The following is a 57,671-nucleotide window of genomic DNA, read 5'->3' on the forward strand; positions in this document are numbered from 1 at the left end:
TGACAATCCCTACGAAAAGCGAGCCATCGCCTACGCAAAACTATGTAAATTTTTCAAGCTAATACGAGGTAGTGCTAATTCTTTAATAATGAGAATCAACTTTTAGAGAAATAGTTTAATCACAAAGTTAAATAGAAAACTTATCTTAAATCACTTCCACCACAACTTTACCAATATGCTCACCTGTATCCATACATGCATGCGCAGCCTGAATTTGATCAAACTTAAATGTTTTATAAATCATTGGTAAACATTCCCCTTTTGCCCACAATGGGACGACATGTTGCATCAAACCTTTGGCAATTTCAGCTTTTTCAGCAGTTGTACGTGCACGCATAGTTGAACCGGTAATAGTGAGGCGTTTCATCATAATCTGTCCCAATTTTACCTCTTTGGCCTTTGCACCGCCCAAAAATGCGATATAGACCAAACGCCCATCTCTACGGAGTAGGTTTAGATTTTGATCTAGATAAGGCGCCCCAACCATGTCAAGAATAATATCAACACCCTCATTTTGGGTCTTTTCAGTAATGACCTGTTCAAAGTCCTGAGTTTTATAATTAATTGCATCAGTCAAATTGCGAATAGCTTGAACTTTCTCATCTGAACCTACAGTTGCAAAGCTTTTCAAACCGAATGATTGCGCTAACATTAATGCGGTTGTACCAATACCACTTGTACCACCATGTACCAATAGTGTTTCACCTGCTTTGGCATGTGCCATTTGAAAAACATTGGCCCATACCGTAAAGAAAGTTTCAGGTATTGCTGCAGCTTGAACAAAACTTACAGCTTCAGGAATATGAATGGTTTGAGATTCTGGCACGACACAATATTCTGCGTAGCCACCACCATTGGTTAATCCACAAATTTTATCGCCCACAGTAAATAAAGTAACATCTTCGCCCACTGCAATCACTTCTCCAGCAACTTCCAAACCAGGAACAGGTGTCACCCCTTTTGGCATAGGATATAAGCCTTGACGCTGTAAAATATCGGGGCGATTAATCCCAAATGCATGGACTTTAATCAAAACTTCATCTGCTTTGGGTTGAGGAATTTCTACCGTTTCATAAGCCAGTTTTTCTATACCACCAGGTTCTGTAATAATGACCTGTTGCATATTATTTGTAGACATAATTTCTTTCCTATTCCATTCATTACTTTTCATGTTTTCTGTATTTGAACATAAACCAGTGCATGTGCAAATATTTCACCACCAATGTCTACAAAATATCGTGGGTATCCTTACAAAAATATAATTTTCAAATATTTATACAAATGGCACCAAACGGATAAAGACATAAAAACAAAGATGAAAAAAACAAACTATGTTGTTAATTACAGATCACCATGCGCTCACTTATGATTTAAAAATAGGTTATCGCTTTTAATCGTTATATTTTTGACAATTAAGCATTTAATTCTTAAAGATTTACATGCTTTTTTATTACCGTTTTTAGGCATCAAAAAACTATATTGATCATTTTTTGTTTGCTAATTTAATTTTACCCTGATAATATTCAAACACGAATTAGTTTTACCCTGATAAAAATATTCAAAGGTTTTAAAATGAATACTGAAAACACCTACTCTGCCTTTGTTGGCAATGAGCGTTTAATCACTGATTCTTTGTTAAACGTAGCATTAACCATTAAGACTCAACAAAACACCTCCACACCTGTGTTGATTTTTAATGATCAAACGGGCCAAGCCATTGATGTTAATACCATCGGATCTACAGCAGATATTCAACAACGTTATGCTAAACCTGAAGCGGTTAAAAAAGTTGGCCGTCCTAAATTAGGAGTGATTTCTCGTGAAATCACTTTGCAGCAAAAGCATTGGGATTGGTTAGATCAACAAAGTTCTAGTGCATCTGCTGTGATTCGAAAATTGATTGACCAAGAGTTAAATAACCCTAATTCAGCAAGCAATAAAATGTTGGCAAAACAGGCAACTGATCGTTTTATGTCAGCAATGTCAGGCAATATGCCAAATTATGAGGAAGCCACTCGTGCTTTATATCAAGGTAATCAAGCGCTGTTTTTAGCACTAATTCAAGACTATCCAAAAGATTTACGAGCGTATTTGACTTTAAAAACGCAACATGCTTTTTAACTATAATATTCGCAACTATATAAAAATTAAATGCGCTAAGCCTATAGAATTAGCGCATTTTTTATAATGATCGGCACATGATTGATCATTAAATTATTTTTGTTGTTCGGACTCTTCACAAGTTTGTTTTAAACGTTGCATTGCCATCGGATCCATAGGTGCCGTCATCATTGCATGATAATTATGGCATTCTTTGGTCGGCTCAGGTATTTTCTTCGGTGGGTTTGAAGCACATGCTGTCAACACGCTTGTCATTCCTATCAGGAAAAATATTTTCATTACATGACCTACTATTAAATCTTAACTTGATTTAAAACTAAATTTTATTGCTTGTGCTGTTGTAAGTCTGTTTTGATCACATTCCATAAATGTTAATTCTTCTTATCTTACAGCTTACACAGCCGTGCCGCTCATTAGTTTTAAATAAATTTAGCTGAGCGTTGCAAAAAGTACTCATCGACTGTTGCTGAGAATAGTAATTTAAAAATCCCTTTATTTATAGCAAAACACACGCTCTAAGTATTAAATAACGCAAAATTCAAAATGCTTTAATCTATATAATGTTGATTAGTATTATCTTATATATATTAAATTTTTTGCATGAAAAAACCCACCTTATGGTGGGTTTCTCTCAATCAATCCAATCTGTTAAAGACGAACCAATTCCACAATTTTTTCAGCCAATTCTTCAACTGCTTCTTGAGTAAATACTACATCAGCACCTTGTTCAACATTCGTCACCACCACAACACCAGTTTGACGAAGCAATGCAACTTGATCGCTTGATAAACCTGCTTTTGCAATCGCAACAACACCTTGTTGAATCAGCAAGCTTTCAAGAGCTTGCGAATGTTCAAGTACTTGAGCAGATACAGCAACCACAGCAGGTTTTTGACCTAAACGTGCAGCACGTGCTTCAGCAGTGACAGGTTCATTGTGTGCAGTCCATTCAACCGCAGCTTCAACCATACCCGCACCAACAGTCACATTACTTAAACGGTCAATGAAGATAAAAGAACCCGTATAACGACTGTCATGATAACGGTCAAATACCACTGGTGCATCAAACTCAATCGTTACATCTGCAATGGCATTTAAATCAAGCTGTTCAACTTGCATTTTTTCCAATGTGTTGACATTGGTACGATAGTTAATCTTCGCAACCTTAGCCGGAATGGTTTGTGTACCAAACTTCACATTATAAAGTTTGCCCAACACTAATGGCTGATCAGTCATCCATACGACTGTCGCACGAGCAGAACGTGAAATGAGCGGTTGCCCACCTGCTTTGACCAAGACATTACCACGCGAAATATCAATTTCATCATTTAACGTTAGAGTTACAGCCTGACCTGCTATAGCATGCGCTAAGTTACCATCAAAAGTGACTATTTCTTTCACTGTTGATTTCTTGCCCGAAGGTAAAGCCACAATTTCATCGCCAACTTTCACTTCACCTAAAGCAATTGTACCGCAGAAACCGCGAAAATCGAGGTTAGGACGGTTCACATATTGCACTGGAAAACGGAACTCATGTTTGCTTACATCATGTGTAATTTCAACAGTTTCCAATGTTTCCATCAAGGTTTTACCCTGATACCACGGCGTATTTGCGGATTTATTTACAACGTTATCGCCATTCAATGCAGAAATTGGCGAGAAGATGATATTGGCAGGTTTACGCTCACCCAATTGATTGACAAAATTATTGTACTCAACTTGAATTTCATTGAAACGTTCTTCAGAGAATTCAACCAAGTCCATTTTGTTAATCGCAACCACAATATTACGAATACCTAATAGGCTCGCAATAAAAGTATGACGACGAGTTTGCGTTTGTACGCCATAACGGGCATCAATCAAGATGATTGCAAGATCTGCGGTAGATGCACCTGTTGCCATGTTACGGGTATATTGTTCATGTCCTGGTGTATCAGCAATAATGAACTTACGCTTTTCAGTAGAAAAATAACGGTATGCCACATCAATGGTAATACCTTGCTCACGTTCAGCTTGTAAACCATCGACAAGCAAGGCCAAGTCAGGTGCATCACCTGTTGTACCCACTTTTTTCGAATCACGGGTTACTGCTTGTAATTGATCTTCGTAAATCAATTTTGAATCGTAAAGTAAACGACCAATTAACGTTGATTTACCATCATCCACATTACCGCATGTCAAAAAACGTAATAGGTCTTTATTTTCATGCTGTTTTAAATATGCCAAGATATCTTGACTAATTAATTCTGATTGATGAGACATTGCTCAAAGCTCCACAATATTTTGAAATCTCTTGCTATATCTTTAAATCCTCCTAAAAGCTCCTTTGATAGCAGAGGACTTTCCTCCATTTTGTTGCTGGAGTTCCCTCCTCTTTTATAAAGAGGGATTAGGGGGGATTCATATAAAAAATCCTTAGAAATAGCCTTCTTGCTTTTTCTTTTCCATCGAACCCGCTTCATCATGGTCAATCATACGACCTTGACGTTCAGAGCTTGTGGCTAAAAGCATTTCTTGGATAATTTCAGGCAGTGTCGTTGCCGTTGATTCAACCGCACCTGTCAACGGGTAACAGCCCAAAGTACGGAAACGTACCGATTTCATTTGTGGAACTTCACCTTCTTTTAAACGCATACGTTCATCATCCACCATGATCAACGTACCACTACGTTCAACAACTGGACGTTCAGCTGCTAAATACAAAGGCACCAAAGGAATACTTTCTTGGTAGATATATTGCCAAATGTCTAACTCAGTCCAGTTTGACAATGGGAATACACGGATACTCTCGCCTTTATTGACTTTACCGTTATAAAGATTCCAAAGCTCTGGACGTTGGTTTTTAGGATCCCAACGGTGCTTAGAATCACGAAAAGAATAAACACGTTCTTTTGCACGTGACTTTTCTTCATCACGGCGTGCACCACCAAATGCAGCATCAAACTGATACTTATCCAAAGCCTGTTTTAAGCCTTGGGTTTTCATAATATCGGTATATTTTGAACTACCATAATCAAATGGATTTACGCCTGCATCTTTACCTTCTTTGTTTTGATGCACGATCAGATCAAAACCGTGTTCTTTTGCCATGTTGTCACGGAATTTAATCATATCCTTAAATTTCCAGCCTGTGTCAACATGCAACAGTGGGAAAGGAAGTTTAGCAGGATAAAATGCTTTTAAAGCAAGATGCAGCATGACAGCTGAGTCTTTCCCGATTGAGTAAAGCATCACTGGATTTTCAAACTCAGCAGCAACTTCACGGATGATATGAATACTCTCAGCTTCAAGCTGTTTTAGATGAGTAAGTCTTTCCTCAGATATAGGCATTGACAGCACCAGCTCACAAAAACGTGTACTTATTACACATATTAAAATTTATATTCATTATAGTGATTTACACCTCAACCCTTTTGCTTGTTTTTTTATATTCATATATAAAAACATCATAAGCAACAACAAGAGATCGGCATGACCACACAAATTATTGCACTAGAACAAATTGATTTTGAGCAATGGCTTCCACTTTGGCGCGGCTATTTAACATTTTATAAATCACAACTCAGTGATGAACAAATAAGATTATCTTGGAAGCGAATCACAAATCCTGAACAAGCTGATATGTTTGGTTTTGCCATCAACGTAAATGGTCAAGTAGTTGGCTTTGTACATTTGATTGCACATATGAGCATGTGGACAGATTTACCCTATTGTTATCTACAAGATTTATTTGTGGATGAAGCTTTTAGGAATCGAGGTTTAGCACGACAATTAATTGAGCATTGTTATCTGGTCTGCGCAACAAAGTTTGACCGTGTTTATTGGCTCACTCAAGAATACAATATTAGCGCCCAACACCTTTATGATCGTATTGCGAGTAAAACAGGATTTATCCAATATAAAAAGGTATTAACATAACTAGGGTCTGTTGACAATTCGTCTACGTTTGCGACTACGAGTGATTTTTAGATGATACAAGGCACGAAATATGAAATTTAGTCATTCTAAATAAATAGTTCGTAACGATGTAGCAGCAAAAAACACTCTAGTCCCCCCGCTGCGCCTTGCGCTGCAAACAAAGCAGTGCTTTGTTCTTGCTCAGGGTTGTGGCTAAAATTATCTCAGTCTGCGTTATGAAACTCGTAAATAGTCTCGCTATTCTCTTCGTTTCATGCCTTGCCTGCTCAATTTTAACCTACAACGCAAGCCATTTATGAAATGTCAACAGACCCTAATAGATGTAATTCATTTAATAATGACCGTCAAATGCTCACGCTTGAAAAAGATCAAGCCTAAACATAAAAAAGGCTCACCTTTTTCAAGTCAGCCTTTAAAAATATTAAAGATCTGTGTAGCAAATAATTCAATCAACAATCAAAAACTAAAAATCGCTTCTAGAATTTAAAGAAGCGATTTTAGCTTAGTCCCAACTTATCAAACTGTATATGCTTAAAATTAGATATATACAGCCGATAACTCAGGTCTTAATGGCCGAATAATGCTTTATCTAAAGGAATTTCGATTCCTACAGAAGCACCTGCATCATTGCCATGTAGATCAGAATCACTGACCCAACCATTAATTTTTAATGGCATGGTCGGTTTAATATAATGTGTCCAAGTTAAATCTAATGCTTTAATTTTGTCTTTTTCTGGGAAGGCTAAGTTGATTTGCTTATCACCAAAGAGAGCAGCAGATTGGTTAACTTTGGCATACAGTGCACGACCAGATAAACGATTCATCACATCAAAACGAATATCACCACCGACAGAAATCATTTCACCATCACCACCCATTGCATGTCCCAATGGGAAACCTTGTTGGTAATAACCATCTTTATAGACATGGTGACTATAAGAAACACCTAATGGATCACCATTTGTTTCTGTATTCGCCCATTCAACATAAAGCTGATATGGTAAATTTTTAAAGCTTGATGAATAGTCAGCACCAGCTAAATACATTTTTTTAGATGGTAATAGACCCGCTTCATCTTCACCAATATATTGCCCATAAAAACTCATAGGAACATTCAGCAAAGACTGAAGATTTAAACGCGCATCAAATCCAGCAAGCTGATTGGATGGATTACCCACCCCCGTACAAGTGCTATCTGCACACTCATTGTCTTTTCCAATAAAAGCATTCCAATAAGCTTTTGCACTTCCTGGTTGACCCTCTCCATCAATTTGGAAAGCGCGTGATGCACCGATTTCCAAATAAGGTAAAGGTTGAGCAGTTAAGCGCAATCCCATTAAACGTGCATCAGGTACAGCCGTATAATCATTTAACTGTCCAGCAAATGCTTGATATTGCCAAGGACCAATCCAAGACAACCATTTAGATTCAAAAGCCTTTTGTTCAGCACGCTGTACAGTAAAGCCATACACAGGACGGCTGGCATCACCACGAATCAAACTACCATCATGTCCCGGCCCCCAATATGTTGGGATTTGACCCGCAATAACCCATTGATTCCATAACTTCCCAGCAATATATGAACCTTCCACATTGACATCTTGACCATTGTCAATTTGCGGATCTTTTTCACCATTGACACGAAGCTTTGCATCCCAATTCTCGCCACCCGCATTGAATTCTAATGAACCCACATATTGTGCTTTTGCACTATCCCCAAAAGCTTGAGGAATATTTTTTTGATCAGTTTCGGCAAATAAACCTAATTTTGCAGTTTGATTATCTGCTTTTAAGGCATTTTGAATTGAATCAATAACTTTTTGTTGAGTATTGTTTAAAACTTTTGCTTGAGATAAGGCACGTTGAATTTCATCCCCACTCATCGGCCAAGTCGATGTACTGATTTGTATCACACCTTGTTGATTTAACCAGTTCAAATCTGTGCGAAGATCTTCATTATTTAATACGATTCCCTGTGCAAATACAGGTAAAGACATTCCAAGTAATACAGCAGCACAAAGTGATTTTCTTAAATACATGCTCATTGTTCTCAAGTTTGATTTACAAACACACCTTAATTTTTTTATAAGTTTTTTTCAATGGTGAAATTGTGTTATTCATATTTTAAAATTCCATTATCCAAAAGAAAAAGAGTGCACCAAAGTGCACTCTTTTTCTTTTAAATTCAGATAATAACGATCATTCAGTTTTTAAAAACAATCGCCATCTCTAACTTTTAAATTAAAATACTTTTAAAAATAGCCAGAATAAACCACCTGATAAACAAATCGTTGCAGGTAAGGTAAAAATCCATGCAGAAAGAATCGTTTTGACTGTTGCAAAATTCAATCCAGTTTTATTGGCGACCATGGTTCCTGCAACCGCACTGTTGAGTACATGAGTCGTTGAAACAGGTAAACCAAAGCCATCTGCAGCAGCGATTGTCGACATTGCCACAAGCTCAGCAGACATCCCTTGGCCGTAGGTCATATGATGTTTACCAATACGCTCGCCCACAGTAACCACAATACGTTTCCATCCCACCATTGTTCCTAAACCCAGTGCCAATGCCACAGCAACTTTTACCCAGTTTGGAATATATTGGAGGAAAGAATCTAAGTTTTTGCGATACTCTTTTACCACTTTGCCTTGAGCTTCATCCATTTTTGGAAGTTGATCTGCTTTATCCAAGCGTTTAAAAGCCGTGGTGCTTAAGTACATATCATTACGTAATGAAGATACTTCAGCTTCTGGAATATCTTTGAGATCACCAAATTTACCAACACGCTCGCCCAAATGATCAGTCAAACTGGCCAATGCTGGAACAACTTCAGGATTCATTTCTTTGGTTTGGATAAATTTAGTGATGGTTACACGCGCTTGTTCATCTGGAATATCGGCATGCTGTGCATAAATTGCCGTCGCAGTTTGACCAGACAATTGTGAGAATGACTGTAAATGCTGTTGGTCTAATCCTCTATTCAACGAATAAGCCAAAGGCACAATACCAATCAAAATCAACATGATTAACCCCATACCTTTTTGACCATCATTTGAACCATGTGCAAAGCTCACACCTGTACAGGTGAAAATCAGAACCGCACGAATCAATGGTGGTGGTGGTTTATTGCCTTCAGGGGGTTGGAACAACTCAAGTTGCTTTTTAAATATTTTTTTAACAATCAAAAATACAATTGCTGCAAATGCAAAACCAATCAAAGGAGAAAACAGTAATGCTTTACCCACTTTAAGCACTTGATCCATGTCTACACCACTTGCACCCGTTGAAGCATGCAAAATGTAGTTCATGATGCCTACACCCAAAATTGAGCCAATCAAGGTGTGAGAGCTTGATGCTGGAATACCTAAGAACCAAGTGCCTAAATTCCACAGAATCGCCGCAATTAGCATGGCAAAAACCATAGCAAAACCAGCGCCACTGCCTACATTCATGATCAGTTCAACAGGAAGCAATGCAATAATTCCATACGCAACTGCACCACTGGCAACCATTACCCCAAGGAAGTTACAAAAGCCTGCCCACATGACTGCTACAGGCGCAGGCAATGCATTGGTATAAATCACGGTTGCTACAGCATTGGCTGTATCATGAAAACCATTTACAAACTCAAAACCCAAAGCGATAAACAACGCTGTCGCTAAAAGAATCACTGAGTAGAGGCTTAACGGTGGAACATGTGCTAAATCTGCACTAACTTGCACCCCAATGTAGATTAAGGTAGCAATGATAATCGTCAGAAACACCGGCATAAAAAATTTCGGTGTAGGGACGTGCACATTCGTCGATTGAACGGGTTTAGGTGACTGTGCAGAATCTGTGACGGGAGGTAAATTCGAATTCATGCAGAAAGTTAGCGAATATTAGAATGCGCTTATTGTTCAATTAAATTGTGACAATTATATGACAAATAGAGGTCATATGAAGTGAAATTTATAATTATTTCACCTCAGTGTTTCGCTACATAAGCGACTAAATTAATATTTTTATTATTTATAATTAGTATCTTAAACCAATAAAACCAATATAACTTGAGCAAAATATTTTATTTTAATCTGAAATAATATTTGTAATATTTCAGATCAATTTGAACTATTTATCATTTGGTATTGCTATTTTTCATGAAATTTATGACAAATTGATGAAAAAACAAACATACTTTTAACTTTATTTTTACATATGTTCCAATAAATCCCGCTTACCTAATCCAAGCAAGTTTAACGCCAACAATTGCCCTACACTAAAAAAGTATCCTATATCTTCAACGAATCGTCTTAAATTAAATGTGCCAGACCAATAAATAGATCATCTGAACAATATCCCACACATTTTAAAAACCTTGCGCTAACACGCCGATCAATCATTTACTTTTCAATCGATACATAAAATGATTACGAACAAAACCTAGTATATTGTAAATACCAATGATATAAAAAGATCAAAAAAAACCTAACCCAATGATTTTTTATAATTTTACAGATCAAAAATCTACAATCAGGAAGTACATCAAGACTGGTACCTTGAAAGTCTACATTCTGATAACATATCGGCTATTTTTAAAATCCGATTTTATTGAGAGTTTTAATGTCCACGCTTACCACGTTAAAAGAGCTTCTTGCCCAACGCATCCTAATTATTGATGGTGCGATGGGAACTATGATCCAACGCCATAAACTGGAAGAAGTTGATTACCGTGGTGAGCGTTTTGCTGATTGGGCATCTGACTTAAAAGGTAACAATGACCTTTTAGTGTTAACTCAACCCCAAATTATTCAAGGCATCCATGAAGCTTACCTAGATGCTGGTGCTGACATTATTGAAACCAATAGCTTTAACGGTACACGTGTTTCAATGTCTGACTATCACATGGAAGATTTAGTCCATGAGATCAACTTTGAAGCAGCCCGACTTGCCAAAGCTGCTTGTGAAAAATACTCAACCCCTGACAAACCACGTTTTGTTGCTGGAGTATTGGGGCCTACATCACGTACCTGCTCGATCTCACCGAATGTAAATGATCCAGCGTTTCGCAACATTACCTTTGATGAACTCAAAGAAAATTATATTGAAGCCACACATGCTTTAATTGAAGGTGGTGCAGACATCCTTCTCATTGAAACTGTGTTTGATACTTTAAACTGTAAAGCAGCAATTTTTGCGGTAAAAGAAGTCTTTAAACAACTTGGCCGTGAATTACCGCTGATGATTTCAGGCACAATTACGGATGCTTCTGGTCGTACCTTAACAGGACAAACTGCAGAAGCATTTTGGAACTCTGTTCGTCACGGCGATTTATTGTCAATTGGATTTAACTGCGCCTTAGGTGCAGATGCCATGCGTCCACATGTCAAAACTGTATCAGATGTTGCGGATGTTTTTGTTTCAGCGCATCCAAACGCTGGCTTACCAAACGCATTTGGTGGCTATGATGAAACACCAGAAGAAACAGCTGCCTTCTTAAAAGAATTTGCTGAAAGTGGCTTAATCAATATCACTGGTGGATGTTGTGGTACCACACCTGACCATATTCGTGCCATTTATAATGCGGTTAAAGACATCCCACCGCGTAAAATTCCAGACATCAAACCTGCATGTCGCCTCAGTGGTTTAGAGCCATTTAATATTTATGACGACTCATTGTTTGTCAATGTTGGTGAACGTACCAATGTCACTGGTTCTAAAAAATTCCTCCGTTTAATCCGTGAAGAAAACTTTGCAGAAGCACTCGATGTTGCATTACAACAAGTAGTTTCAGGCGCACAAATCATTGACATCAATATGGATGAAGGAATGCTCGATTCGCAAAACGCGATGGTACATTTCTTAAATCTGGTTGCATCTGAGCCTGAAATCTCTAAAGTACCAATCATGATTGACTCCTCTAAATGGGAAATCATTGAAGCAGGTCTAAAATGTGTACAAGGTAAACCTGTTGTTAACTCCATTTCCTTAAAAGAAGGTTATGATGAGTTTGTCCATAAAGCACGTTTGTGTCGCCAATATGGTGCAGCTGTCATTGTGATGGCATTTGATGAAACAGGTCAGGCAGATACTGCCGCACGTAAACGTGAAATCTGTAAGCGCTCTTATGATGTGTTGGTCAATGAAGTTGGTTTTCCTGCGGAAGACATTATTTTTGATCCGAACGTTTTTGCTGTTGCAACGGGGATTGAAGAACACAATAACTATGCTGTGGACTTTATTGAAGCAACCGGCTGGATTAAACAAAACTTACCACATGCCATGATTTCTGGTGGTGTGTCTAACGTGTCGTTCTCTTTCCGTGGCAATGAACCTGTCCGTGAAGCCATTCACTCTGTATTCCTTTACTATGCCATCAAACAAGGCATGACCATGGGAATTGTCAATGCGGGTCAAATGGCCATCTATGATGATATTCCTAAGGAGCTGAAAGCCGCTGTTGAAGATGTCATTCTCAACCAGAATCAAGGTGACAGCGGTCAAGATGCAACAGAAAAATTGCTTGAAGTTGCTGAACAGTACCGTGGTCAAAGTGCTGCCCAAAAACAGGTTGAAAACCTTGAATGGCGTAATGAACCTGTTGAAAAGCGTCTTGAATATGCATTGGTCAAAGGGATTACCAGCTTTATCGATGAAGATACTGAAGAAGCCCGCTTAAAGTCCAAACGTCCACTTGATGTGATTGAAGGTCCATTGATGGACGGTATGAATGTGGTCGGTGACTTATTCGGCTCAGGTAAAATGTTCTTACCTCAAGTGGTTAAATCTGCACGGGTAATGAAACAAGCCGTAGCATGGTTAAACCCGTACATTGAAGCCGAAAAAACAGGCAGCCAATCCAAAGGTAAAGTGTTGATGGCGACTGTAAAAGGCGATGTACACGATATTGGTAAAAACATTGTCGGTGTTGTACTGGGGTGTAATGGTTATGACATTGTTGACCTTGGTGTCATGGTGTCTTGCGAGAAAATTTTACAGACTGCTATTGATGAAAAAGTCGATATTATCGGCTTATCAGGTTTGATTACCCCATCGCTTGATGAAATGGTGTTTGTTGCAAAAGAAATGCAGCGCAAGGGTTTTAAAATTCCACTGTTGATTGGTGGCGCAACTACATCGAAAGCACACACTGCAGTAAAAATTGATCCTCAATACTCAAATGATGCAGTGATCTATGTTGCCGATGCTTCTCGTGCGGTGGGTGTTGCAACCACCCTGTTGTCTCCCGAAATGAAGCCTAAATTTGTCGATGAGCATCGTGCTGAATACGAAAAAGTACGTGAACGTATTGCCAATAAGCAACCCAAAGCAGCTAAATTGTCGTATACAGAATCCATTGAAAATGGTCTAAAAATTGACTTTGCCGCCAATCCACCAGTAAAACCAAACTTTATTGGTTTGCAAACCTTAACCGATTATCCACTTGATACATTAGTGGAATATTTTGACTGGACACCATTCTTTATTTCTTGGAGTCTGGCAGGTAAATTCCCGAAAATTTTACAAGATGAGATTGTCGGTGAAGCTGCAACTGATTTATATAATCAGGCTCAGGCGATGCTAAAAGACATTATTGACAATAAACGTTTCGATGCGCGTGCCGTTTTTGGAATTTACCCTGCAAACCGTTCAGCCGCAGACTCTGTTGAAGTCTTTAATGAAGATGGTCAATCTGTAACCCATACCTTCCATCATATTCGTCAGCAATCAGATAAAGTCACAGGTAAACCGAATTTGTCTTTGGCTGATTTTGTTGCAACCAAAGCACAAGCCGAAGACTACTTGGGCGGTTTTACCGTTTCAATTTTTGGTGCGGAAGAAATGGCGCATGAGTATAAAGCCAAAGGGGATGATTACTCCGCCATTCTTGCTCAGTCATTGGGTGATCGTTTTGCTGAAGCGTTTGCAGAACATTTACATGAACGTATTCGTAAAGAGTTCTGGGGGTATCAGGCAGATGAACAACTCTCTAATGAAGAATTAATTAAGGAGAAGTATGTCGGTATCCGTCCTGCACCAGGCTACCCAGCTTGTCCTGAGCATTCTGAAAAGGCCTCTTTGTTTGATTGGTTAGGCACCACGGATAAGATTGGTACCCAATTGACCAGCAGTTTTGCAATGTGGCCACCATCAAGTGTCAGCGGTTTCTACTATGCCAACCCACAGTCTGAATACTTTAACGTGGGTAAAATTGCATTAGATCAGCTAGAAGATTATGCAAAGCGTAAGAATTGGACTTTGGATGAAGCGAAGCGTTGGTTAGCACCAAATTTGGATGATTCGGTGTTTTAAAGATACTATAAGCACTTTTATACATTATAAGAGTGCTTTTTCTCCCTTACATGTCTAGATCTTAAAAGGTCTAATATAGAAGTCCAAATTTCATGACACAATTTTTAAGCGAAGAAAGCCCACTTGAAATATTTAAAAAATTTAAAAATTCACTTGGAACTCATAATATTAATTTTGATGTATTAAGATTAATACTCACAGACTACCAATCTACTAAAATTCAAAATCAAAATTTGCCAACCTATATAAGAAATGTAGCCAAATCTTATAGATATCATAACCTATTCCCTAATGATACAAAGTACAAAGTGTTACATCGCTATTTAATTACTTCACATATTATTTATTGCTATAGTGCCATCGATGATCTCTGTGCAAATATACTAAAATTAAGTAATATCAAACAATTCAGAATAAATCAAAAGAAAGTATTAGATCATATTCAAGGGAATAAAATTCATATAGCATTAAGTGTTTTATCTATGAAATCTAACAATTTGAGCTCATTGAGTGATCTAGAAAATCGAGTACAATGTATAAAATCTGAACGTATTGAATTCAAAATAGTCGATTATTATAGAAAAATAAGAAATCAACAAGCTCATGATTTTAAAATGATTGAAAACCCTTACTCTGAGCTAAATATACCTAAAATTGAAGATAAATATAAATTAACCCCTAATAATTATGAAAATCTAAATGAAGACGATGTAAAGATTTTTTCTTTTGCATTATTGGATATTGCTCAATATTTATGTTCAATAATTTATGACTATAAAAGTGAAATTAAACCATATTTAATACATCGATATTACAAAGATGATAAAAAAAGACGACAGAATGGAATTCGTGCTTTACTCAGACAAAATTTTTTATTTGAAAACTATGAAATTTCATGTATTCTAGAAGATATAGGCTGATTAGCATTGTTGGTAATGCGCGACGAGGCTTGGTTAATAGCCAAGCCAAACGATCAAATATTATTTTAAAGCGTAATATTTGATCGTTTAGACAAAGGTTCGATTCCTTTATCAGCCGCCATATTTTTCTTTTAAATATAAATTACTAAAATTTGCAACATTCACCTCTTAAAAAGAGGGAAACTGAGATTTTAGCAGCGTAAAGGAATATTTTTATATTAAAAAACCAATTCCCCTCATACAAAATCCCTTCAATTAAAGGGATTTATCTAAAAAACTACGATCCAATAACCCAAAAATAAAATGGCCTAAATCTATACGCCTATTACTTTCTAAAATTAGACAACAAATTATTGGTAATCGACTTATTGTTTTCAACAATTCTGGTCTTTTTGGCTTTTGCTGATTGATCTTCAACACGCTCAATTTTGGTTGCTTTTAACTTGCCGTTATTTTCAACAACGATAAATTTAACTCTTTCATTTCGCTTTGGCTCACCCTCTGCAAGCGGAAAATCCGAAATATGAAAGAAAATATCTTGTTCAAGTCCACCAATAAAGCCAAAGCCTCTATCGGCATCGTATTGTTTAATTTTTCCTTGCTGGAATTCAGGCTTCATACATATTACTCATCGCGGTACACAATCGCTGTATTATACCCTGATCTTGATCAATAGATAAAATAGCAAAAAATAGTCTTGATCTGTTGTCATTGCAGCGATAAAAAAGCCCACTTTTCAGTAGGCTTCTATACAACTTAAATTCTAATGTGCATGCCCTGCGCCGACATTCCCTTTCGGTTTTGGACATAACCAAATAATCAATCCTGCGAAAATAAAGATCATCGCAAAAATCAAAAACACATGATTAACCGAAAGCGTTAAAGCCTCTTTATCCACCAAGTTGGAAATGGTACCCAACGCCATTTCAGGACTAAAGCCACTGTTGACCAAGTTACGCTGAGTTTCCTCAATATGCATGGTCGACACGATTTCACTGCGTGCCAGCTTGGTATGATCATCCCAAATGGTCACCGCAATAGATGCACCAATTGCCCCTGCCATGGTTCGCATAAAGTTCATCAAACCCGCAGCAGAAGCCACTTCATCTGGACGTACTACACCTAAAGCGATATTAGACAGTGGGATAAAGAAGAACGGTACCGCAAAACCTTGGATAATCTGTGGTAATGCTAGCGCCATAAAGTCAGCATCACTGGTCCAAAATGAACGCATTAATGTGACGCCACCCAAAATCATCAGCCCAAAACTAGACAAGGCTCTTGGGTCATATTTAGTCGCAAGTTTGGCAACCACAGGCGACATCATCAAGCTACCAAAGCCCATTGTCGCAGTCAGATAACCTGCCCAAGATGCGGTATAACCCAAGTTAATCTGTAACCATTGTGGAATAAGCACAATACTGCCAAAGAATGCCGCAAAGGCAAAGGCCAATGAGATTGTTGCGATGGTAAAACCACGGTATCGGAAAATTTGTATATTGACGATGGGATGTTTTTCATAATATTCCCAGATGAAAAAGGCAATAAATCCAACCACCAAAATCACAGCCAAAATACAAATAAAGCTGTTATTAAACCAATCCCGCTCATGCCCCAAATCGAGCATTAACTGTAATGCGCCAATCCAAACAATCAGCAGCGTTAAGCCAATGGTATCAATCGGGAGTTTAGCAATTGGTGTTTCAGCAACTTTTAATAGACGCATCACCCCAACAGCACAGATCATACCCACTGGAATATTGATAAAGAAAATCCAATGCCATGACCAGTTATCACTGATTGTACCGCCTAAAATAGGGCCTAGAATCGGTCCAACAACCGTCGTCATTGCCCACATCCCCATTGCTTGGGAATGTTTTTCGGGTGGGAAAATACGCATCAACAAAGTTTGACTGAGTGGCATGATTGGACCACCAAATAAACCTTGTCCGATACGACAGATCACTAACATCGCTAAGCTATTGGATAAGCCACAAAGAATTGAAAATGTGGTAAAGCCAATCAGACTGATGGTAAATACCCGAACAGCGCCAAAACGTCCTGCAAGCCAACCGGTTAAAGGTACACAGATGGCTTCAGCAACGGCATAGGAGGTAATCACCCAAGTCCCTTGAGAACTTGATACTGCTAAACTTCCGGTAATATGGGGCACAGAAACATTGGCAATGGTCATATCCAGTACAACCATAAAATTGGCAAGTGCTAAAAAAAAAGCGGCGAGAAGTAAGCGCCCACCTTTAAGCTCACTTTGAAACGTTGCTGTATTCATAAGTGATTACTTCGCTGAAGAGGTATCAACCTCAACATTCATGGATAAACCCACACGTAATGGATGCTCAGCCAACTCTTTAGGATCGAGTTTGATACGTACAGGAAGACGTTGAACTACTTTAATCCAGTTACCTGTCGCATTTTGTGCAGGAATCAACGCAAATGCTGAACCTGTACCACCAGAAAAGCCGATTACCGTACCGTGATACTCTACTTTCTTGCCATAGAGGTCTGAAGTGAGCGTTGCCTTCTGACCAACTTTCACATTTTGCAACTGACTTTCTTTAAAGTTTGCATCCACATAAAGTTCAGCCAAAGGCACCACTTTCATCAAACTTGTCCCAGGTGCAATACGCTGCCCCACTTGAATACTACGACGGGCAATCACACCATCTAACGGCGCTTTAATTTCTGTACGTTGTAAATCTAAAAGTGCTTGATCAAGTTTAGCTTGAGCCACCAATACATCAGGGGTTGAACTTTGTGAGGTCCCCCGAATTAAAGCTTCATTGGCATCTAAATTACTTTGTGCAGCTTTACGCTTAGATTCTGTTTGCGCCAATGCTGCTTTTGCCACATCGACATTTGCTTTGGCATTGTTTAAAGCACTTTGTGCTTTGCTAAATTCTTCTTTAGAGATTGCACCTGTCGCGCTTAACTGCTGACGGCGGGCAAACTCTTGCTGTGCTTGTTGATATGCCACATCGGCTTGTGCCACTTGTGCTTTGGCACTGTTAATATCATCTGCACTGACTAAAATCTGTGAGGACAATGAACTGCTATTTGCCGAGCTTTGTGTATATTGACGCTTGGCTTTGGTCAACGCCGCTTCAGCTTCTGCAACAGCGATTTTTGCATCACGATTATCAATAATCGCAAGTACATCGCCTTTTTTCACTTGTTGAGTATCACTAACCAAAACCTCAGCAACTTGTCCGCTGACCATCGAAGTGATTTCAGCAGTTTCAGCACCGACATAGGCATTGTCCGTTTCAACAATGTTGCCAAAAATAAAAGCCCAAATTGCATATAGAATTGCAGCTACAACAACAATAATGGCAAAAATCTTCAGCATTTTTTTACGTTTTTGTTTGGCTTCCAAATCCGCTTGCGCTTGATTTTCATCATTTGGAGAGGCATTCGTCGTTTGCGCGTCAGTCATCGCATGTTCCTAGCTTACTTGGACTTGTCAAAACATCTTTGCATTTTGGAGATATAAACTGAAAAACTGCTTAATCATATCTATATGACATTGCTTGATGGTTGAATAAGTCAACTTCTTAAAATTGTGGTGCCCAATTTTACAGGTAAAAATCATATTATGAGAATAAAAATATTACTCTATAGTTTATCTTTATAAAAGAGGTCAATCTTATTGATATTCATATTTTTTTGAAAAAAAATAAGCCAGCAAAATATGTATTTTACTGGCTTATATTGACACAATGAATACAAAAGTGTACTGATTAGTACACTTTTCAGCTTAATCAATAAGCATAAGAAGCAATAGCTGTCGCAATCGCCTTACCTTCATTGTTGAGCATGGTCATACGCATGGTGCAACCTTTACGCCCCATTCTCAAGGTTTCAGCTTTGGCAATAAAGTATTCACCGCGCCCAGGTGCAAGATAATCCACACGCATATCAACTGTCGCTAAACGAGAAACTTTCTTTAACGTGTCTGGCAATTGATCTGGCTCTGCACGTTTATATAGCTCCCCCATTGCCACAATTCCACCAATACTATCCAGCAATGTCGCGGCCACACCACCATGTAAAATTTGAAATGCGACATTGCCAATCAAATACGGTTTCATTTCGATGTAGCCTTCAATCTCATCATTGACAACACGCATTTGCATATTGTTATGTGAAAAATAAGGCGAACCATTAAACGCTTTAGTGAGTTGGTTAAGCACCACATTTAGATCTGCTTTCTCTCCTAAATGTAAATTACCAGTCCACTTTTTTTGCGATTCGCTAGGCGCAGAATCAATTTTAGAAGAATCACTCATCATCATTTCGAAACCAATATTGAGAAAAAATTTTCAGCTTTTTCCCAAAAAATATATGAAAGGGCTACAATATATGCCTAGTTTAATACTGAACATCGAGATTGTTATGACTTATACGTTCAATCGTCCTGCTTTTCCAGCTACACGTATGCGCCGTATCCGTAAAAACGATAAGCTTCGAGCAATGGTAAGAGAGACTCAACTCACAGCAGATCATCTCATTTATCCAGTATTTGTGCTTCCGGGACAAAACCAAAGCCAAGATGTACCAAGTATGCCAAATGTTCAACGATTGTCAGCAGACTTATTGTTGAAAAAAGCAGAAACACTATTAGAACTTGGTGTATCAAAACTTGCCTTATTCCCCGTTACACCACAACAAGACAAAAGTTTAACAGCAGAAGCAGCGTGGCATGAAGATGGTTTAGTTCAAAATACTTTACGTTTGCTAAAAAAAGAACTGCCTGAGATGGTGCTCATCACCGATGGTGCATTAGATCCTTATACCACCCATGGTCAGGACGGTATTATTGACAATACAGGTTATGTGTTAAATGATGAAACAGTCCAATGCCTGATCAAACAAGCCTTAAGCCATGCTGAAGCAGGTGCAGATGTGATCGCGCCAAGTGACATGATGGACGGCCGTATTGGTGCAATCCGCCAAGCTTTAGAAAGTAACGATTTTATTTATACCAGTATCATGGCGTACTCTGCAAAATACGCGTCTAGTTTCTACGGTCCTTTCCGCGATGCAGTTGGCTCATCATCCAACCTAAAAGGTGGTAATAAGTATAACTATCAAATGGATGTCGGTAATCGTGCTGAAGCACTGCATGAAATCGCCCTCGATATTCAAGAAGGCGCAGACATGGTGATTGTTAAACCAGGTATGCCATATTTGGATGTGGTACGTGAAGTTAAAGATACCTTTGGTGTCCCAACCTTTGTTTATCAAGTCAGTGGTGAATATGCCATGCTTGCTGCAGCCATCCAAAATGGCTGGTTATCAGAAAGCGTGATCATGGAATCATTGATGTGCTTCCGTCGTGCAGGTGCAGATGGTATTTGGACCTATTATGCAGAAGATGCAGCACGTCAATTAAAAGAGATGAAGTAAAAAATTCCTCCCTTACTGAATTCATGGTTCCTTACCTTTTAGAAAGGGAAGTGTCCATTACTGATTCGGTCGTGGAAGGAAAGTCCCCTCTTTCAAAAGATAAGCAGTATTGCTTTTGTAGGTGGGGATTAAAATTCTAAATTGGTACAGAATACACAATGCATATCGCCATTATCGGTGCAGGAGTAAGTGGCTTACTCAGCGCGCTTGAACTTGTTGAACAAGGTTGCACCATCACTCTGTTCGATCAACAACATGCTGGACATGCTGCTTCATGGGCGGGTGGCGGTATTTTGTCACCCATGTATCCATGGAGATATCCAAATGAAGTCAATCATCTGGCACAACATGGCAAACAACTTTACCAACAATGGAATGAGAAACTACAGCCTAAAACAGGGATAGACTTTCAAATCCATGAAACTGGAATGCTAATTTTTGACGAAGCAGATTTTGAGCTTGGACTCGGTTATAAAGACCAACATCAAGAACCGATGCAGCATTGTGAATACCTGCAAAGAGAGCAGCTTGAAACCATCAACCCACATATTTCAGCACAATTTCAACATGCAATTTATTTTCCACATTTAGCCAATGTTAGAAATCCAAGACTTCTTAAATCACTGATCAGCTATCTCAAACAACACCCTCAAGTTGAAGTGTATGAAAATACATGGATCGAAAAATTTAATATTCAAAATCAAAAAATTCAGTCTGTTGAAAGTACCAATGGGCGACGTTTTTTCGCAGATCAATTTGTGATTACCACAGGCGCATGGTCAAATTGCTGGGCAGAACAATTACAGCTTTCGATCCCAGTAGAGCCAGTTCAAGGACAAATGATGTTATTTAAAACCCCTGAAAACTGGCTACCCACCATGTGTATGAACAATGTCATGTATTTGATCCCACGCCTAGATGGTCATATCGTATGTGGTTCAAGCATGGACAATATCGGGTTTGATAAGCGTCCAAATGTACAAACACAGCAAAATATTTATAAAGCCTGTATCGAGATGGTCCCTGAATTGACAAACTTCCCTATTGTTAAGCAATGGGCAGGATTACGTCCCAGTTCACCGACAGGCATTCCATATATAGGAAAAATGCCTAAACTGAACAATTTATGGGCAAATTTTGGACATTACCGTAATGGCTTATGTATGGGGCCTGCTTCTGCACAGTTATTAAGACAATTGATGCTCAATCAAAATACACATGTTGATTCAACAGCTTATTCAACCGAGCGATTAACTGCATATACACCTCTCACTCAGTAATCATCTTTTAGCTAAAAAGTGTTAGGTTCTGGCATGAAACAATCAAAGAGAAGACGCTTAGCCGCTTCTCTCATCGAAAACGATTGATAAAATTGCTGATGCCGACAAGTGATTTACCAATAATTCTCTACAGCAATATTACCTTCACCCCGACGATTCATCGTTAAACCACGGGATTTTAATGCGGCTTTGGTGTCATCCACCATTTGTGGGTTTCCACATAGCATGACATGAGTGGTATCTGCATTGAATTTTAAATCAGCGGCTTTTTCCAATTCACCATTTTCAATCAAAATTGGTAAGCGATCATGCAAGGTGGCATTGGGATCACGCGTAACAATCGGGATAAATTTAAAACCTGTATGTCCCTCCCCAAAAAGCTGGGCAATCTCTTGGATCCGATCGACATAAGCCAATTCAGATTCAGTTCTTACGCTATACACCAAGTTGATTTTTTCGTACTTTGACCAAGTTGCAAAATCTTGTAGCATCGAAATAAAAGGCGCTAAACCTGTGCCCGTTGCCAACAACCACAAATCTTTAGGCAACGGCAATTGATAACGTGCTAAAGTTAAGAATCCATAGGGGATTTTTTCCAAATAAAGCTCATCACCGACTTGTAAATGCTGTAAATTGGAGGTAAATGCACCATCAGGAACAACGATTGAAAAAAATTCGAGTGTTTCATCAAACGGGGATGAAACCACGGAATATGCCCTTACCACCAATTCATCACCCACTTTTAAACCAATGCGAGCAAATTGCCCAGCGGTAAACTTAAAATGAGCAGGTCGAGTCATGGTGAAACTGAAAAGTGTATTGGTCCAACGCTGAACAGACAAAACCTTTTCTATGCTAAATTTTTCAATTGACATGATTTCTTCGTGGCATGAAACATAGTCCTCATGGTAGCATGACTATATAATCTATGAATATTAAAATGTTAAGGCTCTACTTATGCGAATGACTTTACGCCAGTTGGCGGTTTTTGTTGCTGTCGCTCAAGAAGGCACCGTGACTAAAGCAAGTGATGCGGTTCGGTTGACTCAAAGTGCGGCAAGTATGGCTTTGGCAGATTTAGAAGATGGGCTGGGAGCCCCCCTTTTCGATCGTCTTGGTAAGCGCTTACAGCTCAATGATCTTGGTCGCTTCTTACTTCCCCAAGCTTTAGAAATTTTAGGCCGCTGTGAAGCTTTTGAACAAGCAGCCAAAGGCGAATTACAAAGTATTGATTTACGCATTGGTGCAACACTGACTATCAGTGATTATTTAATGCCCGACTTAATGGCAAACTTTTTACAAGTTCAACCTCAAGCACATTTGCAACTCCAAGTTGGCAATACCCGTCAAATGATTGAAGCCGTCAACCAATTCCAACTGGATTTAGCATTGATTGAAGGTTCATGCTTCTTACCACAACTTCAATGTATTCACTGGCGAGATGACGAACTTGCGGTATGTTGTTCACCTAATCATCCACTTGCAAATTTACATCGTGAATTAAAACAGTCTGACTTTCAACATGTTGAATGGATTTTGCGTGAAGAAGGTTCTGGCACACGTGAAGTTTTTGACAATGCCATTCTAAAAGACCTAGAAGATGCCAATATCCGCTTAACTTTGGGTCATAATGAAGCGATTTTAAAAATTGTCGCAGGTGGTTTAGGAATGTCATGTATTTCTAAATTAGCCATTCAGCCTTTGCTGGACAAAGGGCAATTGGTAATTTTAAAGACTCCTTTTTGGCAACTTGCACGTCCTTTGTACATGCTTGTACATCGTCAAAAGTACCAAGGTCCTGGTTTAAGAGCCTTCTTAAAATTCTGTGAACACGGATAAAACTAAAGCTCCTCTTGGAGCTTTTATATAATTTTTAGCTTAATAAAGTTATTTACCAAATTGTCTTTCGCATGGCTGACCATCATGATCGCCATCCATTTGCGTATTAGGACAATTTTTAATAAAAAATACAGCTTCATCATAGGATGTCATTTGACTGCAATGTGTCCGCCCATCACATTGATAAGGCGATTTTACCATTGATGATGTCGCTACAGTTGCGTTAGATTGCACTGTTACCTGAGCATGTTCAGTCCTTACTAGGTTATGATCACCATTTATTAAAGCATTTTGCGATTTTTCACTAAACTTTACTGGTTTGACATAACCAATTTCTTTGCGTTGTTGCTCAATAATTTGTTGCTGCTGGTGTTCTAACAAGGTAAGTTTATTATGCTGTTCATCCTGATAGGTTTGGTATTGATTCCATGTCGCAAAACTAAAATAAACGAAGCCAAAAACAATCACTAAAATTACCACAGACATAAAACCAAATTTCTGTCCTTCACTTTTACTTCGTCTTAATATATTTTTTTGCTTATCAATATTGATGTTTTTATTTTTTAATTCATTACTCATCGCTACATCCAAACGAATCATTTGATGTGCTTTTAATGTTCCTTGCTCATTGATAATTACATACTTTATAGTTTCCCCTTTTTTCGGTTGACCACCTAGTTTTGGAAAATCAGCGATGTAGAATACGACAGATTGCGCTGAATTATGATCCAATAAAAGTCCGTAACCTTTATCATGATGATATTCAATGATTTGCCCCAAATAAAACATAAAACTTCTCTTTTAAAATAAGTTTGAACCACAATAAATTCAACTCGTTTCAGATGTTTAGTGTGAATATGCCTTGCGTTTTTGCTGTTTAATCTTGTCCTTTTGTTGTTGTTGATATTGTTGAAATCTCATTTCAGTTTCGATTTTGTACTGCCTATAACGATCTTTTGCATACATTACAGAACTTACCCCAATGAATATCACTACAGCAACGGTCACCACCCAAGAATTCAATGCTAGACGTTTTTCAAGTCTAATTTTCTTTATAGGCTGTTTGCGTTTTGAGTATAAAAATTTAACTTTTAACTTTTGAATTAAACTTTGGATCGCATTTAAACGCATATTTTTTTCAAGCAACTGCTGATTCATTTGCCTATCAAAATATAAATCTTGTTCTTTAAAACATTGCCCCTCTACCAACATCTCTACAGGCTTAACCAACTCTTGTTTCTTAGAGTCCCCCGCAATTTCAATATTTTGATACGCCTCTCCCAAATCAGAAAGCATAACCTCACAAATTCCTTCAGTGGTTTTAATGTTATTAACTGTATGAATTTCGTCTTCGGATTCAGTATTTTGGATAACTTTAATAGAAAGGTCAACTTGTGTTTGCGCTACAGGCTCAATTTGATTGTTTTGGTATAAATTTATGCTACCTTCTTCTATCATAGGATTACTAATTAGAGTTTGTATGGGCTCGACAAAGATTACTTGTTGCTCCTCTACAACTAAGTCAATAGCTGGAATAGCTTCTACTGAAACCAATTGCTCTGTTTGAGTTTGTGTTTTGATATTAGCTAAATCGTTATCAGCTACCAACCTTCTCTTTTTAAGCGCTTTTCGAATAGTTCTAATTTGTTCATAGCCATTTTCTGAATGGAGACGCGTATTAGGTAACTTATTTTGATCGTTCTCATAATTTTTATAATCAAACCGCACAATAAATTTAGCTAAGGTTGCACCATATTGTTCTAAAACAACACACTTAATCCGCTCGCCAATTTGAGGAAGAATGGATTGATTTGAAAAATCTTCTAATTTAAAAACAACTTGTTGATGATTATCATTTAATTCAATTAGACCTTGCCCTAAATCATTATCGAAAAAGGTTACTGTCCCTTTTCTGAACATTTTTTATTCTCTTATAATTAAAAAAGGAGGCCCCTATAGCCTCCTTTGATCATACTAAATTTTAATCTTTTTGCACACTGCCAAAAATTTTATCACCAGCATCTCCTAGACCTGGCACGATATATCCCTGTTCATTTAAACCTTGATCAATTGAAGCAGTAAAAATCGTCACATCTGGGTGAGCTGCTTCCACACGTTTAATGCCTTCAGGTGCTGCAACTAACACCATAACACGGATATCTTTACAACCACTTGCTTTCAACACATCAATCGCAGCAACCAAAGATGAACCAGTTGCCAACATCGGGTCAATAATCATAGCTAAACGATTTTGTACATCTGGAACCAATTTTTTATAATAAGTACGTGCTTCCAAGGTTTCTTCATCCCGTTCTAAACCGAGAACTGAAACTTTTGCACTTGGAATAAGATTTAAAAAACCTTCTAACATGCCAATACCAGCACGCAAAATTGGCACTACAGTGATTTTTTTACCCGCAATTCTGTCCACTGTGACTTTACCGTTCCAACCATCAATTTCGTGATCACACACAGGTAAATCTTTGGTTGCTTCATAAGTTAAAAGCATAGTTACTTCTTGAGCAAGTTCACGGAAATTCTTAGTACTAATGTCAGCACGGCGTAATAAACCTAATTTATGACGAATAAGTGGATGACGAATTTCTTGAATAGACACGGGAGGACACCTAAAAGGATAAAAGTAAATTTCCATTATTATAAATGTTTTTTATATCTGAGATAAGAAAAGCCCTCAATGAATGAGGGCTTTTTTTGTTAATAGCAGGATTTTATTGCGATTAGTGTTGCTGGCTCATCAAGAAATGTAAAGGAGATAAAATTTCTGATTTCAACGCCAAGCTGATGATTGGATCTGGATAAACACCAATGATCAATACCAAAGCAGCAGCACCGAGCACCATAAGACCACCCACTTTTTGTCCCCAGTGATCAACAGCATCAATACGAGGATTATCTGGTGGCGTCATATACATCACGATCATCACACGTAAGTAGTAATACAAACCAATACCACTACCCACCACTACCATAGCAGCCAAGAACCAATGTTCTGTGGTTACAGCAGCAATCACCACCATAAACTTACCAATGAAACCAGCGGTTAATGGAATCCCTGCAAGAGAAAGCATCATCACTGTTAATGTCGCAGTCAGTACTGGACGACGCCAGAATAAACCACGGTAATCCGCAAGAGACTCAGCTTCATCAACATTGTTATATGGGCTCGACATTAACGCGACAGCACCAAAAGCACCAATCGTAGTTAAGGTATAAGTCACCACATAGACGCTTACGCTGCCTAAACTTGCATAACCTAAACTAATCAAAGCAATCAATAAATAACCAAAATGGGCGATTGATGAATAACCTAAAATTCGTTTTAAGTTGACTTGGCGTAATGCAAGAAAGTTCCCGACTAAAATCGAAAGCACAGCGATCACTGTTAATACAGTCACGATAGACGGTACAAGAATGAAACCTGAACTTAAAATAAAGCGTACTAATAAACCAATCGTTGCGACTTTAGCAACAGTTGCAAGATAAGTAGCGATTGGCGCAGGCGCACCTTGATAAACATCTGGTGTCCATTTATGAAATGGCGCCAATGATAATTTAAACGCAATCGCAATCACGATTAATCCTGAACCCAACAAAATCATTGGTTGAGCAAGGAAACCTTTTAACTGTTCAATAAAGTCAGCCAAAGATGCAATTTGTTGCACTTGTGCTAACTGATTTCCATACAAACCTGGGAAGTCAGTAAATGACAATGTACCTGTATAAGCATAAACGTATGCCATACCCATCAACAAAATTGCTGAAGCGGTTGCAGAAAGTACCAAATACTTTACGCCAGCTTCTAGCGATTTTCCACGCTGATGCGTATATGCCAATAAGCCATACACAGGAATTGACAAAAGCTCCAAACTAATAAAGAACGACGCATAGTGAGAACTTGCCACCATTAACATTGCCCCTGTTACAGAGATCAACATCAAGATATAAAGCTCTTCACGATTATCTTTATACGTTTCAATATAAGCGTGAGATAACGTACAGCATGCGAGTGCAGCAACTACTGCAATAAATTGATAAAACAATGTAAATGGATCAACCACAAACATGTTCATCACATTTGATGGTGCAAATGAACCACCAAACATCATGAATAAAATATCAATTGCAGCAAGGTTTAAACCCACCACCGATGCAGTCGCAATCAAATTATGATTACGCTTGATCGAGGTTAGGATCATCACCACTACAGCGGTTAAAGCAACAATAAAAACTGGTGCTAAAGGCATGAGACCCGAAAATGACATAGTGAAGTTCATGACTATTGGATCTCCACATTTTGTTGAGATACGACTTGTTGTGCCGCATCAACAACTTCTTGAACTGGAATATAGCTATTTGATAACCACGCCATACTTGAGTGAGAAATATCAAGGAAGCTTTGTGGATATACACCTAACCATAATAAGCCAAATGCACAGATCAATAGAATTACTGTTTCACGTACATTCAAGTCTTTTAATGGACTTTCATAATGCTTTTTCTGTTCTTCATTTGGCGTACCAAATAAAGCTTTGTGGATCAGAATCAAGCCATAAAGACCAGCAAAGACCAAGCTAATAGCAGCAATGATGGTAAATGTTGGGAATTTAGCGAATGAACCCATCAAGATCAGGAATTCACCAATAAAGTTACCTAAACCTGGAATGCCCACAAGTGCAGAGACAAAGAACATCAAGAAGAATGGTAAATACTGGAATTGACCACGAATACCACCCATCAAACGTAAGTCACGGGTATGTAAGCGTTCATACACTTGACCACACATAATGAACAATGCAGCAGATGACAAGCCATGTGCCAACATCATGATCATTAAGCCTTGGAATGTCAGAATATTACCGGCATAAAGTGCAAGTAATACGAAACCCATATGCGAAATAGAAGTATAAGCAAGCAGGCGTTTCATATCTGTTTGCTGGAAAGCACACCAAGCGCCGTAGAAAATACCAATCAAACCTAAAATAATCGCAATATCGGCAAATTGTGCAGATGCTGCTGGGAAGAATGGCAATACAAAGCGCAATAAACCGTACGCAGCAGTTTTAATCAAGATCCCCGCTAAGTCTACAGAACCTGCTGTAGGTGCTTGTGCATGGGCATCTGGTAACCAACCGTGTAATGGGAATACTGGCAACTTGACTGCAAAACCAATAAAGAAACAGATCATCAACGCATAGGCAATATGTGGTGCCTGAGCATCTAAAGTATTTGCAACAGCAAGTAAGTAGTTATAGTCGAAGCTAATCGTACCTGACATCTGAGAACCATAGACCACTAAGCCTAAGATCCCGATGAGCATGATTAAGCCAGCGACTTGGGTGTAGATAAAGAACTTGGTTGCAGCATAAACACGTGATTTACCGTCTGCGCCTTTATGACCCCAAAGTGCGATCAAGAAGTAGATAGGGACCAGCATCATCTCCCAGAAGAAGAAGAACAAGAACATATCAATTGCAAGGAAAACCCCGATTACCCCACCCAAAGACCATAAAAGGTTTAAATGGAAGAAGCCGACATTCTTTTGAATTTCACCCCATGAACAGCCCACTGCAAGTACACCCAGTAATGCAGTCAAGCCCACCATCAGCAATGAAAGACCATCTACAGCCAAATGAATGTTAATACCGAGTGATTTAATCCAAGGTAAATAAAATTCTGCTGCCCAAGTTGGAGTCTTCGCCCCCAACTCATAGCTAAAGCCACCTTGTTTCCACAAAATCAGTGTTAAGCCCAATGTAACGAGCATACCGACTAATGCGATATAACGTGGCAAATGTTTATCAAGTTTATCGACCAACCAACACACGAAACCTGCAATAAAAGGTACAAGAATCAGTGCGGGTAAAATCCAATTGTTTGTGATTTCCATCTTATTTCCCCACTACCTGAATCACGATCAAGATCATCAGCAATACCACCACACCGAGTGACATACTTGATGCATATTCACGTAATGAACCTGTTTGACGGGTACTTGTAAATTTATTTCCACTATTTACGATTGCAGGTAATAACAGCCATAAACCATCAACTGGGTCACGACCTAAAATTTTCGCAATGAGTAAATAAGGTTGAACAAAAACAAGGTTGTATAAAGAATCGAAACCAAATGCATTACGGCAGATATTTGCAAGTCCAGCACCAAATGAAGTGGCTGCAAAACCTTGCACCGCTTTATAAGCGAAAGCAAATAACACCACACCTACAGCTAAACCGACCAATGCGATACCGACTGCAAGGTGTTCTGCACCATGCATCCCTTCTTCAATCGCTTGAGAAACTTCAAATGCTGGGATATGTGCTGCATTTAAAATGTTCATCACTGGCGCTTTTAAGAAGTAAGCCAAACCTGTTGAAAGAACAGCCAAGATACCTAAAGGCGCCCAATACGTTGCACCTTTGATTTCGTGATAATGTGTTTTTTCTTCACCAAAGAATACAACCCAAATTAAACGGAATGTATAAATCGAAGTTAAGAATGCACCCGCAACACCCACCCAATACAATGAGTTATACAATGCCACAGATTGACCTTGCGCCCAAACAGCACCCAAGATTGCATCTTTAGAGAAGAAGCCGATCGTAATAAATGGAATTGCAGCAAGTGCACCACCACCAATCGCGAAGCAAGCAAATAAGAATTTGTTTTTGTAGAACAAGCCACCCATTTTAAAGATGTTTTGTTCATGATGGTAAGCCAAGATCACTGCACCCGAAGACAAGAACAATAATGCCTTAAAGAATGCATGTGCAAGCATATGGAACAGACCTGCTTGATACGCTTCTGCACCCACAGCCATAAACATATAACCGAGCTGACTCATGGTAGAGTAAGCCAGAATACGTTTGATATCTGTTTGAACCAAAGCCGCAAAGCCAGCAACCAACAATGTTACAGCACCTGTAATCGAAATGAACTGCATCACTTCTGGTGTCATTTCAAATACAGAGAACATACGGCAACATAAGTAGATACCAGCGGTAACCATTGTTGCAGCATGGATCAATGCAGATACTGGTGTAGGACCAGCCATTGCATCTGCCAACCATGTTTGTAATGGGATTTGCGCAGATTTACCAGCTGCACCCAAGAACAACATCAATGACGTGATCAATGCCAAGTTATGATCAAGTGCCAGAACTTGTGAAGCATTGGCAACAATCGTGCCGATGTGTAAAGTACCAAATTGTTGGTAAAGCAAGAACAATGCGATCAGTAAGAATACATCACCAACACGCGTTACTGTAAATGCTTTAATTGCCGCAAAACCATTTGCAGGGTTTTGGTAGTAATAACCAATCAACAGGTAAGAACACAGACCTACGCCTTCCCAACCTAAGAATAACAACGCTAAGTTGTCACCCAATACAAGCACCAACATGCTTGCAACGAATAAGTTGAAGTATGAGAAGAAACGTGCGAAGTCTTCTTCACCACGCATGTACCAAGTTGCAAAGATGTGAATCAGGAAACCCACACCTGTCACCATGCCCATCATTAATAATGACAAGCCGTCAAGATGCAAACTTACACCCGGTGCAAAACCGCCTACATTGAACCAAGTCCATAAATGCTGTGCTTGCGCAACTGAACCCTGCTTAACAAAGTCCATGCCTGCAATCAATGCAAATAAAGCAGAAAGGCCAACAGAACCCGCACCAATAATTGCTGCTACATTTTCAGGAAGTTTATTACGTCCTGCCGCTAAAAGTGCAAAGCCAATCAGCGGAAATAAAATCGTTAAATATAAATAACTCATCCGCGCATCTCACTAGCAGCATCTACATCCAGATGATGGAAGCGATGATAGAACTGGAGGACGATCGCTAGACCGATACAAGCCTCTGCCGCAGCAAGTGTGAGGATCAAAATAAACATAATTTGACCATCAGGTTGTGCCCATGCACTTCCTGCCACAACGAATGCCAATGCTGCTGCATTCATCATGATCTCAAGGCTCATTAACATAAATAATAGGTTGCGTCGCACCATTACACCGTAAAAACCCAGTGCAAAAAGGATAGTTGCGACGATCAAACCATGTTCTAAAGGAATGTTGCCCATTACTGTTTATCCTCTGCTGCACTCGGTTCACGTTTGCCTAAGTGGAATGCTGCAACCAATGCTGCAAGCAATAACATTGCGGCAACTTCAACCAATAATAAATAGTGGGTAAAGAGTGCTTGACCAATTGCTTTAGGTCCAATCACTTGAGTTCCAAGTACTGCACCAGATTGCGTGTAGTCTGAACCTAATACCCAAACCAAACATAAGCCGATTAAGAAGCTCATGAGTGCTGGATAAGCCCAAGCATCTGAAGTCAACCATTTACGCTCTTGATCAACTGTATGTTGACCAAGGTTGAGCATCATTACTACGAATACGAACAACACCATGATCGCACCCGCATAAACAATCACTTCAAGTGCAGCTGCAAATGGTGCACCAATGATTAAGAAGATCCCTGCAACAGCAAGTAAAGAAACGATCAAACTTAATAAAGCATGTACTGGATTGGTGTTGGTCACAACACGAATCGTCGAAACAATGGCCACAAGAGCCATTAAATAAAATGGCCACATCATGGTAATAAGCTCCGTACATCTACAGGCGCACTTTCACGTTGCGCTTGACCTTTTTCTTTACCATCAATTGCCATACCACTTACACGGTAGAAATTGTAGTCTGGGTATTTACCTGGTCCTGAAATGAGTAAGTTTTCTTTCTCATAAACAAGATCCTGACGGACATATTCGCCTAACTCAAAATCTGGTGTTAACTGAATGGCAGTTGTTGGACATGCTTCTTCACACATACCGCAGAAAATGCAGCGTGAGAAGTTAATGCGGAAAAATTCTGGATACCAACGTCCATCATCTTTTTCAGCTTTCTGCAATGAAATACAACCAACAGGACATGCAACCGCACATAAGTTACACGCAACACAACGCTCTTCACCGTCTGGGTCACGTGTTAATACGATACGACCACGATAGCGTGGAGGTACGATTTGTTCGGCTGGCACTTCTGGATATAAAATCGTATCGCGTTTGCGTGTGACATGGCTAAACACCATCCACAACGAACGAACAATTGATCCTACGCCAGCTAGAATTTTATACATTTTGTACTCCCTGCTGTCCTAGGCCTGATTCATCAGAATCACAGCACCAGTCACCAAAAGGTTGACCAATGCAAGTGGTAAACACACTTTCCAACCAAAATTCATAACTTGGTCATAACGTGGACGCATTAAAGAACCACGTGCCAAGACAAACATCATTACAAAGAATGCTGTTTTCGCAATGAACCAGAACGCATCTGGAATGAATGGAATATTTAAATTAAATGGTGCTAACCAACCGCCAAAGAATAAAGTCACGATCAGTGCAGAAATTAGAATGATGTTGACGTATTCAGCAACGAAGAACATCCCCCATTTCATACCACCATATTCGACATGGTAACCTTCTGCCAATTCTTGTTCAGCTTCTGGTTGGTCAAATGGATGACGATGCGTTACCGCAACACCCGCAACCACGAAGATCATGAAACCAATGAATTGTGGAATCACAAACCATACATCACGTTGTGCTTCTACGATTTCACGCAAGTTAAATGAACCCGCAATTGCCACCACACCCATCAATGAAATCCCTAAAAAGACTTCATAAGAAATGGTTTGTGCTGCTGAACGTAGACCACCTAATAGTGCATATTTGTTGTTGGATGCCCAACCACCAAATAACACCGCATATACTGCAATACCTGCCATTGCCATAAAAAACAATAGACCGATACTCATGTCTGAAACACCTAAGTAAGGTGAAACAGGAATAACCATGAATGACAGTACTGCAGTCGCCATTGCTACTGCTGGTGCTAAACGGAAGGTTAACTTATCTACAAACTTTGGTGTCCAGTCTTCTTTGAACATGATTTTCAACATGTCAGCAACGATCTGGAACATCCCGCCAGGACCAACACGGTTTGGTCCATAACGGTCTTGCCATAAACCCAGCAAACGACGCTCAATAAATGACATCAAAGCGGCCAGTAAAACCACAACCAACAAAATTACGATGGCTTGAATCACTGAATAAGCGATTGGCCAGTCTTGTGCCCATGTCGGTAGTGCGCGTAAAGATTCATTCATGATTACACTCCTACCGTTACAGATACAGGTTCAGCAAGTGAAACTGTTGGTGCTTGGCCGACTGGATAACCGATATAACCTGTTGGTAAATATTCAATTACATGCACAGGAAGACTAATCGTCGTTTCGCCTGCTTTAACTGTCAGTTGTTGACCATCTTGAACATTTAAACGTGCTGCATCTTGCTCGCCCACGGCAAAAGTCGCTTCTGGAATACGCGATTCCATCACCGGCGTTTTAATCGTAAATTCACCTGAAGCGAAAATATGATGCATTGGAACTAGACGGAAACTCTCTGGATTTGCCACAACCGCAGTTGGCGCCACATAGCTACGTGCAGGACGTTTTACTAAGCGATCAAATAAACGGACGCCTGAATCACCACCTTTAAGGTGACCACCCACTTCATCCTGGTATTTATTCCAAGCTTGTGGTGAGTTCCAACCCGGTGCCCATGCAAATGGAACCAATGACGATGCATTTTGCGGTCCAACATAACCTTCCATAGAGAATGTTAATGCGGAATCGACATCGACAGGTTGTTTCGGTTCATGTACGTTTAATGGTGCACGCATTGCAGTACGACCCGAATAACGACGTGGTTCACGAGCAATTTTCAAGCCATGAACACGGTAACCCGCATCAGGTGCAACATCTTGAATTGCTTCAAGAACTGGAACATTTTTGACCACAGACTCAATTACATCATCAAGCAATGTCCATGAGATCGCTTTACCTTTCACACCCGTTTCAATGGCATGTAACCAGCGCCAAGATTCTTTGATGGCATATTCTGGTTTGTAATAGCTTGGGTCATAAACTTGATAGAAGCGTTGCGCACGACCTTCTTGGCTGACCACTGTCCCATCGCCTTCTGCAAAGCTTGCAGCAGACAAGACGACATCAGCCGCTTTTACGGTTTCAGTTTCAGAGTGATCAAGCACAATCACGCTTTGCGCTTTGTCTAGAGCAGCCTGAACTTGTACAGCAGGTAAACGGCGGAACAAATCATTTTCAACGATAATGATTGACTCATAATCTTGAGCAAATGCTTGTTCTAAGCTTAAACCACCAAACAAAGCCATACCCATTGAGTTCACTTCTGGAACTGTCAAGGTTAAGCCGGCATTTCCACCTAGGTTTTGTGCAACTTGTGCAGCAGCTTCCATGATGGCAGCATCTTGTAAGCTCGTACCCGAGATGATTAATGGTTTTTTCGCAGCTTTTAACGTATCCGCAATGGTTTGTGCAAATATTTTAGCATCATCATCTAAACCAAGAATCGCATCACCGTTTACACCGGCAGCAATCGCAAAACCTAAACGTGCAATATCATTTGGAGAAGCAACAACTTCACCCTCAGCAATATCAGCTAAACGTGTTTGTGTTGCAGCCAAGATATAGATTGGAGAATTTGCATCCTGACCAATACGTTTTACCGGTTCAGCTAACCAATCTTGGGTACGGCGGTCTGCAGCCATTTGTTTGGCTTTATTTTTCGCAGCTTGGCGAACAGACAATGCCATACGTGGTGCAGTTTGTGTTAAGTCTTCACCCAAGATCAAGACTGCATCATAGCTTTCGATTTCACGCATACTCGGGTTGTAAACGCCCTCAGCTTGCATAATCGATGCAGCAAGTTCAACCAAGCTCTGTTCTTTTTGAGAAAGACCTGTTGAATAATTTTCTTGGCCAACCAACTCACGCAACGCGTAGTTTGATTCTAATGATGCACGTGGAGAACCAATACCCAAGACTTTTTTGCCTTGAACATTTTCAATCACTGAATCCAGTGCCACATCAACAGAAACAGTTTTAACTTCTGTTGCAGCACGGAATTGTGGCTGACGTGGACGATCTTCACGGTTCACATAACCCGTACCAAAACGACCTTTATCGCAAAGGAAATATTGGTTAACGTCACCATTGAAACGGTTTTCTACACGACGTAATTCGCCATAACGCTCACCCGGAGAGATGTTACAACCAGAAGAACAGCCTTGGCATACGCTAGGCGCATACTGCATGTCCCACTTACGGTTATAACGTGCCGAATGAGTTTTATCGGTAAATACACCTGTTGGGCACACTTCAGTCAAGTTACCAGAGAACTCAGACTCTAAAGTGCCTGATTCTGGACGACCGAAGTAGACACGTGATGCATTGGCATAAACACCAAAGTCTGTACCACCGGCATAATCGTTGTAGTAACGAACACAACGGTAACATGCGATACAACGGTTCATCTCATGTGCAATGAAAGAACCCAACTCTTGGTTGTGATGCGTACGTTTGGTAAAACGATAACGACGACGATCATGTTGCGTCATTACTGTCATATCTTGTAAATGACAGTGACCACCCTCTTCACAGACTGGACAGTCGTGTGGGTGGTTGGTCATTAAGAATTCCACAATCGATTCACGGAAATCTTTTGCTTCTTTGTCTTCAATCGAAATAAAGGTATTGTCAGATGCAGGAGTCATACATGACATTACTAAGCGACCACGAGTATCTTCTGGATTCGCATATTGAGTAACAGCACATTGACGGCAAGAACCGACAGAACCTAAAGCTGGATGCCAACAAAAATATGGGATGTCGATGCCAAGACTCAAACATGCTTGTAGCAAGTTTTCCGAGCCATTGACTTCATACGATTTTCCATCGACATGAATTGTAGCCATAGTCGAATTCCTTAAACTTGTTCTACGTGGCTGGCTTGGGCTACAGGACGATCTGTCACTTTAGCTTCAAACTCGCTACGGAAATATTTGAGTGCACCCATCAATGGTTCCATCGCACCTGGCGCGTGAGCACAGAATGTTTTACCAATCCACAATTTGCGAGTCAGTTCTTGAAGATGTTGAATGTCTTCCATCTTCCCTTCACCTTTCTCAATTGCGACAAGTGCTTTGACCGCCCAAGGTAAACCATCACGGCATGGCGTACAGAATCCACATGATTCACGTGCAAAGAATTCTTCTAAGTTACGCGTTGCAGAAACCATACACTGGGTTTCATCAACGACCATTAACAAACATGTACCTAGACGAGAACCAGCTTTCATAATGCTTTCTGAATCCATTGGAAGATCAATGTGTTCAGCAGCCAAGAAGTCAGTCGATGCCCCACCCGGTAACCATGCTTTCAGTTTAAGACCATCGCGCATACCGCCAGCATAGTCTTCAATCACTTCACGTGCAGTCGTACCAAACGGTAATTCCCAAAGACCAGGGAAAGTCACTTTACCTGATGCACCATAAATTTTAGTGCCTGGATCTTTAGATTTACCCGCAGACAAACCGATATACCACTCAGGCCCACGCAACATAATTGCTGGTAAGTTGTTATAGGTTTCTACGTTGTTTACGATAGTCGGACGGCCCCATGCACCTGCAACTTGTGGGAATGGCGGCTTAGTACGTGGGTTTGCACGACGACCTTCGAGTGAGTTAATCAATGCAGTTTCTTCACCACAGATATAACGACCCGCGCCGGTATGCACATGCAGGTCAAAATTCCAACCTGTGCCTAAGATGTTGTCACCCAAATAACCTTTAGCACGCACTTGTTCTAAAGCTTCATTTAAGTATTGTGCAGCTTCAATGTATTCACCGCGAATGAAGATATAACCCTGAGTCGCTTCTAGGGTATAACCTGCAATCAACATCCCTTCGATCAATTGATGTGGAAGTTTTTCCATCAATAAACGGTCTTTGAATGTTCCCGGTTCCATTTCATCGGCATTACAGATTAGGTAACGAGGACCACCATCATTGGGTGCCATCAATGACCATTTAATCCCTGCTGGGAAACCTGCACCACCACGACCTTTTACAGTCGCTGCTTTAATGACTTCAAGAACGTCTTTAGGTGGCATAGAAAGCGCTTTTTTAAAGCCTGCATAGCCTTCTAAAGCTTCATAGTCATCAGCACTACGAACAAATTCCTGTTTACTCAAACGCCATGTTAATGGGTGAGTTTCAGGGTTTCCTTCGCCATAAATTGGTCTTGGTTCGGTATTCATACATACTTCTCCAATAACTGTTTCACAGAAGTCACTTCAACCAAACCGTGTGTATCTTCATCGATCATCAGGGTTGGACCTTTGTCACAGTTCCCTAGACAGCAGATCGGCAATAAAGTAAAACGACCATCAGCTGTCGTTTGACCAAATTGGATACCCAGTTCACGTTGGAAAGCTTCTGCTAAAGTTTCCGCACCCATCAAGAAACATGCAATCGAATCACATAATAAAATTACGTGACGACCTACAGGCTGACGGTATATACGGTTATAGAATGTTGCAACACCTTCTAAATCCGCAGTTGTAATTGTCAATAATTGAGCAATTGCATGTAACTGCGCGTCATCCACCCAACCATTACGGCGCTGTACACACTTTAAAGCATCCAAAGACGCTGCGCGTGGGTATGGGTAGTGACCCATGTGATGTTCAATTTCATGGATTTCTTCGCTAGTCAGAATCCCTTCGACATTCACACGTGGCTTTTTATCAGTCAAAATCATCATAATGCGTTTACCCCTTAGCGATCCACGTCAGCCATAACGACGTCAATTGTCGCTAAATAAATGATCAAGTCAGATACAAGACTGCCGTTAATCACGGAAGGAATTTGCTGCAAGTGGGTAAAAGTAGGTGTACGAATACGTGTACGGTAACTCATCGTTGACTTATCTGAAGTCAAGTAATAGTTAGATGCACCTTTCACCACTTCTGCCATTACAGAGGCTTCACCAGCTGGCATTACAGGACCCCATGACACGCTCAAGAAATGCGTAATCAAAGTTTCAATATCTTGTAAAGTCTTATCTTTTGGTGGTGGAACTGCCAATGGATGATCCGCTTTATAAGGACCAGAAGGCATATTATCCAAACACTGTTTGACGATTTTTAATGACTCTTCGATTTCGCGATAGTGAACCATCACACGTGCGTAAGCATCGCCTTCATACTCTAACGGCACTTCAAAGTCGTAATTTTCATAACCACTGTATGGACGATATTTACGAACATCAAAATCAATACCTGTTGCGCGTAAACCTGTACCTGTTACACCCCAAGCCAATGCCGATTTAGCATCGTATTGCGCAACATTACGGGTACGCCCCACAAATACTGAGTTTTTCAGCGCAGCAGTATGATATTCCTTCAAACGTTTTGGCATCCATTCGAGAATTTCACGAATCAGTTTTTGCCAGTTGTTTGGAAGGTCATGTGCTGTCCCGCCAATACGGAACCATGCTGGGTGCATACGGAAACCTGTGATCGCTTCAATTGCGTCATAGATTTTTTGACGATCCGCAAACATATAGAATACTGGTGTCATACCACCAGCATCCTGAATCGCAGTACCGATATACAATAAATGGTTATTGATACGGAATAATTCAGACATCATGACACGGATACATTGTGCACGATCAGGAACGGTAATCCCTGCAAGTTGTTCAACACCCATGACATAAGGCATGTTTTGCGCACAACCACCTAAGTAGTCAACGCGGTCTGTATATGGAATAAATGAATGCCAAGTTTGACGTTCAGCCATCTTTTCCACACCACGGTGGTGATAGCCAATATCAGGCACACAATCTTTCACTTCTTCGCCATCAAGCTGCAAAATCACACGGAATGCACCATGCGCAGATGGATGGTTAGGACCTAAGTTCAAGAACATAAAGTCTTCATCCGCGTTACCGCGTGTTAGACCCCAATCTTCTGGAACGAAACGAAGATGTTCTTGTTCGAAATCTTGTTTAGCCTTGTCTTGCATATACGGTGTATATTCAGTCGCACGTGCAGAATATTCTTTACGCAGTGGATGACCTTCCCAATAGGTTGGCAACAAGATACGACGAAGCATTGGATGCCCTTCGAAATTGATCCCAAACATATCGTAAGCTTCACGCTCGTACCAATTGGCATTTGGCCAAATATTGGTCGCCGTTGGAACGTTAATATCGTTCTCACTCAACGCCACTTTGATACGAATATCACTATTACGTTCTAATGAAAGTAAGTGATAGAACACTGTGAAATCAGATGCAGGTAAACCATCACGGTTGTTACGCAAACGTTCATCGACCGCAGATAAGTCAAACAGCATCACATAAGGACGTGGTACTTTACGCAAGTACATTAGAACTTCTTGTACACGTGCGCGCTCAACCCAGACCGTCGGAAAATCTTCAAACGTCGGTTGCACGTAAAAGTTCTCGCCAAATTTGGCTTTGAGATCTTCTACAATTGCAAATGCTGGGCGGGAATCAACTGGAGTCGATTCTGGCATAGCAATTTCAGTTTCAGCCATTGGCTTGGCTTCCTATTTAATACAAATTCTGTCAAATTCCCTGATGACCATATCCATCAGATATGTCAAATATTCATCAGAAAAAATTACTCAATTTCATCCATAGAGCGTAAGTTTTTCACTGCAATACGTTCAGCGTTCTTACGGTCGCGTTCTGGCATCATCTTTGGCTTATACACTGGCTGAAGATCATCACCGATTACCGCAGAGAGCGGACGACGTTCTAATTGAATTTGGTCTTGCAATAACATCAAGGCTTGAATCAATGCTTCTGGACGTGGTGGGCAACCTGGAACGTACACGTCAACAGGAATGATTTTATCCACACCTTGTACAACAGAATAGATGTCGTACATACCACCAGAGTTTGCACAAGCACCCATTGAAATCACCCATTTAGGCTCAAGCATTTGTTCATACAAACGTTGAATTACAGGCGCCATTTTAACAAAGCAAGTCCCTGCAACAATCATCAAATCTGCCTGACGTGGCGAAGCACGAATAACCTCGGCACCAAAGCGTGACAAGTCATGCACACCGGTTAACGTGGTTGCATATTCAACGTAGCAGCAAGATGTACCAAAGTTAAAAGGCCATATTGAGTTTTTACGGCCCCAGTTTACAGCTGTGTGTACCACATCCTCTAAGCGAGTCATGAACACATTTTTATTCACTTCTTCTTCAAGTGGATCTGTCACAATTTGACGATCTTGAAGCGGATATTGTTCAGCTTCTGGATTCGCACGGGTTAAAGTATATTTCATTCCCGAGTTACTCCTTGTTCAGAGACATGGTCGGTGTTTTATCTTTCACACGACCAGAAGATTGAGCTGGAATAGTTCCTGTAGGATCCATCACCAACTCTTCAATTGAATTGAAGCGAGTAATTTCTGCAAGGTCCATATTTGGTGAACCAATTTTAGGTTTAATCCCTGCGATTTTACGTTTATCTGAAGGTGACCAGTTCAATGCACCTGTAGATAATTCATAAATCAAACCAACGAGTAAAACTAAAATAAATACAGCTGCAGCTGAAAACCCAACCCAACCTACTTCACGTACAGATGTCGCCCATGCATATAAATAGAGGGCTTCCAAATCGAATACAACAAAGAAGATTGCAACAAGGTAGAACTTCGCAGACAAGCGGATACGTGCACCACCAGCACTAACCACACCTGATTCAAATTGCTCTTGCTTCGCACGTCCCCATGATTTACCCCCAAGGAGCAAAGGAACGGTGAGCATAAAGACACATAAAAATGTCACGCCGATCACGAAGGCAATGATTGCCCAATCGTATGGAGTAATGGCACTCATGCGGGGATAACTCCTGGCAGGCCTATTATTTAACAAAGAATGTATGTATTGGCCTTGCAAATACACCAAACACAAAATAAATCTGGTCAATTGTACCCGATTGATGTCATCTGTTGCTAGTTAATAGCTCTAAGTCTTTCGGATGATTTTTTAGACAAAAACCATCTTTTTTCCTGATTCACAGCGATACAGCGCTGACTTATCGTTTTATCAAATTTCTATCCCTATTCTTATTAGTTTTTCCGAAGTTTATTTTTTAATCATGAATTAAAAATGACAAATCAGTAGCTTAATCCGATTCAGCCCAAGTAAAAGCCATGATTTATGCATGTATTTCTGCGATTTAATTGGCTAATTTCTACAAATATAAGGATTTACCATCTAAAATATTTTGTTACATTCTATGTGGTAAAATAGTCACATTAGATCAATCAAGTGATAAAAATTATCTTATTGTGATAATTTTTAAATATTACAAAGTTATTTATAATTTTTTATACTTTACTATTATCAAAACCAACTTATTTCAATGAAATAACCCGCCTTAAACCATCCAACGCCAAATGCCCAATGCCTACTTTTGACCTACCTTGTGCCCTCTTATGATTTTCTGATTTGAATTTTCAAAACAGTCAGCACTGTCGATCATGTCATTTTTCGCATATACAACAAACCCAAGTTTTCCAAAACTAAAGCCATTTGAAAGGTGAATAACTTATCGTCGCTTAAATCAGTAAATTGTATATTTAGCACCCAATTACAGAAAAAGGTGTTCGTTGTCGCAAACTTAGACGAATTGTCTACAGAGCCTATACACATTGAACCACTTTTATGTATATGCTATTCAATATGAACAACTTTAAATCAAAAATTTAGGGGTAAAACAAGATGGAATTCAGCAGCAAGCCAAACTATTTTTTATTTGCACAATTACTGATTCGTCATATTGAAAATTATGTCAAAAAACACGTTGATGCACAAAATGCCATTTTTGATCTAAGAGATGTGTATGAGCTGTTCCGCCAAGATCTTGCCGCAACCACAACAAATCTAGAAGGGATTTTAAATATCGCGGATGAATATCGTATTGACACCATTCAAGGTGATCAAAAAATCATTAGCAGTTATAAAATTGACGCTGAACAAAACAGCTTATTGATTGATTTTAATCATGATGCATTACAAGCATTGCGAGACAGCAAGCCAATCATTGCGCCTGATGCAACGCTTCAACAATAGGATCTAGACTGAGCAACAGCCAGACATAAAAAACCACCGAAAATTTTCGGTGGTTTTTTTATTGAGTTTAACAATAGATTTTTTTATATAGTCAGCCTATCAAAAAACTCAAGCACTAGAATAGAATTTCTATTAATTAATATTTTCTAAATAAATCAATTACATAAAAAATTTTTTAATTATAAAAAAGCTTGCAATACCTCATATTACATTCAAAGTTTAAATACCTTTGCGTAGGGGATGCCAAACCTTACGTCACAAACAAAGCAGTGCTTTGTTTTTGCTCATAAGCAAGGGGTTCGTCCTATACCCCCGTATTCCTCAGCACAAGGAGAGACATCCATGTCGCCACACGATAGAACAACCATCTATGATTCAAAAGTACAGCAAACCAATTGATAACCAATAGTTTCTAAAAGTATATACAAAAACATAAGCTTCATTTCTGATCAATCAGCCGATAAAAATCACTGGTATAAATAATTAGGTGGTTTAACTATAAATCAAAAATAATTATAGAAAATTAAATCATATTGAAAGCCCCATCCCTTCCTCTGAATAAAGGAAAGGATGAAAGTAGTTTTATCTTAAATGATGGCTTTAAAGATGACTGATAAAATAAATCGAATGAATCTTAATCATATATTTTAATGGCACGATTTAACGTCTAAACTTTTTTCTTTTTAAAGCGCTCTACCGGCCAAGACATGGTAAATCTTGCACCACCCAAATCTGAGCTTTGATCGACTTCAATCGTCCCACCAAACCAATACGCAATACGACTCACAATTGAAAGTCCTAAACCATAACCACCTGAAGCACGGGTACGGCTATCATCTAAACGTGCAAATGCCTCAAATACACGTTTACGGTCTTCCTCTGGAATCCCAGGGCCATCATCTTCCACACAGACATAAGCCATACTAGTCTGGTGATTAACACCACCACTAATATTGACCTGATGATCACAATAACGTATCGCATTCCCCACCAAGTTTTGTACAACTCGATGTAAATAACGACGTTCTGCATCGACAATCACATCAGATGAAAGTGGGTTGAGGTGGATAATCTTTTGGGTTTTTAATGCTTCTGTTTCTACTGCAACCTGCTTTAATACATCAATCAATACAATTTTTTCAAAATCTAAAGAAGGTGTACCTTGCTCTAATTTCGCATAAGTCATGATTTCATCAATCAGTGTATTTAACGCTTCGATGTCTTTATCAATCATCTCGACCTGTTGCAAACGATACTCATGGTCATCTTCGTCTGCCAGCATTTCCATACCAAAACGGATTCGCGCTACAGGTGTACGTAACTCATGCGATACAGCACGCATTAACTCACGCTGTGCTTCAATCAAACGCTGTATATGATCAGACATGCTGTTATAACTGGTGGCCAGACTTGCCATCTCGTCATAACCTTCAACAGGTACACGTTGCGACATATCCCCTGTTCTCATCACATCCAAGGCTTCATTCACCTGTTTCAACTTGCGTTGCATTGGCACAATCAAGCCATACACCCCCAAACACAGCAAGAACATACTCAACAATGTTATTCCAGCAGCCAATTTAACAGGCATCCAGTTAAACATTGGAACAGGTCCCAGCACCAAGACATCTGTAGGCGAATTTGGCAATGGAGAAACAATCGAAATGGTTGTACCACGTACAGTTGCACTGTCACGCCATAAAATTACACTTTGATCTGATCTTAAACGTCCAATTTGCTCTGAATCGAGATTGAGTTGAGAAATCTTTTCAACACCTACATGATAGGAAAAATGTTGTTGAATTTTTTTAAGATATTCTTGTTCTTGACCGGGATAATAAACCAAATAATCCAGAATGAACACAGGAAGCGCCTTCATTTGGCGTTCGCCGATTTGGTCGACTTTGATATATAAATAATGCTTTGGATCGTTTCTGATCCCTAAAACTAGATAAGCAATCCCTTGTTCTGCATCATAACGCACCACCGCTTTTTGATTTTCTATGCGTTTTTCTTCAGTACGAGATAAATCAACCTTTCTTGCTTCGAGATAATAAATGGGAAGCTCTAACAAATCAGAAGCATCTGAAATCCAATCTAGACGCTGCTGCTCAGTTTGCTGACGTGCCACACCCTCACTAATCACAAATGAAATTCCATCTGTGAGAGACTCACGATATTCCTGCGCACGTTGATAATTAATTATTTGGACAAGTAAATATCCAAACAAGGCAACCAACACAACAAGAATGACTAATCCTGCATAGATGCGCAAAAATATACTGTGTTTAGACACGCAAACTAACCTTCTTTATGCTTGTCCGGTGATGGACAAGCATCTTGGATGACCGACCCATCGTTTATAGACCAGTCTCTTTAACAAACAAATAACCTTTACTACGTACAGTTTTAATACGTTTCGGGTTTTCAGGATCATCACCAATTTTTGGACGAATACGTGAAATACGTACGTCAATCGAACGGTCTTGACCATCATATTCAATACCACGGAGACGTTCAAAGATGTCTTCACGCGATAAGATACGGCCTGCATTGGATGCCAACAACCAAAGTAAATCATACTCAGCACTGGTGAAGTCAACCAACTCACCATTGAGTGTCACTGAACGACCGCCATTGTCGATCACAAGATCGTCAAATTCAATACGTTGTGCAACTTCATCTTCAGGCGCTTTATCTGTACGACGTAATAGCGCACGGATACGCGCAAGCAGTACACGCGGTTGAACAGGTTTTGCAACGTAGTCATCTGCACCCATTTCTAGACCAAGAACTTGGTCCATATCTTCGGTACGTGCAGTCAACATCAAAATCGGTTGATGATAATGTGGACGAACTTCACGACAAACGGTTAAACCATCTGCACCCGGCAACATCACATCCAATACAACCAAGTCTGGTTGTTCAGCAATAATGCGGCGAATCGCACGGTTACCATCTGGTTCTACCCCAACTTCTAATCCATTACGAATTAAGTATTCCTGAGTTAAGCGAGCTAGGCGCTCGTCATCTTCAACAATCAGAATCTTTGGTAACTTTTCTTCTTGGCTCATCTATTTGCCCCTATATTTGATTTTGGAGTCTGCTACAAAGCTCGCAGATTCAACACACTATGTTTTGCAATATACACACGTTTACAATGTAAACAAGACCTCATTCACCAAACTGATACATGAGCGTATCAATTTGTTATATTTTTATTAACTATTGAATTGTAGGCAGTTTTATAAATTCAATACACATCATTTTTAAATTTCTCTAAGACAATCAATAGCTGGACTAATTTTTATACAAAATATTTCATTGTTCATATTCTGTCTCATCAGTTTATCGTTTTTTTAGTTATCCACACACTTATCTATAAGCACTCTACTGAGTCTTTGCTATGCTATGTGCTTGTCTCATAAGGCATATAACAAAAATGACACTTTGAGGCAAAAAGATGCAAATAAAAATTTACTTTTCACGGATAAAATATTCTTGAAATGTCAATATTGATCTACCCTTAAAATTACCGTATCTTGTGTTCTAAATTAAATTAAACCACTAAGTATTGTGTTTAGTCCTCAAACATCGTGACAACAAATTTTGCAGTTTGTACGATTCAAATGGTCCATAAACATAACAATGATGACAATGGAGCTACGCTGACAATGAACGCCATTACAACCCCAGGTCAACTACAAGTGATTAAACGCACTGGTGATGTTGCCGCTTTTGATGCAGATAAAATCTCTGTAGCAATTGGTAAAGCTTTTTTGGCTGTAGAAGGTCAACAAAGTGCAGATTCAAGCCGTATTCATGATCGCATCACTCAGCTAACAGAGATGGTGATGAATACTTTTAATCGTCGTTTACCTTCTGGCGGAACAATTCATATTGAAGAAATTCAAGACCAAGTTGAATTGGCGCTTATGCGTACAGGTGAACAAAAAGTTGCACGTGCATATGTAATCTATCGTGAACAACGTTCTGATGCACGTAAACAAACTGGTGCTCATCATCACCCAACCTTACAAATCACAGATGCGAACGGTCAGCTTCAGCCTCTAGATTTGAGCAAACTTCAAGCCACGATTGAAAAAGCAAGTGAAGGCTTAGAAGGCATCAATGTTCAAGCCATTGTCGATGAAACAGTTAAAAACTTATATAACGGTGTAAAACAGTCAGACATCTCAACCACGATGATGATGGCGACACGTACCCGTATCGAACAAGAACCAAACTATACTTATGTAACTGCACGTCTATTACGTGATGACTTGGTTGCGACAGGTTTAAAATTCTTAGGTTTAGCTACAGATACTATCGAAGGCGATGCGCTCGAAACTTATTTAAACAAAGGTATCGAGCTTGAGCTTCTCTCTCCTGAGCTTTTAAACTTTGACCTTGCAAAATTGGCAGCTGCAATCAAACCAGAACGCTCAAACCAATTTACCTATTTAGGTTTACAGACTTTATTTGACCGTTACTTCATTCACTCAAATGATGTACGTTTCGAACTTCCGCAATTGTTCTTTATGCGTGTTTCAATGGGACTTGCATTAAATGAAGAACAGCGTGAAGATCGTGCAATCGAGTTCTATGACTTATTGTCTAGCTTCGATTATATGGCGTCTACACCGACCCTGTTTAACTCAGGTACATTACGTCCACAATTGTCAAGCTGTTACTTAACTACGATTCAAGATGATCTTTATGACATCTATGGTGCGATGCGTGACAATGCCCTTCTTTCTAAATGGGCAGGCGGTTTAGGTAATGACTGGACACCAGTACGTGCCTTGAACTCATATATCAAAGGTACTAACGGTAAGTCACAAGGTGTTGTACCTTTCCTTAAAGTTGCCAACGATACTGCTGTTGCAGTAAACCAAGGTGGTAAACGTAAAGGTGCAGTATGTGCATACCTAGAAACTTGGCACTTGGACATTGAAGAATTCCTAGAGCTTCGTAAAAACACTGGTGATGATCGTCGTCGTACTCACGACATGAACACGGCTAACTGGGTTCCAGATTTGTTTATGCAACGTGTGATTGAAGACGCTGAATGGACACTGTTCACACCATCTGAAACGCCTGATTTGCATGATTTAACTGGCGGTGAATTTGCTGAACGCTATGCTTACTACGAAGGCATTGCAAAAGAAAACAACATGCTGCATAAGAAAATCCGTGCGAAAGACTTATGGCGCAAAATGTTATCAATGTTGTTTGAAACAGGTCATCCTTGGATCACATTCAAAGATGTATGTAACTTACGTTCACCACAACAACACGTAGGTGTAGTGCATTCATCTAACTTATGTACTGAAATCACTTTAAATACCAATAAAGATGAAATCGCAGTATGTAACTTAGGTTCGATCAACCTTGTACAACATGTTCAAGGTGGCGCATTAGACCGTGAAAAATTAGCGCGTACAGTTAAAACTGCTGTTCGTATGCTCGACAACGTGATTGACATCAACTACTACGCAGTTGAACAAGCACGTAATTCAAATATGAAACACCGCCCTGTCGGTATGGGTATCATGGGCTTCCAAGATGCTTTATATGAATTGGGTATGGGTTATGGTTCTGATGCAGCGGTAGATTTTGCTGATGAATCAATGGAAGTGATCAGCTACTACGCGATTCAAACATCAAGCGACCTTGCTGTTGAACGTGGTGTGTATTCAACATTCAAAGGTTCATTGTGGGATCAAGGTATCCTGCCAATCGACTCTTTAGATATCGTTGCAAAATCACGTCCAGAGCGTATGTTTGAAGTTGACCGTACTCAACGTTTGGACTGGGATACATTACGTACTAAAGTTCAAAAAGATGGTATGCGTAACTCAAATGTAATGGCGATTGCCCCTACAGCAACCATTTCAAATATTTGTGGCGTTTCACAGTCTATCGAACCGACCTTCCAAAACCTTTATGTAAAATCTAACCTTTCTGGTGAATTTACAGTGATCAACCCGTACTTGGTACGTGCGTTAAAAGATCGTGGTCTTTGGGACTCTGTGATGGTTAACGACTTGAAACACTTTGAGGGTTCAGTACAAAAAATTGCACGTATCCCTGAAGAGTTAAAAGCAATTTTTGCGACTGCATTTGAAGTAGATACACGTTGGATCGTAGATGCTGCATCACGTCGTCAAAAATGGATCGACCAAGCACAGTCATTGAACCTTTATATCGCTGGTGCAAATGGTAAGAAACTAGACATCACTTATAAGATGGCTTGGTTACGTGGTCTTAAAACAACTTATTACCTCCGTGCATTAGGTGCAACCTCTGCGGAAAAATCAACCATTAACACGGGTGCTTTAAACGCAGTAAAAGCAACAACTGTTGCTGCACCAGTGGCTGTGGTTACTCAAGAAACTAAACCTGAAACGCCTGCTGAAGAAGATGGTTTCGCTCAAGCAGCACCAGTACCACAAGCATGTTCAATCGACAATCCAGATTGTGAGGCTTGTCAGTAAGTAATCCTCCCCAATCCTCAAGGGGAATAAAGTCCCCTCTTTAAAAAAAGGGGGGAGTTAGGGGGATTCAAAAAATCTGAAATTATAAAAGGCGAAGAAATGTTCCATTTAAGTCATAACTATGAGTTAGGCGTAATCGTGCTGATCTTAGCCTTTTTAGTTTTTTACGTGCCTGCGGTCTATGCATTCTTTGCGATCCGTAAGCAGCAAAAGCGTAAGCAAAATAAGTAGTGTGGATATCTGTTCTTTCGAACAAGAACAAAACAACTATCGGCAAAACTTAATTTTGCTTGCACAGAATAAGCGTATAGTAGTGACATCTTCCATTGTGAGATGTCGAACATAGATATTAACAACGAAGAGAGAACAACGATGTCTATCCTAAGTTGGGACGATTTTGAAGATGATGAACAGAAACAAGCTGCACAAGCTCACCAGCCTGCGCCCGTCGAACAGAAAAAAACGACTGATTCGCAAGTGGTATCTGATACAAAGCAGTCATCGCAGAATGTGGCAACTACACAATCCGCTGGAACCTATACAGCAAGATCAACAAATCCAACCGATTCGTTGGCAAGAGCATCTCACGCCTTAGAAAAGTTAGACGTTGCACCTGGCTTAGAAGAGCTTGAAATGGGTGCACAACGTGTACAAGTTGATGATAAAGCCATGATCAACTGTCGCGCTGACTTAAACCAACTTGTACCATTCAAATACGAGTGGGCTTGGCAAAAGTATCTAGACGGGTGTGCAAACCACTGGATGCCGCAAGAAGTCAACATGAACCACGATATCGCACTTTGGAAGTCTGAAAATGGCTTAACCGAAGATGAGCGTACCATCGTGATGCGTTCATTAGGTTTCTTCTCTACTGCGGATTCTTTGGTTGCAAACAACTTGGTGTTGGCGATTTACCGTCACATTACCAATCCTGAATGCCGTCAATACATCTTGCGTCAAGCATTTGAAGAAGCGATTCACACGCATGCTTACCAATACTGTATCGAATCTTTAGGTATGGATGAAGGCGAAGTCTTCAACATGTACCGTGAAGTTCCATCAGTTGCTCGTAAAGCAGCGTGGGGCTTGAAATATACTCAGTCTTTATGTGATCCAACCTTCCAAACAGGTACACCTGAAAACGATCAAATCTTACTGCGTAACTTGATTGCATTCTATTGCGTACTTGAAGGGATCTTCTTCTACTGTGGTTTCAGCCAGATCTTGTCTATGGGTCGTCGTAACAAGATGAATGGTGTTGCTGAGCAATTCCAGTACATCTTACGTGATGAGTCTATGCACTTGAACTTTGGTATCGACATGATTAACCAAATCAAGATCGAAAATCCAAACTTGTGGACTGCTGAATTCCAAGAAGAAATCATTCAGATGATTCTTGAAGGTACTATGCTTGAAATCGAATATGCGCGTGACACAATGCCACGTGGTGTATTGGGTATGAACGCAGCGATGATGGAAGAATATTTGAAATTCATCTGTAACCGTCGTTTAGCGCAGTTAGGTTTACCTGAGCAGTTTGCTGGTGTAAATAACCCATTCCAGTGGATGTCTGAAATGATGGACTTGCGTAAAGAGAAAAACTTCTTTGAAACGCGTGTAACTGATTATCAAACTGGTGGTGCGTTGAGCTGGTAAGGTGTCCCACTGTCGTCACGCGACACATAAGTTGTCATTTGCGACGCATAAAGTGTCATTGAGCGACACATAAGTTGTCATTAATAAAAAATCCGATTTTTGATCGGATTTTTTATTATGTAGATTTTGGAATACTTTCGATTTATAACGCAAATAGATGAAATTTATTTCTATGATACTGAGTTAACATATCTTGTGAAAACCAACTTGGTAAATCATTTACGAGACTACCTTCTAAAGGGAGGTGAGGATAAAAGTTTTCTACAATAAAAGCCATAAACTTTCTTAAGCAAAGTGGACCTTTTACAGGAATTCGACAGTCTTCTATACTAATATGCAAATGGACATCAGGATGCTTGTCCTTTCTATCAGATGGCATCATGTCATAATCAAAACGAATAGGGCTGCGTTGATAGAAAGTATCTAAATTAATCGGATAGCTAGGCTCTGGATCAGTTAGATACTCTTCTAATAAACTGCTATTAGTATTCAAAGACTCATGAATTTTGAATACTATTTCATCTATGTCTTGCACATTTACAAGATTGATAGGAGATGGAAACCAACCTAAACGATGTCCAATAATTTCATTTCTTTTTATTTTATAAGAAATCTGCAAGATCGATCCATCATATAGAACCATTGTATATTGAGAACATTTTAATAAAGTTAAATATTCAGACAGAGTAGAAAATTCATTTTGTTTGAGAGCTGCCCCTTCCTCTTTCCAAGTTATCAAACTACGGCCCTCACCGTTTTGTTTAACAACTGTATTATTTGAAGCAAGTGCTAAACCAGCTTTCTCCCATTCATAGCAAAGTTTATTAATATGGGCTGCCATGGCGTCGGGTCTAATTGATGACATACTTAACCCCCAAAAATTTTTCTTAGATCTTCTGGTACATCATCAATCGTCAATTCCCCTTTATCTAACATATTCTTAATTTGTTTAATAAACTCGAATCCATTTACTAATTCTTTTCGTTCATCTTCAGTTTTATCACCATATGCTTGATCTAATTGGTCGATTGAAGTGCTATTAGGATATTGGAATGATAACTTAAAATTATTTTCTAATAATTTAATATATTCCGCCTCTAATGCTTCCATTAAAGGGCCAATACCGCAAACCCGTAACCAAGCTTTAGTACGAGTAATAGCCGTAAATAAAGAGTTTCTTTTTTTACCTAACTCATAACCACTCTGATAATAATGAGAGTTCATTACATATACCATTGCGGCTTCATTCCCTTTTGCACGATGGATATGAGTAATTGCAATAGAATCATCCTTAAAGACAATATCTTTGCTTACCCCCTTAGAGCCAATAATATGACTATCAATTCCTAAGCATCTTAATTCATATGTTAAATGAGCTGCCTGTCTCGATAAAGTATATGGAACTGGATATATAACCAAAATATCACTAGCATCAAGTTCCTGATTTTCAATATTATACTTAATCTGTTGAGCGACCCATTTTGCTTGTTCTTCCTCAGAATTAAATCTATTAAGAGATAAAGCAGTTTCAGGATCCATCAAGTTATCAAAATAATCAGGTGTCCGTGCCTTTGACCTTTGTAAAGTGACCCCCTGACCTAATCTTAGATCCCCCCCTACTCGTTCAAATCCTATATTTTCCCAAAACAAAGGTTCCCTAAACATTCTGACTAACCCCTCCTCTCGATAAATACCAAGCCCTACAGACAAAGCAAATGTCAAGGTCCAAGGTGGATTTCTATAACATATAGGCAACATTACATCTTGTTGAGCTTTATCTTCATCATTGTGGAGAGTTACTAGTGGAATACCTTGACTATCTAATCCAAATAATTGTTCAGGTGGTAACATGATATGTTCACCTAAGTTTTGTAATTCATCATATGCCCAAACAACTCTTTTAGGCTCTTTGGTAAATTTATAAACAAGTTTAAAAAATTCTTCTGGAAAGTCTTGAGCTTCATCTATCAGAACATAATCAAAAATAGGAGAAACTTCTAAAGTTTCAACATATTTTAGCAATTCCGCACAAGCCCCTTTAAATGCAGCTTCACGACCATACTTAGTTTCAGCAGAATTAAAATTTAGAAGAGGATAATTTAGATATTTACAAATTTCTGAATAAACACCTTTTTCATATTCTCCCCCCCAAGCATGTTGAATTGTTAAATAATCAAAATCAGGTTCATCCTTTTTATGCTCAAAATAAAATTTACTTATTAATTTTTCAAATTGTTGATATAACGTTCTACTTTGGAAAGTAACTACTATTCTCTTATCTGACTCATATGCATGAAGATATGCTGCTTTCATTGCTAAAATAATAGTTTTTCCTGAACCAGCCAAACCTCGTATTCTTTGAGGTTTATCAGGACTTTCAATTGCTGCTTTTTTCTGCCAAGAATCCAAATTGGCAATTTCCTTCTCAATTTTTTTCATTACCCCACCAAAAGAATCATCTCTCTGGACCTTGGTTCTTTTCTTGGTAGGTTTAAGAACTTCTGTTTTTTGTATCGCAGCATTGATAAGTTTAAAAGTATTTTCTTCAAGAGAATCAAATTCTTTTATCACTGAAATAACATCTTCTAAAGTTACAAAAGATTCCTCGTCATGACTTTCGCGTCTTAAAGATAGAATTTCTATATCAAAGATTAATTTACGACGATTTATTAGTTCTTTTTGCGATAAAAATTTTTGTAAAGTGCCTCTATATAATTCATCTTGGTAAGTAAAAACTTCCTCTTCGTCATCTACATTAAAAGTAGTTAAATCAAATACGACAACACCGTGCTCTTTAGTAACTAACAAAGCATCTGTTAAGAAAGCATCATCTCCTGATTCAAACATGGGATAACCGATATACAAAGTTCCTTCCACACCATCAAATGATGAAAAACATTGAACCAGTTGATCTATTGCGGCAGGATTAACTTTCTTACCAAAAACAAAATCTATCATTATATTTCTCTAACATCAAAGCAATGCCTAATAGTAATTAATCTTAAGGAAATTCATTTTAAATTCAATGGTTTTTTAAAATATAAATTAAGAAGAAGAAAATTACTAAGTCACTTATTTATGATAAAAACCTGTGTTTTTTAAGAATAATTAGCCTAGATAACTTAAAAATATTGCTATATTCTCATCTAGAGCATTTATCCAGTCACGTAACTCAATCACATCTATACGTCTTTCTAGAATTTCAATTTTCGAAACATAAGATTGGGGTTTATTCAAACGATGCGCGAGCTCAACCTGAGTCACATTTTTTGACTCACGAAGTTCTATAAGTTTCTTGATTAGGTCTTGATACCTAGGGTCATGTATTGAGCGCATGGCTCAATATCAGTTACAATTCAAAATATCCCAAAACAGGATATTTGAGAATTAGAATGATGTTAAAGACTAAAAATTTACCAATTATTTTATCTGTTATGACCTTGGCATCTTGTACAACAAAATTTCAAGATATGGGTACATCTATATCTGTGAACCAAATGTTGACCAACGAATGGCATATAAAATCATATGACTCTTCAAAACCGGTCCTAATTGATAATGAATTTGAAATGAGGGTATCTACCTACTCATCCCCTTTTTTTATTCATCAACAATGGGTAGAGCAATTAGCATCACCTTATAAAAAGCTACAGGGTCTATGCCGCAGACAAAATGGGCAATTTACTTATCTAGGTGATAATAATGCAGTAATGATAAATGCTGGTTTAGTAAAAAATGGGCAACCATTACCCCCACCAGACCAGTTAACAATTGAAGTACTTATACAGATCCGCAATTCTAAATGGATTGGTGACTATTCTTGTTCAAGTAGTACAGAGAACTGGAAGGCTTCTATCAAAGCAACAAACTGGAGAGCAAAAAATGATGGAACAAATGCTTGGCGTTATATAACACTTACAACAAAGATTGATAAAAGTTAATTATCCCAAATCAACACTTTACCCTATAACTTTAAGGGTAAAGTGTTGTTCCTAATGATCTTTGCGGATAAAAATCTCGTATAAGGAACCTTTAAAGCATAAAAAAACAAGATTAAAAGTTTGAAATTTATAAAATTTAATCAAAATATGAAGGTGTATCCGAAGACTCTAACCGAGTTTTTAGTGAAATCTCTTTACTAGGAGCCACTTTTCTACTTGCTTCTAAAGCTTCAGACTTTTGCTTCATTTCCTCTGACCAAAAGTTATCTCTATATGATCGCCAAAAAATTACAACAGAGAGTCGAATATTTGGAGCTAAAAAGATGTAGTGTTTGAAAGTTTTATCAATATAGTCAAATAACTCAAGATGTACATTAAAGAACAAAGGGTCTCGGGCTATTTTCTCTGTCAACCCTACATATAGCTCTAAAGCAAGCTCTCGAAGTTTTTCTGATCCCAAATGAATTGACTCTTGAATCATTAATATTGCCACTACAAGACAGTCAATTGATCCTATTCTAGTTAGCGACTCAACAGCATATTCATTAAAAGGTTTTCTTTTTATAGGTGCCACTTTTAATCGACTGATAAGTTGAAACTTTACTTGTGGCTCTAATCTTTGGATTAAGTCATTTATTTCATCTTGGGTACGATTAAATGAAGACAGTACGTCCCACAATACATGGTCAAATATTGCCCTAGAACCGGATATTACGAAGTCAACCTCATCCAGGTACTCAGCTTTCGGAGTATGTTTTCCATTCTCATACCGATTCCATCTATTTAACTTTTCTAAGGGTTGAGTGGGTTTACCCCTAACCATTGTCTCTACAGAAAAGGCTTTCCTGTTAGCCTGCTGTTTAGCATATTCAACCCAAACTATCGTTCTTAAAATTTCCGTAAGATGCTTAGGTTTTCTTCCTTTTTTTATAACTTGAATCATTTTATCTTTGTCAACACTACATGAAATTAAAGCATTTCATGTAGTGTTGTAACATAACCTAATAGCTCTAATATAGAGTCTATGTGCAACTATTCGATACTAGATATGCAAACTAATCGGCAGTCAAAATTATTAATAGCTGAAATAAAAGAAAAATATGGCGAAATTATTGGTGGTTATGATTTAGCAAAGTTATTGGGTTACAAATCCACAGCCGCTTTTCGCCAAGCTATTTCTAGAAAACAAATTCCGTTTTCAACCTTTAATATAGAAAACCGTAAAGGCAAGTTTGCCTATACAAATGACGTTATTCTCTGGTTAGCAAACCTAGAAAGTAAAGGGAGTATTAATATGAACTAGAAATAAACCTAAATTAAAAAACGGACCCTAAAAAGGATCCGTTAGTGACTTTATATGGAATCATACAAAGACGTCGTAATCAAAGTATCTTCCGTATAAAGCCGCCAGTCAAGTCTTGTTGCTATTTTTTAAGCAACAAAGAATTTTATTCATCTCTAAAAAAGTCTTGGAGATGTAACAGAATGCTGGAGATACTTATATGTACCCTTTCCCACAACAAAAAAGGAATACCCTCACCAAGTTCATTTGGGAGCAAATAGAAAAAGCTTTTCAGGCTGAACCCAACTTGGCATCAACACTTCATGGTCAACGTAGAATTTACCAAGGATGCTTTGGCCGTAGAACATCCTTATTTCCTAGTACTAAATCTGGCGGATCAATTCCGCTTGAAAGTTTCCTAGAATTAGCAAATGCAATCAGTCTTGAACAAAGTTCCCAAGTAAAAAGCTTCCGTACACAGGCCTTAAAGATTCCCTTATCAGGAAATAATTTTTGCTATCCAGACTTTTTAGTACAAAACATAGATGGATCATTTGAAATCCATGAGGTGAAACCTTCTATTAAAGCTCTGAAACAAGAAGAGCTACAGAAGTTTGAACAAGTCGCTGAAATACTTAATCAAATGGGTATTACATTTAAACTTATTGATCAATCTAGCTTACCAAACAAGAAACAGCTCCAAAAACTTTTATATCTTTATCAACGGGGACATAACCGAATTTGGACACCGTTAGAAATTGATTTGGCTATCGGTGCATTGCAAAGACTTTCTCTTCAGAGTATTGAAGCAGCCTATGAATCTCTTCAAAAATTAGGTTTGCCTTGTGAGTTGGGGGATTACTTACTCTTTCATAAAAAGATCATCATAGATACTGAAGGGGGAATTTAAAATGTCATCATCATTATTTATTCCTCAACCAGGCTTTCGCTTTATTTTTAGCAATCAAGAAGACTATGTTTTTGAGATCACTAAAGTTGCTTATGGAACAATCCGCTATGCTGCTGTTATAGGAGGAAAATCCTTTACTTTATCCTCTGAATCATTTGAAAAATACTATAAAAATGAAGAAATCAAATGTATTTTTGCTCCTGAAAAATTAATCATCGATCCTGAGAAATGTAGTGAAATACAACGCAAAGAACGATATGTAAAATCGGCTCTTTACAAATTGCACATGCCTACAGCTCTAGTTCCTTTAAAGGAGCTTATTAAAGAAGTCGCAGTAGAGCTTGAGGATCAAACACCTCCTTCACCCAGAACTGTAGCCCGATGGGTGAATAAATATCACAGTACCTGTCATAACAATTTAAGTTTAAGTAATGGGCATAAAGGTAATCAATCGCTTCGATTCCCTCCAGAAGTTTATCAAATCATGTCTC

At 39.0% G+C, this 57,671-nt stretch carries 48 protein-coding genes and 1 tRNA gene (1 of these 49 cut by a window edge); 16 read left to right on the forward strand and 33 right to left on the reverse strand.

Annotation, left to right across the window (positions count from 1 at the left end; translation table 11 throughout):
- Positions 1-145 precede the first annotated feature (145 nt).
- The gene (locus WFN33_RS10060) at positions 146-1,138 is read right to left on the reverse strand and encodes an NAD(P)H-quinone oxidoreductase (protein ID WP_336952927.1); all 993 of its coding nucleotides are present in this window, start codon (positions 1,136-1,138) and stop codon (positions 146-148) included.
- Positions 1,139-1,572: 434 nt separating this feature from the next.
- Here WFN33_RS10060 and WFN33_RS10065 point away from each other — a divergent pair, with 434 nt between their 5' ends.
- Positions 1,573-2,121: a DUF2239 family protein gene (locus WFN33_RS10065; protein ID WP_336952928.1), complete on the forward strand. Its 549-nt coding sequence runs from the start codon at positions 1,573-1,575 to the stop codon at positions 2,119-2,121.
- Positions 2,122-2,214: 93 nt separating this feature from the next.
- Here WFN33_RS10065 and WFN33_RS10070 read toward each other — a convergent pair whose 3' ends face one another.
- From WFN33_RS10070 to cysD, 3 genes are all read right to left on the reverse strand, one after another.
- Entirely contained in the window at positions 2,215-2,367 is a 153-nt protein-coding gene (locus WFN33_RS10070) for a hypothetical protein (RefSeq protein WP_419327635.1), read from the reverse strand.
- A gap of 402 nt (positions 2,368-2,769) precedes the next feature.
- A complete protein-coding gene (gene cysN / locus WFN33_RS10075; RefSeq protein WP_336952930.1) occupies positions 2,770-4,383 on the reverse strand; it encodes a sulfate adenylyltransferase subunit CysN in 1,614 nt (537 codons plus the stop codon).
- A 153-nt stretch (positions 4,384-4,536) separates the two neighbouring features.
- Complete coding sequence (cysD, locus tag WFN33_RS10080) at positions 4,537-5,445, reverse strand: sulfate adenylyltransferase subunit CysD (protein WP_026040334.1); 909 nt, start codon at positions 5,443-5,445, stop codon at positions 4,537-4,539.
- Between the two features lie 147 nt (positions 5,446-5,592).
- Between cysD and WFN33_RS10085 the strand changes: the two genes are divergently transcribed.
- Positions 5,593-6,039, forward strand: a complete 447-nt coding sequence (locus tag WFN33_RS10085) for a GNAT family N-acetyltransferase (RefSeq protein WP_336952932.1) — start codon at positions 5,593-5,595, stop codon at positions 6,037-6,039.
- A 566-nt stretch (positions 6,040-6,605) separates the two neighbouring features.
- On the opposite strand, the gene WFN33_RS10090 is transcribed toward WFN33_RS10085, so the two are convergent.
- Together WFN33_RS10090 and WFN33_RS10095 are read right to left on the reverse strand one after the other, a co-directional pair.
- Positions 6,606-8,078 carry a capsule assembly Wzi family protein gene (locus WFN33_RS10090; protein ID WP_234622535.1) on the reverse strand — a complete coding sequence of 491 codons (1,473 nt, stop codon included), beginning with the start codon at positions 8,076-8,078 and terminating at the stop codon, positions 6,606-6,608.
- Between the two features lie 202 nt (positions 8,079-8,280).
- Positions 8,281-9,903, reverse strand: a complete 1,623-nt coding sequence (locus WFN33_RS10095) for an inorganic phosphate transporter (protein ID WP_336952934.1) — start codon at positions 9,901-9,903, stop codon at positions 8,281-8,283.
- Positions 9,904-10,642: 739 nt separating this feature from the next.
- On the opposite strand from WFN33_RS10095, the gene metH reads away from it, so the two are divergent.
- The 3 genes from metH (at position 10,643) to WFN33_RS10110 (ending at position 15,373) form a co-directional block, all read left to right on the forward strand.
- Positions 10,643-14,332 carry a methionine synthase gene (gene metH, locus WFN33_RS10100; RefSeq protein WP_336952936.1) on the forward strand — a complete coding sequence of 1,230 codons (3,690 nt, stop codon included), beginning with the start codon at positions 10,643-10,645 and terminating at the stop codon, positions 14,330-14,332.
- Positions 14,333-14,424: 92 nt separating this feature from the next.
- Complete coding sequence (locus tag WFN33_RS10105; RefSeq protein WP_336952937.1) at positions 14,425-15,252, forward strand: hypothetical protein; 828 nt, start codon at positions 14,425-14,427, stop codon at positions 15,250-15,252.
- A tRNA-Ile gene (locus WFN33_RS10110) sits at positions 15,247-15,373 on the forward strand. The genes WFN33_RS10105 and WFN33_RS10110 overlap by 6 nt, the downstream gene beginning before the upstream one ends.
- A gap of 204 nt (positions 15,374-15,577) precedes the next feature.
- Here the strand turns inward: WFN33_RS10110 and WFN33_RS10115 are convergent.
- The 4 genes from WFN33_RS10115 to WFN33_RS10130 all read right to left on the reverse strand — a co-directional run bounded on the left by WFN33_RS10115 (position 15,578) and on the right by WFN33_RS10130 (position 19,565).
- Positions 15,578-15,871, reverse strand: coding sequence for a cold-shock protein (locus WFN33_RS10115; protein ID WP_004819352.1), 294 nt, complete (start codon positions 15,869-15,871; stop codon positions 15,578-15,580).
- 144 nt (positions 15,872-16,015) lie between these two features.
- Positions 16,016-17,542, reverse strand: a complete 1,527-nt coding sequence (locus WFN33_RS10120; protein WP_336952939.1) for a DHA2 family efflux MFS transporter permease subunit — start codon at positions 17,540-17,542, stop codon at positions 16,016-16,018.
- A gap of 6 nt (positions 17,543-17,548) precedes the next feature.
- Positions 17,549-18,706 (reverse strand): HlyD family secretion protein, encoded by a 1,158-nt coding sequence (locus WFN33_RS10125; RefSeq protein ID WP_336952941.1) that lies wholly within the window; start codon positions 18,704-18,706, stop codon positions 17,549-17,551.
- Positions 18,707-19,031: 325 nt separating this feature from the next.
- The gene (locus tag WFN33_RS10130) at positions 19,032-19,565 is read right to left on the reverse strand and encodes a thioesterase family protein (RefSeq protein WP_336952942.1); all 534 of its coding nucleotides are present in this window, start codon (positions 19,563-19,565) and stop codon (positions 19,032-19,034) included.
- Positions 19,566-19,665: 100 nt separating this feature from the next.
- On the opposite strand from WFN33_RS10130, the gene hemB reads away from it, so the two are divergent.
- Both hemB and thiO read left to right on the forward strand, forming a co-directional pair.
- A complete protein-coding gene (gene hemB, locus WFN33_RS10135; protein WP_171500326.1) occupies positions 19,666-20,679 on the forward strand; it encodes a porphobilinogen synthase in 1,014 nt (337 codons plus the stop codon).
- A gap of 158 nt (positions 20,680-20,837) precedes the next feature.
- Positions 20,838-21,959 (forward strand): glycine oxidase ThiO, encoded by a 1,122-nt coding sequence (gene thiO / locus WFN33_RS10140; protein ID WP_336952943.1) that lies wholly within the window; start codon positions 20,838-20,840, stop codon positions 21,957-21,959.
- A gap of 113 nt (positions 21,960-22,072) precedes the next feature.
- On the opposite strand, the gene WFN33_RS10145 is transcribed toward thiO, so the two are convergent.
- Positions 22,073-22,834, reverse strand: a complete 762-nt coding sequence (locus WFN33_RS10145; protein WP_336952944.1) for a ferredoxin--NADP reductase — start codon at positions 22,832-22,834, stop codon at positions 22,073-22,075.
- An 82-nt stretch (positions 22,835-22,916) separates the two neighbouring features.
- Here WFN33_RS10145 and gigC point away from each other — a divergent pair, with 82 nt between their 5' ends.
- Positions 22,917-23,798 (forward strand): LysR family transcriptional regulator GigC, encoded by an 882-nt coding sequence (gene gigC, locus WFN33_RS10150; protein WP_336952945.1) that lies wholly within the window; start codon positions 22,917-22,919, stop codon positions 23,796-23,798.
- Positions 23,799-23,846: 48 nt separating this feature from the next.
- Here the strand turns inward: gigC and WFN33_RS10155 are convergent, their stop codons facing one another.
- The 16 genes from WFN33_RS10155 to WFN33_RS10230 form a co-directional block, all read right to left on the reverse strand.
- Positions 23,847-24,587: an excalibur calcium-binding domain-containing protein gene (locus tag WFN33_RS10155; protein ID WP_336952946.1), complete on the reverse strand. Its 741-nt coding sequence runs from the start codon at positions 24,585-24,587 to the stop codon at positions 23,847-23,849.
- A gap of 57 nt (positions 24,588-24,644) precedes the next feature.
- Positions 24,645-25,718 carry a hypothetical protein gene (locus tag WFN33_RS10160; protein WP_336952947.1) on the reverse strand — a complete coding sequence of 358 codons (1,074 nt, stop codon included), beginning with the start codon at positions 25,716-25,718 and terminating at the stop codon, positions 24,645-24,647.
- 61 nt (positions 25,719-25,779) lie between these two features.
- Positions 25,780-26,415, reverse strand: coding sequence for a uracil phosphoribosyltransferase (gene upp / locus WFN33_RS10165; RefSeq protein WP_004722821.1), 636 nt, complete (start codon positions 26,413-26,415; stop codon positions 25,780-25,782).
- A 121-nt stretch (positions 26,416-26,536) separates the two neighbouring features.
- On the reverse strand, positions 26,537-28,093 hold the full coding sequence (nuoN, locus tag WFN33_RS10170; protein ID WP_336952948.1) for an NADH-quinone oxidoreductase subunit NuoN: 1,557 nt from the start codon (positions 28,091-28,093) through the stop codon (positions 26,537-26,539).
- A 2-nt stretch (positions 28,094-28,095) separates the two neighbouring features.
- Positions 28,096-29,700, reverse strand: a complete 1,605-nt coding sequence (gene nuoM / locus WFN33_RS10175) for an NADH-quinone oxidoreductase subunit M (protein WP_336952990.1) — start codon at positions 29,698-29,700, stop codon at positions 28,096-28,098.
- Between the two features lie 7 nt (positions 29,701-29,707).
- The gene (nuoL, locus tag WFN33_RS10180; RefSeq protein ID WP_336952950.1) at positions 29,708-31,597 is read right to left on the reverse strand and encodes an NADH-quinone oxidoreductase subunit L; all 1,890 of its coding nucleotides are present in this window, start codon (positions 31,595-31,597) and stop codon (positions 29,708-29,710) included.
- Complete coding sequence (nuoK, locus tag WFN33_RS10185; protein ID WP_004722831.1) at positions 31,594-31,902, reverse strand: NADH-quinone oxidoreductase subunit NuoK; 309 nt, start codon at positions 31,900-31,902, stop codon at positions 31,594-31,596. The genes nuoL and nuoK overlap by 4 nt, the downstream gene beginning before the upstream one ends.
- Complete coding sequence (gene nuoJ, locus WFN33_RS10190) at positions 31,902-32,420, reverse strand: NADH-quinone oxidoreductase subunit J (RefSeq protein WP_336952992.1); 519 nt, start codon at positions 32,418-32,420, stop codon at positions 31,902-31,904. The genes nuoK and nuoJ overlap by 1 nt, the downstream gene beginning before the upstream one ends.
- Positions 32,420-32,962, reverse strand: coding sequence for an NADH-quinone oxidoreductase subunit NuoI (gene nuoI / locus WFN33_RS10195; protein ID WP_004722835.1), 543 nt, complete (start codon positions 32,960-32,962; stop codon positions 32,420-32,422). The genes nuoJ and nuoI overlap by 1 nt, the downstream gene beginning before the upstream one ends.
- 18 nt (positions 32,963-32,980) lie before the next feature.
- Positions 32,981-33,994 (reverse strand): NADH-quinone oxidoreductase subunit NuoH, encoded by a 1,014-nt coding sequence (gene nuoH, locus WFN33_RS10200; protein WP_336952951.1) that lies wholly within the window; start codon positions 33,992-33,994, stop codon positions 32,981-32,983.
- A gap of 2 nt (positions 33,995-33,996) precedes the next feature.
- A complete protein-coding gene (nuoG, locus tag WFN33_RS10205) occupies positions 33,997-36,681 on the reverse strand; it encodes an NADH-quinone oxidoreductase subunit NuoG (RefSeq protein ID WP_336952952.1) in 2,685 nt (894 codons plus the stop codon).
- Between the two features lie 11 nt (positions 36,682-36,692).
- Positions 36,693-38,024 (reverse strand): NADH-quinone oxidoreductase subunit NuoF, encoded by a 1,332-nt coding sequence (nuoF, locus tag WFN33_RS10210; protein WP_004722838.1) that lies wholly within the window; start codon positions 38,022-38,024, stop codon positions 36,693-36,695.
- Positions 38,021-38,530: an NADH-quinone oxidoreductase subunit NuoE gene (gene nuoE, locus WFN33_RS10215; RefSeq protein WP_004722839.1), complete on the reverse strand. Its 510-nt coding sequence runs from the start codon at positions 38,528-38,530 to the stop codon at positions 38,021-38,023. Before nuoE ends, nuoF begins: the two co-directional genes overlap by 4 nt.
- A 14-nt stretch (positions 38,531-38,544) precedes the next feature.
- Positions 38,545-40,332, reverse strand: coding sequence for an NADH-quinone oxidoreductase subunit C/D (nuoC, locus tag WFN33_RS10220; protein ID WP_336952953.1), 1,788 nt, complete (start codon positions 40,330-40,332; stop codon positions 38,545-38,547).
- Positions 40,333-40,418: 86 nt separating this feature from the next.
- Positions 40,419-41,096 (reverse strand): NuoB/complex I 20 kDa subunit family protein, encoded by a 678-nt coding sequence (locus WFN33_RS10225; RefSeq protein WP_004722842.1) that lies wholly within the window; start codon positions 41,094-41,096, stop codon positions 40,419-40,421.
- A 7-nt stretch (positions 41,097-41,103) separates the two neighbouring features.
- Entirely contained in the window at positions 41,104-41,652 is a 549-nt protein-coding gene (locus WFN33_RS10230) for an NADH-quinone oxidoreductase subunit A (protein ID WP_004722844.1), read from the reverse strand.
- Between the two features lie 888 nt (positions 41,653-42,540).
- Here WFN33_RS10230 and WFN33_RS10235 point away from each other — a divergent pair.
- Entirely contained in the window at positions 42,541-42,891 is a 351-nt protein-coding gene (locus tag WFN33_RS10235) for a hypothetical protein (protein ID WP_336952954.1), read from the forward strand.
- 667 nt (positions 42,892-43,558) lie between these two features.
- On the opposite strand, the gene bfmS is transcribed toward WFN33_RS10235, so the two are convergent.
- A complete protein-coding gene (gene bfmS, locus WFN33_RS10240; RefSeq protein WP_336952955.1) occupies positions 43,559-45,187 on the reverse strand; it encodes a sensor histidine kinase BfmS in 1,629 nt (542 codons plus the stop codon).
- A 64-nt stretch (positions 45,188-45,251) separates the two neighbouring features.
- Positions 45,252-45,965 carry a response regulator transcription factor BfmR gene (bfmR, locus tag WFN33_RS10245; protein WP_004722855.1) on the reverse strand — a complete coding sequence of 238 codons (714 nt, stop codon included), beginning with the start codon at positions 45,963-45,965 and terminating at the stop codon, positions 45,252-45,254.
- Positions 45,966-46,520: 555 nt separating this feature from the next.
- Here bfmR and WFN33_RS10250 point away from each other — a divergent pair.
- The 3 genes from WFN33_RS10250 (at position 46,521) to WFN33_RS10260 (ending at position 51,047) form a co-directional block, all read left to right on the forward strand.
- Positions 46,521-49,391, forward strand: a complete 2,871-nt coding sequence (locus tag WFN33_RS10250; RefSeq protein ID WP_336952993.1) for a ribonucleoside-diphosphate reductase subunit alpha — start codon at positions 46,521-46,523, stop codon at positions 49,389-49,391.
- Between the two features lie 99 nt (positions 49,392-49,490).
- Positions 49,491-49,622 (forward strand): preprotein translocase subunit YajC, encoded by a 132-nt coding sequence (locus WFN33_RS10255; RefSeq protein WP_004722859.1) that lies wholly within the window; start codon positions 49,491-49,493, stop codon positions 49,620-49,622.
- 141 nt (positions 49,623-49,763) lie between these two features.
- Positions 49,764-51,047: a ribonucleotide-diphosphate reductase subunit beta gene (locus tag WFN33_RS10260; RefSeq protein ID WP_004722861.1), complete on the forward strand. Its 1,284-nt coding sequence runs from the start codon at positions 49,764-49,766 to the stop codon at positions 51,045-51,047.
- A gap of 142 nt (positions 51,048-51,189) precedes the next feature.
- On the opposite strand, the gene WFN33_RS10265 is transcribed toward WFN33_RS10260, so the two are convergent.
- The 3 genes from WFN33_RS10265 to WFN33_RS10275 form a co-directional block, all read right to left on the reverse strand.
- Positions 51,190-51,888 carry a DUF2290 domain-containing protein gene (locus tag WFN33_RS10265; protein ID WP_336952956.1) on the reverse strand — a complete coding sequence of 233 codons (699 nt, stop codon included), beginning with the start codon at positions 51,886-51,888 and terminating at the stop codon, positions 51,190-51,192.
- Positions 51,889-51,914: 26 nt separating this feature from the next.
- Complete coding sequence (locus WFN33_RS10270; protein WP_336952957.1) at positions 51,915-54,005, reverse strand: DEAD/DEAH box helicase; 2,091 nt, start codon at positions 54,003-54,005, stop codon at positions 51,915-51,917.
- 150 nt (positions 54,006-54,155) lie between these two features.
- Positions 54,156-54,383 (reverse strand): helix-turn-helix domain-containing protein, encoded by a 228-nt coding sequence (locus tag WFN33_RS10275; protein ID WP_336952958.1) that lies wholly within the window; start codon positions 54,381-54,383, stop codon positions 54,156-54,158.
- Between WFN33_RS10275 and WFN33_RS10280 the strand changes: the two genes are divergently transcribed.
- Complete coding sequence (locus tag WFN33_RS10280) at positions 54,374-54,988, forward strand: hypothetical protein (protein WP_336952959.1); 615 nt, start codon at positions 54,374-54,376, stop codon at positions 54,986-54,988. The genes WFN33_RS10275 and WFN33_RS10280 overlap by 10 nt on opposite strands.
- A 136-nt stretch (positions 54,989-55,124) precedes the next feature.
- On the opposite strand, the gene WFN33_RS10285 is transcribed toward WFN33_RS10280, so the two are convergent.
- Positions 55,125-55,931, reverse strand: coding sequence for a hypothetical protein (locus WFN33_RS10285; protein WP_336952960.1), 807 nt, complete (start codon positions 55,929-55,931; stop codon positions 55,125-55,127).
- Between the two features lie 105 nt (positions 55,932-56,036).
- Between WFN33_RS10285 and WFN33_RS10290 the strand changes: the two genes are divergently transcribed.
- The 3 genes from WFN33_RS10290 to WFN33_RS10300 form a co-directional block, all read left to right on the forward strand.
- Positions 56,037-56,291 carry a hypothetical protein gene (locus WFN33_RS10290; RefSeq protein WP_336952961.1) on the forward strand — a complete coding sequence of 85 codons (255 nt, stop codon included), beginning with the start codon at positions 56,037-56,039 and terminating at the stop codon, positions 56,289-56,291.
- Positions 56,292-56,490: 199 nt separating this feature from the next.
- Positions 56,491-57,180, forward strand: coding sequence for a TnsA endonuclease N-terminal domain-containing protein (locus tag WFN33_RS10295; protein ID WP_336952963.1), 690 nt, complete (start codon positions 56,491-56,493; stop codon positions 57,178-57,180).
- 1 nt (position 57,181) lies between these two features.
- Positions 57,182-57,671, forward strand: partial view of a Mu transposase C-terminal domain-containing protein gene (locus WFN33_RS10300; protein WP_336952964.1) — the start only. 1,403 nt of this gene lie beyond the right edge of the window; only the first 490 of its 1,893 coding nucleotides appear in the window; the start codon lies at positions 57,182-57,184; the stop codon falls past the right edge of the window.

Origin of the sequence: Acinetobacter sp. AS167 (genome assembly GCF_037152175.1) — a bacterium.
Lineage (GTDB): Bacteria > Pseudomonadota > Gammaproteobacteria > Pseudomonadales > Moraxellaceae > Acinetobacter.

Coding starts and splice junctions, on each gene's coding strand:
- WFN33_RS10060 (WP_336952927.1), bottom strand. CDS start 1,138: ATGTCTACAAATAATATGCAACAGGTCATTATTACAGAACCTGGTGGT.
- WFN33_RS10065 (WP_336952928.1), top strand. CDS start 1,573: ATGAATACTGAAAACACCTACTCTGCCTTTGTTGGCAATGAGCGTTTA.
- cysN (WP_336952930.1), bottom strand. CDS start 4,383: ATGTCTCATCAATCAGAATTAATTAGTCAAGATATCTTGGCATATTTA.
- WFN33_RS10085 (WP_336952932.1), top strand. CDS start 5,593: ATGACCACACAAATTATTGCACTAGAACAAATTGATTTTGAGCAATGG.
- WFN33_RS10090 (WP_234622535.1), bottom strand. CDS start 8,078: ATGTATTTAAGAAAATCACTTTGTGCTGCTGTATTACTTGGAATGTCT.
- WFN33_RS10095 (WP_336952934.1), bottom strand. CDS start 9,903: ATGAATTCGAATTTACCTCCCGTCACAGATTCTGCACAGTCACCTAAA.
- metH (WP_336952936.1), top strand. CDS start 10,643: ATGTCCACGCTTACCACGTTAAAAGAGCTTCTTGCCCAACGCATCCTA.
- WFN33_RS10105 (WP_336952937.1), top strand. CDS start 14,425: ATGACACAATTTTTAAGCGAAGAAAGCCCACTTGAAATATTTAAAAAA.
- WFN33_RS10115 (WP_004819352.1), bottom strand. CDS start 15,871: ATGAAGCCTGAATTCCAGCAAGGAAAAATTAAACAATACGATGCCGAT.
- WFN33_RS10120 (WP_336952939.1), bottom strand. CDS start 17,542: ATGAATACAGCAACGTTTCAAAGTGAGCTTAAAGGTGGGCGCTTACTT.
- WFN33_RS10125 (WP_336952941.1), bottom strand. CDS start 18,706: ATGACTGACGCGCAAACGACGAATGCCTCTCCAAATGATGAAAATCAA.
- WFN33_RS10130 (WP_336952942.1), bottom strand. CDS start 19,565: ATGATGATGAGTGATTCTTCTAAAATTGATTCTGCGCCTAGCGAATCG.
- hemB (WP_171500326.1), top strand. CDS start 19,666: ATGACTTATACGTTCAATCGTCCTGCTTTTCCAGCTACACGTATGCGC.
- thiO (WP_336952943.1), top strand. CDS start 20,838: ATGCATATCGCCATTATCGGTGCAGGAGTAAGTGGCTTACTCAGCGCG.
- WFN33_RS10145 (WP_336952944.1), bottom strand. CDS start 22,834: ATGTCAATTGAAAAATTTAGCATAGAAAAGGTTTTGTCTGTTCAGCGT.
- gigC (WP_336952945.1), top strand. CDS start 22,917: ATGCGAATGACTTTACGCCAGTTGGCGGTTTTTGTTGCTGTCGCTCAA.
- WFN33_RS10155 (WP_336952946.1), bottom strand. CDS start 24,587: ATGTTTTATTTGGGGCAAATCATTGAATATCATCATGATAAAGGTTAC.
- WFN33_RS10160 (WP_336952947.1), bottom strand. CDS start 25,718: ATGTTCAGAAAAGGGACAGTAACCTTTTTCGATAATGATTTAGGGCAA.
- nuoN (WP_336952948.1), bottom strand. CDS start 28,093: ATGAACTTCACTATGTCATTTTCGGGTCTCATGCCTTTAGCACCAGTT.
- nuoL (WP_336952950.1), bottom strand. CDS start 31,597: ATGAGTTATTTATATTTAACGATTTTATTTCCGCTGATTGGCTTTGCA.
- nuoK (WP_004722831.1), bottom strand. CDS start 31,902: ATGGGCAACATTCCTTTAGAACATGGTTTGATCGTCGCAACTATCCTT.
- nuoJ (WP_336952992.1), bottom strand. CDS start 32,420: ATGTGGCCATTTTATTTAATGGCTCTTGTGGCCATTGTTTCGACGATT.
- nuoI (WP_004722835.1), bottom strand. CDS start 32,962: ATGTATAAAATTCTAGCTGGCGTAGGATCAATTGTTCGTTCGTTGTGG.
- nuoH (WP_336952951.1), bottom strand. CDS start 33,994: ATGAATGAATCTTTACGCGCACTACCGACATGGGCACAAGACTGGCCA.
- nuoG (WP_336952952.1), bottom strand. CDS start 36,681: ATGGCTACAATTCATGTCGATGGAAAATCGTATGAAGTCAATGGCTCG.
- nuoF (WP_004722838.1), bottom strand. CDS start 38,024: ATGAATACCGAACCAAGACCAATTTATGGCGAAGGAAACCCTGAAACT.
- nuoE (WP_004722839.1), bottom strand. CDS start 38,530: ATGATGATTTTGACTGATAAAAAGCCACGTGTGAATGTCGAAGGGATT.
- nuoC (WP_336952953.1), bottom strand. CDS start 40,332: ATGGCTGAAACTGAAATTGCTATGCCAGAATCGACTCCAGTTGATTCC.
- WFN33_RS10225 (WP_004722842.1), bottom strand. CDS start 41,096: ATGAAATATACTTTAACCCGTGCGAATCCAGAAGCTGAACAATATCCG.
- WFN33_RS10230 (WP_004722844.1), bottom strand. CDS start 41,652: ATGAGTGCCATTACTCCATACGATTGGGCAATCATTGCCTTCGTGATC.
- WFN33_RS10235 (WP_336952954.1), top strand. CDS start 42,541: ATGGAATTCAGCAGCAAGCCAAACTATTTTTTATTTGCACAATTACTG.
- bfmR (WP_004722855.1), bottom strand. CDS start 45,965: ATGAGCCAAGAAGAAAAGTTACCAAAGATTCTGATTGTTGAAGATGAC.
- WFN33_RS10250 (WP_336952993.1), top strand. CDS start 46,521: ATGGTCCATAAACATAACAATGATGACAATGGAGCTACGCTGACAATG.
- WFN33_RS10255 (WP_004722859.1), top strand. CDS start 49,491: ATGTTCCATTTAAGTCATAACTATGAGTTAGGCGTAATCGTGCTGATC.
- WFN33_RS10260 (WP_004722861.1), top strand. CDS start 49,764: ATGTCTATCCTAAGTTGGGACGATTTTGAAGATGATGAACAGAAACAA.
- WFN33_RS10265 (WP_336952956.1), bottom strand. CDS start 51,888: ATGGCAGCCCATATTAATAAACTTTGCTATGAATGGGAGAAAGCTGGT.
- WFN33_RS10270 (WP_336952957.1), bottom strand. CDS start 54,005: ATGATAGATTTTGTTTTTGGTAAGAAAGTTAATCCTGCCGCAATAGAT.
- WFN33_RS10275 (WP_336952958.1), bottom strand. CDS start 54,383: ATGCGCTCAATACATGACCCTAGGTATCAAGACCTAATCAAGAAACTT.
- WFN33_RS10285 (WP_336952960.1), bottom strand. CDS start 55,931: ATGATTCAAGTTATAAAAAAAGGAAGAAAACCTAAGCATCTTACGGAA.
- WFN33_RS10290 (WP_336952961.1), top strand. CDS start 56,037: ATGCAAACTAATCGGCAGTCAAAATTATTAATAGCTGAAATAAAAGAA.
- WFN33_RS10295 (WP_336952963.1), top strand. CDS start 56,491: ATGTACCCTTTCCCACAACAAAAAAGGAATACCCTCACCAAGTTCATT.